This window comes from Thermostichus sp. MS-CIW-30 (assembly GCF_054058015.1).
In genome coordinates, this window is record NZ_JBSRZW010000012.1 from 1 (window position 1) to 57,144 (window position 57,144).

Annotated in this window: 49 protein-coding genes, 1 tRNA gene and 1 pseudogene (1 of these 51 only partly in view); 26 read left to right on the top strand and 25 right to left on the bottom strand. The window is 58.4% G+C overall.

Features of this window, described 5'->3' with window-relative positions:
- Positions 1-85: 85 nt before the first annotated feature.
- From ACVWXW_RS06965 to ACVWXW_RS06975, 3 genes are all read left to right on the top strand, one after another.
- Positions 86-361 (top strand): hypothetical protein, encoded by a 276-nt coding sequence (locus ACVWXW_RS06965; protein WP_414523078.1) that lies wholly within the window; start codon positions 86-88, stop codon positions 359-361.
- On the top strand, positions 358-1,143 hold the full coding sequence (locus ACVWXW_RS06970) for an adenosylcobinamide-GDP ribazoletransferase (protein ID WP_457403319.1): 786 nt from the start codon (positions 358-360) through the stop codon (positions 1,141-1,143). The genes ACVWXW_RS06965 and ACVWXW_RS06970 overlap by 4 nt, the downstream gene beginning before the upstream one ends.
- Positions 1,144-1,445: 302 nt before the next feature.
- Positions 1,446-1,904 (top strand): molybdenum cofactor biosynthesis protein MoaE, encoded by a 459-nt coding sequence (locus tag ACVWXW_RS06975; RefSeq protein WP_457403320.1) that lies wholly within the window; start codon positions 1,446-1,448, stop codon positions 1,902-1,904.
- Between the two features lie 6 nt (positions 1,905-1,910).
- On the opposite strand, the gene ACVWXW_RS06980 is transcribed toward ACVWXW_RS06975, so the two are convergent.
- Together ACVWXW_RS06980 and ACVWXW_RS06985 are read right to left on the bottom strand one after the other, a co-directional pair.
- A complete protein-coding gene (locus tag ACVWXW_RS06980) occupies positions 1,911-2,843 on the bottom strand; it encodes a bifunctional riboflavin kinase/FAD synthetase (protein ID WP_457403321.1) in 933 nt (310 codons plus the stop codon).
- A 33-nt stretch (positions 2,844-2,876) separates the two neighbouring features.
- The gene (locus ACVWXW_RS06985) at positions 2,877-3,362 is read right to left on the bottom strand and encodes a CGLD27 family protein (RefSeq protein WP_457403322.1); all 486 of its coding nucleotides are present in this window, start codon (positions 3,360-3,362) and stop codon (positions 2,877-2,879) included.
- Between the two features lie 184 nt (positions 3,363-3,546).
- Between ACVWXW_RS06985 and ACVWXW_RS06990 the strand changes: the two genes are divergently transcribed.
- A complete protein-coding gene (locus tag ACVWXW_RS06990) occupies positions 3,547-4,566 on the top strand; it encodes an FHA domain-containing protein (protein WP_457403323.1) in 1,020 nt (339 codons plus the stop codon).
- A 441-nt stretch (positions 4,567-5,007) separates the two neighbouring features.
- On the top strand, positions 5,008-5,403 hold the full coding sequence (locus ACVWXW_RS06995; RefSeq protein ID WP_457403325.1) for an AtzH-like domain-containing protein: 396 nt from the start codon (positions 5,008-5,010) through the stop codon (positions 5,401-5,403).
- Here the strand turns inward: ACVWXW_RS06995 and ACVWXW_RS07000 are convergent.
- A complete protein-coding gene (locus ACVWXW_RS07000) occupies positions 5,355-6,467 on the bottom strand; it encodes an ATP-dependent 6-phosphofructokinase (RefSeq protein WP_414344504.1) in 1,113 nt (370 codons plus the stop codon). The two genes, ACVWXW_RS06995 and ACVWXW_RS07000, sit on opposite strands and share 49 nt — an antisense overlap.
- 487 nt (positions 6,468-6,954) lie before the next feature.
- Here ACVWXW_RS07000 and ACVWXW_RS07005 point away from each other — a divergent pair, with 487 nt between their 5' ends.
- Positions 6,955-7,314 carry a pentapeptide repeat-containing protein gene (locus tag ACVWXW_RS07005; protein ID WP_457403326.1) on the top strand — a complete coding sequence of 120 codons (360 nt, stop codon included), beginning with the start codon at positions 6,955-6,957 and terminating at the stop codon, positions 7,312-7,314.
- 29 nt (positions 7,315-7,343) lie between these two features.
- Here ACVWXW_RS07005 and coaD read toward each other — a convergent pair whose 3' ends face one another.
- The 4 genes from coaD to bchB all read right to left on the bottom strand — a co-directional run bounded on the left by coaD (position 7,344) and on the right by bchB (position 10,839).
- Positions 7,344-7,823: a pantetheine-phosphate adenylyltransferase gene (gene coaD / locus ACVWXW_RS07010; RefSeq protein ID WP_011433776.1), complete on the bottom strand. Its 480-nt coding sequence runs from the start codon at positions 7,821-7,823 to the stop codon at positions 7,344-7,346.
- A gap of 20 nt (positions 7,824-7,843) precedes the next feature.
- The gene (gene cutA / locus ACVWXW_RS07015) at positions 7,844-8,179 is read right to left on the bottom strand and encodes a divalent-cation tolerance protein CutA (RefSeq protein WP_457403328.1); all 336 of its coding nucleotides are present in this window, start codon (positions 8,177-8,179) and stop codon (positions 7,844-7,846) included.
- Between the two features lie 66 nt (positions 8,180-8,245).
- On the bottom strand, positions 8,246-9,250 hold the full coding sequence (galE, locus tag ACVWXW_RS07020; RefSeq protein WP_457403370.1) for a UDP-glucose 4-epimerase GalE: 1,005 nt from the start codon (positions 9,248-9,250) through the stop codon (positions 8,246-8,248).
- A gap of 56 nt (positions 9,251-9,306) precedes the next feature.
- A complete protein-coding gene (gene bchB, locus ACVWXW_RS07025; RefSeq protein ID WP_457403330.1) occupies positions 9,307-10,839 on the bottom strand; it encodes a ferredoxin:protochlorophyllide reductase (ATP-dependent) subunit B in 1,533 nt (510 codons plus the stop codon).
- 721 nt (positions 10,840-11,560) lie between these two features.
- Here bchB and ACVWXW_RS07030 point away from each other — a divergent pair.
- Positions 11,561-11,806 (top strand): annotated as a pseudogene (locus ACVWXW_RS07030) (Mo-dependent nitrogenase C-terminal domain-containing protein); the annotation flags it as partial.
- A gap of 94 nt (positions 11,807-11,900) precedes the next feature.
- On the opposite strand, the gene ACVWXW_RS07035 reads toward ACVWXW_RS07030, so the two are convergent.
- Positions 11,901-16,736 carry a translocation/assembly module TamB domain-containing protein gene (locus ACVWXW_RS07035; protein WP_457403331.1) on the bottom strand — a complete coding sequence of 1,612 codons (4,836 nt, stop codon included), beginning with the start codon at positions 16,734-16,736 and terminating at the stop codon, positions 11,901-11,903.
- A gap of 296 nt (positions 16,737-17,032) precedes the next feature.
- Between ACVWXW_RS07035 and ACVWXW_RS07040 the strand changes: the two genes are divergently transcribed.
- The 4 genes from ACVWXW_RS07040 to ACVWXW_RS07055 all read left to right on the top strand — a co-directional run bounded on the left by ACVWXW_RS07040 (position 17,033) and on the right by ACVWXW_RS07055 (position 20,734).
- Complete coding sequence (locus ACVWXW_RS07040; protein ID WP_011433770.1) at positions 17,033-17,446, top strand: STAS domain-containing protein; 414 nt, start codon at positions 17,033-17,035, stop codon at positions 17,444-17,446.
- 12 nt (positions 17,447-17,458) lie between these two features.
- Entirely contained in the window at positions 17,459-18,214 is a 756-nt protein-coding gene (locus tag ACVWXW_RS07045; protein WP_414350039.1) for a precorrin-2 C(20)-methyltransferase, read from the top strand.
- A gap of 1,282 nt (positions 18,215-19,496) precedes the next feature.
- On the top strand, positions 19,497-20,033 hold the full coding sequence (locus ACVWXW_RS07050; protein ID WP_457403332.1) for an N-acetyltransferase family protein: 537 nt from the start codon (positions 19,497-19,499) through the stop codon (positions 20,031-20,033).
- A gap of 179 nt (positions 20,034-20,212) precedes the next feature.
- On the top strand, positions 20,213-20,734 hold the full coding sequence (locus tag ACVWXW_RS07055; protein WP_414344495.1) for a peroxiredoxin: 522 nt from the start codon (positions 20,213-20,215) through the stop codon (positions 20,732-20,734).
- A gap of 4 nt (positions 20,735-20,738) precedes the next feature.
- Here the strand turns inward: ACVWXW_RS07055 and ACVWXW_RS07060 are convergent, their stop codons facing one another.
- Entirely contained in the window at positions 20,739-20,924 is a 186-nt protein-coding gene (locus ACVWXW_RS07060; protein WP_414344512.1) for a hypothetical protein, read from the bottom strand.
- A 351-nt stretch (positions 20,925-21,275) separates the two neighbouring features.
- Here ACVWXW_RS07060 and ACVWXW_RS07065 point away from each other — a divergent pair, with 351 nt between their 5' ends.
- Positions 21,276-22,016, top strand: coding sequence for a glycerophosphodiester phosphodiesterase (locus tag ACVWXW_RS07065; RefSeq protein ID WP_457403334.1), 741 nt, complete (start codon positions 21,276-21,278; stop codon positions 22,014-22,016).
- Here the strand turns inward: ACVWXW_RS07065 and ACVWXW_RS07070 are convergent.
- A complete protein-coding gene (locus ACVWXW_RS07070; protein WP_457403335.1) occupies positions 22,013-22,747 on the bottom strand; it encodes a protein-L-isoaspartate(D-aspartate) O-methyltransferase in 735 nt (244 codons plus the stop codon). The two genes, ACVWXW_RS07065 and ACVWXW_RS07070, sit on opposite strands and share 4 nt — an antisense overlap.
- Before the next feature lie 516 nt (positions 22,748-23,263).
- Here ACVWXW_RS07070 and ACVWXW_RS07075 point away from each other — a divergent pair.
- Entirely contained in the window at positions 23,264-25,150 is a 1,887-nt protein-coding gene (locus ACVWXW_RS07075; protein WP_457403336.1) for an AMP-dependent synthetase/ligase, read from the top strand.
- Positions 25,151-25,160: 10 nt separating this feature from the next.
- On the opposite strand, the gene ACVWXW_RS07080 is transcribed toward ACVWXW_RS07075, so the two are convergent.
- Positions 25,161-25,481 carry a hypothetical protein gene (locus ACVWXW_RS07080; protein ID WP_457403337.1) on the bottom strand — a complete coding sequence of 107 codons (321 nt, stop codon included), beginning with the start codon at positions 25,479-25,481 and terminating at the stop codon, positions 25,161-25,163.
- A 255-nt stretch (positions 25,482-25,736) separates the two neighbouring features.
- On the opposite strand from ACVWXW_RS07080, the gene ACVWXW_RS07085 reads away from it, so the two are divergent.
- The gene (locus ACVWXW_RS07085; protein WP_457403339.1) at positions 25,737-27,134 is read left to right on the top strand and encodes a (Fe-S)-binding protein; all 1,398 of its coding nucleotides are present in this window, start codon (positions 25,737-25,739) and stop codon (positions 27,132-27,134) included.
- 28 nt (positions 27,135-27,162) lie between these two features.
- Entirely contained in the window at positions 27,163-28,416 is a 1,254-nt protein-coding gene (locus ACVWXW_RS07090; protein WP_457403340.1) for an RNA-guided endonuclease InsQ/TnpB family protein, read from the top strand.
- A gap of 140 nt (positions 28,417-28,556) precedes the next feature.
- Here ACVWXW_RS07090 and ACVWXW_RS07095 read toward each other — a convergent pair whose 3' ends face one another.
- The 3 genes from ACVWXW_RS07095 to ACVWXW_RS07105 all read right to left on the bottom strand — a co-directional run bounded on the left by ACVWXW_RS07095 (position 28,557) and on the right by ACVWXW_RS07105 (position 31,255).
- Positions 28,557-30,056 (bottom strand): cobyric acid synthase, encoded by a 1,500-nt coding sequence (locus tag ACVWXW_RS07095; RefSeq protein WP_457403371.1) that lies wholly within the window; start codon positions 30,054-30,056, stop codon positions 28,557-28,559.
- Between the two features lie 204 nt (positions 30,057-30,260).
- Positions 30,261-30,332, bottom strand: a tRNA-Gln gene (locus ACVWXW_RS07100).
- 350 nt (positions 30,333-30,682) lie between these two features.
- Positions 30,683-31,255 carry an FHA domain-containing protein gene (locus ACVWXW_RS07105; RefSeq protein WP_457403341.1) on the bottom strand — a complete coding sequence of 191 codons (573 nt, stop codon included), beginning with the start codon at positions 31,253-31,255 and terminating at the stop codon, positions 30,683-30,685.
- Positions 31,256-31,537: 282 nt separating this feature from the next.
- Between ACVWXW_RS07105 and ACVWXW_RS07110 the strand changes: the two genes are divergently transcribed.
- From ACVWXW_RS07110 to ACVWXW_RS07120, 3 genes are all read left to right on the top strand, one after another.
- Entirely contained in the window at positions 31,538-32,410 is an 873-nt protein-coding gene (locus ACVWXW_RS07110) for an inositol monophosphatase family protein (RefSeq protein WP_414332096.1), read from the top strand.
- Positions 32,411-32,568: 158 nt separating this feature from the next.
- On the top strand, positions 32,569-33,426 hold the full coding sequence (locus tag ACVWXW_RS07115) for an ABC transporter substrate-binding protein (RefSeq protein WP_457403343.1): 858 nt from the start codon (positions 32,569-32,571) through the stop codon (positions 33,424-33,426).
- Positions 33,384-34,445, top strand: a complete 1,062-nt coding sequence (locus ACVWXW_RS07120) for a J domain-containing protein (RefSeq protein WP_457403344.1) — start codon at positions 33,384-33,386, stop codon at positions 34,443-34,445. Before ACVWXW_RS07115 ends, ACVWXW_RS07120 begins: the two co-directional genes overlap by 43 nt.
- A gap of 12 nt (positions 34,446-34,457) precedes the next feature.
- Here ACVWXW_RS07120 and ACVWXW_RS07125 read toward each other — a convergent pair whose 3' ends face one another.
- The 4 genes from ACVWXW_RS07125 to ACVWXW_RS07140 form a co-directional block, all read right to left on the bottom strand.
- Positions 34,458-36,041, bottom strand: coding sequence for a CPBP family glutamic-type intramembrane protease (locus ACVWXW_RS07125; RefSeq protein ID WP_457403345.1), 1,584 nt, complete (start codon positions 36,039-36,041; stop codon positions 34,458-34,460).
- A gap of 98 nt (positions 36,042-36,139) precedes the next feature.
- A complete protein-coding gene (gene trmB / locus ACVWXW_RS07130; RefSeq protein WP_414343030.1) occupies positions 36,140-36,859 on the bottom strand; it encodes a tRNA (guanosine(46)-N7)-methyltransferase TrmB in 720 nt (239 codons plus the stop codon).
- 92 nt (positions 36,860-36,951) lie between these two features.
- Entirely contained in the window at positions 36,952-37,872 is a 921-nt protein-coding gene (locus ACVWXW_RS07135; RefSeq protein WP_011433746.1) for an L-lactate dehydrogenase, read from the bottom strand.
- Between the two features lie 249 nt (positions 37,873-38,121).
- Entirely contained in the window at positions 38,122-38,481 is a 360-nt protein-coding gene (locus tag ACVWXW_RS07140; RefSeq protein WP_011433745.1) for a hypothetical protein, read from the bottom strand.
- Positions 38,482-39,156: 675 nt separating this feature from the next.
- On the opposite strand from ACVWXW_RS07140, the gene ACVWXW_RS07145 reads away from it, so the two are divergent.
- From ACVWXW_RS07145 to ACVWXW_RS07155, 3 genes are all read left to right on the top strand, one after another.
- A complete protein-coding gene (locus ACVWXW_RS07145; protein WP_457403346.1) occupies positions 39,157-41,172 on the top strand; it encodes a diguanylate cyclase domain-containing protein in 2,016 nt (671 codons plus the stop codon).
- 88 nt (positions 41,173-41,260) lie between these two features.
- Positions 41,261-42,454, top strand: a complete 1,194-nt coding sequence (locus ACVWXW_RS07150; protein WP_457403348.1) for an RNA-guided endonuclease InsQ/TnpB family protein — start codon at positions 41,261-41,263, stop codon at positions 42,452-42,454.
- A gap of 27 nt (positions 42,455-42,481) precedes the next feature.
- Complete coding sequence (locus ACVWXW_RS07155; protein WP_011433743.1) at positions 42,482-44,206, top strand: ABC transporter ATP-binding protein; 1,725 nt, start codon at positions 42,482-42,484, stop codon at positions 44,204-44,206.
- Here the strand turns inward: ACVWXW_RS07155 and ACVWXW_RS07160 are convergent.
- The 3 genes from ACVWXW_RS07160 to ACVWXW_RS07170 form a co-directional block, all read right to left on the bottom strand.
- The gene (locus ACVWXW_RS07160) at positions 44,200-45,138 is read right to left on the bottom strand and encodes a carbohydrate kinase family protein (RefSeq protein ID WP_457403349.1); all 939 of its coding nucleotides are present in this window, start codon (positions 45,136-45,138) and stop codon (positions 44,200-44,202) included. The genes ACVWXW_RS07155 and ACVWXW_RS07160 overlap by 7 nt on opposite strands.
- Positions 45,139-45,378: 240 nt before the next feature.
- Positions 45,379-46,248, bottom strand: coding sequence for a M48 family metallopeptidase (locus tag ACVWXW_RS07165; protein WP_011433741.1), 870 nt, complete (start codon positions 46,246-46,248; stop codon positions 45,379-45,381).
- 242 nt (positions 46,249-46,490) lie between these two features.
- The gene (locus ACVWXW_RS07170) at positions 46,491-47,201 is read right to left on the bottom strand and encodes a hypothetical protein (RefSeq protein ID WP_457403350.1); all 711 of its coding nucleotides are present in this window, start codon (positions 47,199-47,201) and stop codon (positions 46,491-46,493) included.
- 175 nt (positions 47,202-47,376) lie between these two features.
- Between ACVWXW_RS07170 and treY the strand changes: the two genes are divergently transcribed.
- Positions 47,377-50,178, top strand: coding sequence for a malto-oligosyltrehalose synthase (treY, locus tag ACVWXW_RS07175; protein ID WP_457403351.1), 2,802 nt, complete (start codon positions 47,377-47,379; stop codon positions 50,176-50,178).
- Positions 50,179-50,182: 4 nt separating this feature from the next.
- Here the strand turns inward: treY and tpiA are convergent, their stop codons facing one another.
- The gene (tpiA, locus tag ACVWXW_RS07180) at positions 50,183-50,935 is read right to left on the bottom strand and encodes a triose-phosphate isomerase (protein WP_457403352.1); all 753 of its coding nucleotides are present in this window, start codon (positions 50,933-50,935) and stop codon (positions 50,183-50,185) included.
- A 226-nt stretch (positions 50,936-51,161) separates the two neighbouring features.
- Positions 51,162-51,572 carry an FHA domain-containing protein gene (locus tag ACVWXW_RS07185; protein WP_011433736.1) on the bottom strand — a complete coding sequence of 137 codons (411 nt, stop codon included), beginning with the start codon at positions 51,570-51,572 and terminating at the stop codon, positions 51,162-51,164.
- Between the two features lie 323 nt (positions 51,573-51,895).
- On the opposite strand from ACVWXW_RS07185, the gene ACVWXW_RS07190 reads away from it, so the two are divergent.
- From ACVWXW_RS07190 to ACVWXW_RS07205, 4 genes are all read left to right on the top strand, one after another.
- On the top strand, positions 51,896-52,201 hold the full coding sequence (locus tag ACVWXW_RS07190) for a rubredoxin (protein ID WP_049749648.1): 306 nt from the start codon (positions 51,896-51,898) through the stop codon (positions 52,199-52,201).
- Positions 52,202-52,209: 8 nt separating this feature from the next.
- Positions 52,210-53,199: a photosynthesis system II assembly factor Ycf48 gene (locus ACVWXW_RS07195; protein WP_414342336.1), complete on the top strand. Its 990-nt coding sequence runs from the start codon at positions 52,210-52,212 to the stop codon at positions 53,197-53,199.
- A 41-nt stretch (positions 53,200-53,240) separates the two neighbouring features.
- Positions 53,241-54,344 carry an undecaprenyldiphospho-muramoylpentapeptide beta-N-acetylglucosaminyltransferase gene (gene murG, locus ACVWXW_RS07200; protein ID WP_457403354.1) on the top strand — a complete coding sequence of 368 codons (1,104 nt, stop codon included), beginning with the start codon at positions 53,241-53,243 and terminating at the stop codon, positions 54,342-54,344.
- A gap of 105 nt (positions 54,345-54,449) precedes the next feature.
- On the top strand, positions 54,450-55,103 hold the full coding sequence (locus ACVWXW_RS07205; RefSeq protein WP_457403355.1) for an endonuclease III domain-containing protein: 654 nt from the start codon (positions 54,450-54,452) through the stop codon (positions 55,101-55,103).
- 16 nt (positions 55,104-55,119) lie between these two features.
- Here ACVWXW_RS07205 and ACVWXW_RS07210 read toward each other — a convergent pair whose 3' ends face one another.
- Entirely contained in the window at positions 55,120-56,991 is a 1,872-nt protein-coding gene (locus tag ACVWXW_RS07210) for a chloride channel protein (protein WP_457403357.1), read from the bottom strand.
- Between the two features lie 7 nt (positions 56,992-56,998).
- Positions 56,999-57,144 carry the 3' end of a type I methionyl aminopeptidase gene (map, locus tag ACVWXW_RS07215; RefSeq protein ID WP_457403373.1) on the bottom strand. Its footprint extends 643 nt past the window's final position, so 146 of the gene's 789 nt are visible here — the last part of the coding sequence; its start codon lies off the right edge, out of view; its stop codon occupies positions 56,999-57,001.

The following is a 57,144-nucleotide window of genomic DNA, read 5'->3' on the forward strand; positions in this document are numbered from 1 at the left end:
ACTCCGTCCCGCTAACGCGAATGGAAACAAACAGAATGCTATCGCTGCATAGTTGAACAGTGATGTTCAGCAGTGTTCAGCGTAAATGTATCAGGATCTTCAGCATGAACTCGAACCAGACTCCGCGGATCCCAGTCTTTCTGAAAAAGCAGCCCTCTTTCTGGTGTTGGCCGCGGTGGGCGCCATCGGAGCTTTGGTGGCCAAGCTCACCATTGTCAAGCTCACCATTGTCAAGCTCACCATTGTGGTGGGGCGCACCGTTCGCAAGGATTCCTATTTTCTCTCCCAGAGGGCTGGATTGGCGGATCCCTTTACACAGACTCAAGGACTGAGCGATTGCGGCGCTTCTGGGCAGCCTTGACCTTCTACACGGCCCTGCCTCTGGGGTGGGTCGGAGACTTGCCGTTTGAGGGCATTGCCGCCTGGCTGCCAGGGGTAGGTGTGTTGCTGGGCGGGATCCTCTACCTGGCTGGGATCCTGCTGCAGATTTTCCCCAATCCGGTGCGGGCCGCTTTGCTCTTGGCCCTGTGGGTTCTCTTGACCGGTGGGCTGCACCTGGACGGGGTGGCCGATACTGCCGATGGCTTGGCGATCAATGTCCACAAGAATCCTTACAAAGGGGATCCGGAACGGTCAACTGAGGATGGGCAAAAATCTGACTTGCAGGGATCCCGTCGCCGTCTGCAGGTGATGAGCGATAGCCACACCGGGGCCTATGGGGTACTGGCCTTGGTGCTGCTGCTGCTGCTGAAATTTGCTGCCCTGAGCAGCGTTCGAGCTTGGCCCCTCTTGCTGCTGGTGCCCGCCTGGGGGCGTTGGGGCCAGTTGCTCGCCATTGCCCTGTACCCCTACCTGCGAGAGCAGGGATCCGCCCGCTTCCTCAAAGACTCCACTTCCCTGCCGGGATCCCTGTGGCCGGGCACTCTGCTTGTGCTGGCCATCACCGGGGGGTTGGGCTGGGCTGGGATCTTGGCTTGGCCCCCTTTGCTGCTCTGGACGCTGGGATCCGCCCTGGGGGCTTGGGCCGTGGGCTACTGGATCTACCGCCAGTTGGGAGGGCACACGGGGGACACCTACGGGGCTACGGTGGAATGGTCAGAAGCGATAGCATTGCTGTGGGGATCCCTTATTGGGCCATCATGAATCTGATACATTTACGCTGAACACTGCTGAACATCACTGTTCAACTATGCAGCGATAGCATTCTGTTTGTTTCCATTCGCGTTAGCGGGACGGAGTCCAAACAGAATGGCGGTATCCCGCAAAGCTTTGAGTAGAATACCCAAAGCGCAGTTTCCGTGTCGTCTTACTACCAATTTTCTGCTTTGCTTTGGCTACCATGTTGGCAGACTCGAAAGTAAACAGAAAGATCAACTGGTAGTAATCCGTACTGAACATATTATACATTATTTTCAGTATAGTTGAGCTTATTATTGACTAGAGTCATGCTCCTGACCGTCCTGAAGACTTCCTTCCAGATTACCCTGGCTCCCCTATCCATCGACCGTGTCCACCAAGAGGCCTCCCATCCGGGCAATGGAGCTGTGGTGGTGATGAGCGGCACTGTTCGAGACAACACCAATGGCTGCCCTGTCGATTACCTGGAATACCAAGCCTACGAGCCCATGGCTCTGAAGGTCTTCGCCGATATTGCCCGACAAATTCAGCAGCGCTGGCCAGACGCCAACAGTGTGGTCATCCACCACCGCATCGGCAAGCTGCGCATTGGCGAGATCAGCGTCTTGGTGGCGGTGGGCACCCCTCATCGGGCCGAAGGGTTTGCTGCCTGCCAATTTGCCATCGACACCCTCAAGCACAACGCCCCCATCTGGAAAAAAGAATACTGGCGAGATGGCACCAGCGCCTGGGTGAGCCTTGGCGCTTGCGAGCTCTCTTCGGCATAGATCCCCCTACACCATACCCACTTGCTCAGCCAAACCCAATTGCTGGCGGGCTGTTTGGCAATCTTGCTGAATTTGCTGAATCAAATCTGCCACCGTGGGAAATCTCCGCTCTGGGCGGATAAAGCCCCGTAGCGCCACCCGCACCTCTTGCCCGTAGAGATCTCCTGTCCAATCCAATAGATGCACCTCGACGGTGTGCTGTAAACCGGCAAAGGTGGGCCGATGGCCGATGTTCATCACCCCAGGCAGAGCTGCCGCAGCAGCAGGCACATCCACCCAAACGCTGTACACCCCATCGCGGGGCAAAAACTTCTCCGGAGGCAAGCGGAGGTTGGCGGTGGGAAAGCCCAGTTGTCGGCCCCGCTGATCCCCTTGCACCACCTCTCCCATCAGACGATAGGGGCGACCCAAGAGCGCTTCGGCAGTGGACACCTCCCCGGTCGCCAGGGCAGCTCGAATGCGAGAGCTGCTCACCCGTTCCCCGTTCAGTTTCGCCTCCGGGATCACCTCCACCGGAATGCAGCGCTCGGATCCCCAAGCCTGGAGCGTTTGGGCGTTGCCGGAGCGACGGTGACCAAAGCAAAAATCCCAACCGACGCTGAGATGGCGAACGCGCAGGCCCTGTTCAAGTACCGTTTGGATAAACTCTTGGGGGGGCTGGCAGGCAAATGCAGGGGTGAAGGGGAGCAGTACCACCTGCTCAAAGCCCATTTGCGCCAACAGATCCAGCTTTTCGGCAGGGGGAGTGAGCAACAGCTGAGGCCGCCTCGTCAAGACTTCCTGGGGATGGGGATGAAAGGTGAGGACAGTACGTACCCCCTGAAGAGAATCTCGAATCGGTTGCAACACCCTCTGATGGCCCAGATGCAAGCCATCGAAGTTCCCGATGGCCACAGCGGTGGGTCGCAAGGTTTGAGCCAGATCAGAAGTGATGTGCACTGTCCGGGATCCTAAAAACAGCCAACCAACTGCCTACCCCAGAGGCCACAGCAGGGCCACCAACCCACTCAAGCCCACTACGCCCCACAAGCTCCGTCGCAGGCGCTGCAACACAGGATCAATCTGATACCTGACAATCAGCCGATGCTGAGCCAGCTCCTCTTCTGACTTGGCATACATCGCCCCATCGTACCAGCCACTTTCTTCATAGGGAATCTGGGCTTGTACCAAGCGCCGCCGCACATAAGCCCATCCCAAGTAGAGATGGAGCAACACCAGGCCGAGCAAGACATTGGCCCCCAGCACCGACCCAGAGACAAAGTGGCCCCAATCTCCGGCAAACCTGCTCCAAACCAGCGGGGAAACCGCCAGCACAACAGCTCCCCAAACCCCAAAGATTCGTTTTAAGTAAGGGATCCACCCCAAAGCAGGCCAGGAAAAAGGAAAGGCTTCCCTCAGCTCTGCATATTGCCGGAGCGGCTGTTGCTCAGCGGGAATGGGATGGGAGGGATCCAGCATAGACCTTAACGTATCTATACAAAATGATATCGGTCGGGTTGGCCCCCCGCCAAGCCCATCCTCAGACCTCCATCTCTCGACGAAGACAGCCTAGAAATCCAGCCCAGGCATCTTCCCGATCAACCGAAGGGGAGCGGGGTATCGTATTTATTGAAGTGTGGTCGCGTCTACAACTTATCCCATCATGAGCGTCACGAGCGAATCTGCCGCCACTGCCGCACCCTATGTAGTCTTAAAAGAGCCGGATGGCAGCCAAAGAAAACACGTTCTCTCGGGAGCGACCGCTTGGACCCTAGGCCGTGATGAGGACAACGCCATCGTCTTGAGCGATCCCAGCGTTTCCCGCCAACATGCCCTGCTGCAATACCTCGACAACAACAGCATCTATCTCATCGATCTGGGCAGCCGCAACGGCTCGTTTGTCAACAATCGCCGCGTCAGCATTCCCACCCTGCTGCAGGATGGGGATCACCTCACCCTTGGACAATCCCAGCTGGAGTTCCACAGCGGATCCCTGGCCAGCTCGGAACCCAGCCCTGCGGCCAAACCTTCGGACACCCTGGTTTTACAAACCCGCTGGCTGATCTCGGTGGCGGTGGTGGATGTGCGAGGTTACGGACAACTGACTCAACAACTGGACGAGCGCCTGCTTTCCCAGGTGATGGGCGATTGGTTCCGGCGGGGTGGGGATATCATTCAGCAGTACGGGGGCACTGTCGATAAATACATTGGCGATGCGATTATGGCCGTTTGGTTCCATGTGCCCCAAGCCAACACCGCTCCCCTGGGAGGAGTTGAAGCGCCGGGAATTCACCTCGATGTGAAGTCGGTTTTGCAGGCCATAGCGAAGCTGTTTCAAATGACCGAGCAGCTGAACGGTGAGTTTCCGCTGCCTTCTCCCATTCGTCTGGGGGCAGGGGTCAACACAGGCTCGGCAATCGTGCGCCAGGTGGGCAACAACACCCGCCAAGAATATACGGCTCTGGGAGATACGGTGAATTTGGCCTTTCGCATCGAGAGCGCTACCCGCACCCTCAACGCCGACCTGGCGATCAGCCAGGACACCTATACCTGCTTGGCCAAACAGCTGGGGCAGGCAGCCGCCTGCTTCTCCCATCAGGCTGTGGAGCTGAAGGGGTATGCCCACCGCCATCAGGTGTACTACTGCGATGTGCGGTCTTTGCAAGCCGTTCTCAGCCCCTAGATCCTAGAGATGTCTTGCCGCACGATGGGATCCCGCTGTTCTTCCAGAACCTCCTGCTGCTCCTGGAGCCGATAGGATCCCATTTCGATTGCACGAGAGCCCGGCCCATGAGTGTGGTGAATCGCCCCGAGGTGGTGGCAGAGCTAACCGAACTGATACATTCACGCTGAACTCTCCTGAACATGGTTCAGGAAAGAAGCGATCGCATCCTGCCTATCTCTGTTCGCGTCAGCGGGACGGAGTCCAAACAGGAAGGCGGTATCCCGCAAAGCCCTGAGGAATACCCCCCGAGCGCTTTCCCCCTTCACTTCCCGGCAACCGTTGCGGTGGACTCAAGGATCAGGGGGAAACTTGGTCTACTATATCCCTCTCAATGACTTTTGCCAAACCGCCTAAAGCTCAGTAAATTCAGCAAAGTTCAGGGTTTTGGGGGTTAGAGGCATGCTCTACCATCAGTACGAAGCTGCCCTGACGAGCAATGATGTGCCCACCCTGAACCGCCTGTTTTGGGATGGCCCCCAGGTGGTGCGCTTTGGTGTGGGGGAAAATCTCTACGGGGGAGACGAGATCAAGGCTTTTCGCCAACGGCGTCCTCCCACGAATTTGGCCCGCGAGATGCTGCGTTTGCAGGTAGTCACCTTTGGGGCGGATTGCGGCTCGGTCACCTTAGAGTTTCGCCGTCCGGTGAACGGGATCCCTCGCTTGGGCCGCCAAAGCCAGATGGGGTACAGGTTCCCCGATATCGGCTGGAAGATTGTCTCTGCCCACGTGTCCTTTTTGCCGGAAGATCAGGGGGAAATGCTGCGCAAAAGCTGCGGATCCACCTCGCCCACATAGGTATTCAAGCCAATGGCTGTGGCGATCAAAGCCCCGTCCACCTCCACCCGCCGATACTGGGAGATGGCCTCTGCCAGGGGTACATCCACCACCCGCCGATTTTGCCAGGCCACCATGCGGTCGTATTTGCCTTGGGCGATCAAGTCCACAGCAGCCACCCCAAAGGCTGCTCCCAGCAGGCGATCCAGAGGAGAAGGCGTACCTCCCCGCTGCAGGTGGCCCAAAACCATAACCCGGGTTTCGATGCCGGTGCGCAGGGCGATCTCATTGCCGATGTAATGGCCAATGCCGCCGTAGAGAGACTGCCCCAGGCTGTTGGTGTAGGTCACCGGCTCCCCCGACTCGGTGCGAACTGCCTCTGCCACCACCACGATGCTGAAGTTATTGCCCCGCTCTTTGCGGTCGCGGATTCTTTTGCAGACATTCTCCAGCTTGTAGGGAATTTCCGGGATCAAAATCACATGCGCCCCCCCGGCAATGCCAGCGCTGATGGCAATGTGACCGGCATCCCGCCCCATGACTTCCATGACCATGACTCGGCTGTGGCTGATGGCCGTGTAGGTGAGCTGATCTAGAGCTTCCACAGCCACGCTCAGAGCTGTGTTGAACCCCACCGAATACTCGGTGGCACCGACATCGTTGTCGATGGTCTTGGGGATCCCGACAAAGTTCCAATCCCCCTGCAGGGCCAGTTGCCGGAGAATGGCCAAGCTGCCATCCCCCCCCACCCCGATCAGCGCATCCAACCCAAGCCGGTGGTAGCCGGTGATCACCTCTGCCGAGCGATCCACCAAGCTGCCATCGGGCATAGGGTAGGCGAAGGGGTTGCCTTTGTTCACGGTGCCCAAGATGGTGCCGCCGTAGCGCAAAATGCCGGAAACCCGCTTCACATCCAGCAGCTCCGCCTCCACCGGTCGAGCCATCAGTCCTGCCGTCGCATCTTTGATGCCATAAACTTCCATATCGTAGTCGCGGGCCCGCCGCACCACTGCTCGAATCACAGCGTTGAGGCCGCCACAATCGCCGCCACTGGTGAGGATCCCGATTCGCTTACGTTTGGGCATAGAGCTCTAGTTAAAGAAAGGTGAACATCCTGAACAGAGATAAGGGTCTATATCGCTTGCAGAGAATCCCTACTCAATCGCAAACTACGGATGTGATCCAGTCGATCATTATCCCAATTATCTTGGTTCAATCAGATCTGGAGAAACACCTTCTGGTTGGGGGAGTGCTGAAAAAGAAGAAATTGAGGGATCCATACAGCCCAGCAAGATCAGGTCAGCTTGCGTTCCCGGTGGGGTTTGGGGTTGGCGATCAAGTCCAGCCGTTAAGTATTCTTCACAAAAAGAATTAAGAAACATTGCCGCACAAGCTGCCGATTAGGAAAGACTTCTATATCTCTGAGGATAGATCTTTCCAAAAAAACTTGGGGGCAACAATCCACTCAAAAACTGAAATCATTTGTTAAGCAGGGATGATCAAAACCCGGCCAACCCGATGATAGGGATGAGGATAGAAATAAGGCATCCAGTCTGATTTGGGAGCAGTACCATGACTCAAACCATTGCCCAGTGTGCTCTACAAGGGGCCTCAGAGTTGCTCAGCCGCTACCAGCGGGGAGAGCGCCATTTTCCCCAGTCCTGCTTGGAGTATGCCTTCTTGAGGGGGGCCGATCTGCGAGGGGCCAATCTCAAGGGATCCGATTTGCATGGGGCCAACCTGCGCTACGCCAACCTGCGGGGCAGCAATCTGGCAAAGGCCGACCTGCGCTGTGCCGACCTGCGCTATGCCGACCTTGAGGGAGCCTGCTTGGAAGGGGCCAATTTGAGGGGATCCCTCTACAATCACAGCACCTGCTTCCCGGTGGGGTTTGATCCGGTGACGGCAGGGATGCAGCCCTTTGAATTTTGATTGGGGAAGGAGAGGGGATCCCTGAGCCCTCAGGCCAAGGGAAAGCGCTCCCGCAAATCTCGAATCACCGGAGCGGGCACTAGATGATCGATGGGGCCGCCCAGCTTGGCGACCTCCTTCACCAGGCTGCTGCTGACAAAACTGTGCTCGCTGGCGGTGGCAAGGAACAAGGTTTCCAGTTCGGGAGCCAGCAGCTTGTTGGTGTGGGCCATTTGCAGCTCCACATCGAAGTCCGACAAGACTCGCAAGCCGCGCACGATCACCTTTGCCCCCCGTTGACGGGCGTAGGCCACCGTCAGACCTGAAAACGTATCAACCTCAACATTTTTGAGATGGGCCGTGGACAGGCTAATCTGGGCTTGCCGCTGCTCTGGGCTGAACAGAGGGGTTTTGTTGGGGTTTTTCAAGACGGCGACAATCACCTTAGAAAAGAGACGACTGGCTCGCTCGATAACATCGAGATGCCCAAGGGTAATCGGGTCGAAGCTGCCGGGGTAGAGGGCGATCATGGCCAACTGTGCACTATTCCCTAGCCTACCTGGTCGCGGGCCCACGCCAAATAGGTTGTGCTCACCAAGTTGGCCGTCAGGGCCAGGATCTCGGGCTCAGCGTAGGGGTGCAGCTCTCGCAGCCGTTGTTCCAGGCGGGGATAGGCAGTTGCGGGCAATTTGAGCAGGATGAGGAACTCGGCATCGGTCTGCAGGGATCCCTGCCAGCGATAGTAGGACGTGATCCCGGGCAAGACCTGGGCACAGGCCACATAACGTTCGGCCACCAAGGTATGAGCCAAGCGATGGGCCTCGGTTTCGGATCCCACCGTGGTCATGACAACCGCGAGGGTATCGGGTGTGATCTTGTCGTCCATGCGGGGCGGGGAAGTTGTTAGCCGGGCGGTTTCTCCCTATCCTATCGCCCGCCGGGCTAGGCGTTCCTAGCTCACCGAGGGCTTGGCTTTCCCAAAGTAGGGTCGCTTCTGGTGCCAGCGCCAGGCAGTTTGAATGATCTCGGCCAGGTCGGTGTAGAGAGGTTTCCAGTTGAGATCGCGAAGGATGGCGCCGGCATCGCCCACCAAGCGCGGGGGATCCCCAGGGCGGCGCGCTCCCATTTGCACCGGGATCCGCTTTCCGGTCACGGCTGCTGCGGTGGCAATGACCTCTTTGACGGAAAAGCCTTGGCCATTGCCCAGGTTGTAGGCTGGTTGTATGGGCCGGCCAGAGGCCAGCGCTTCTACCGCCAACACGTGGGCTTGAGCCAGGTCGGTGACGTGAATGTAGTCGCGGATACAGGTGCCATCGGGGGTATCGTAGTCCTCTCCAAAAACCGTGATGTGGGGACGTTGGCCTCCGGCGACCTCCAACACCAAGGGGATCAGGTGGGTTTCCGGGTCATGGGCCTCCCCAATTTCACCATCGGGATCGGCTCCGGCGGCATTGAAGTAGCGCAGGCTAATGGATCGGATCCCGTGGGCAACCTGGAAATCTTGCAAGATCTGCTCCACCATTAGCTTGCTCTGGCCGTAGGGGTTGATGGGACGTTGCGGATGACTTTCGGGAATGGGAATCCGCTCTGGCACCCCATAAGTGGCACAGGTGCTGGAGAACACTATGTAAGGGATCCCGTGATCTCGCATGGCCTCCAGCAAGTTCAGGGATCCGGCCACGTTGTTGCGGTAGTATTTGCCGGGATCCTTGACCGACTCGCCCACATAGGCATAGGCAGCAAAGTGAATCACCCCTTCTGGGCGATAGTGCTGGATGACTTGGTCAAGCCGCTTCCGGTCGGCGAGATCCCCAATCTCCAACGGCCCCCAGCGAACTGCCCAGGGGTGCCCGTAAACCAAGTTGTCGTAAGTGATGGGCAGATGGCCAGAGGCCGCCAGAGCTTTGCAGGTGTGGCTGCCGATGTAGCCCGCCCCGCCGGTAACCAGGAGACGCATAGGCAAACGTCAGATGGAAGATCCCACCCAGGGTAAAGGTTGTCAACGGGATCCCTTCAAGCTCCAAAAGCTTCTTTGGCGGCGTACATGACCTCCACACCGATCTCGGTCAAGCCTCGTTCGCGGGCAAATTTTTCGGTGTTGCGTTTAACCTTGCCGCGCACAAAGCCGGGCACCTTGTTCAGCTCCGCCTGGGCTTCCCGCGTCCAGATGAGGTCGGAATCGGCGCTCAGGCTCTTGTGAATCACCTCCTTGGTGTCGTGGCCACCGAAGATCTCCAACAGGTGATCTTCCATGCCCAGGGTAAAGGAGTTGTAGATCAAGTCCACAATTTGGTTGGCGCCCTCGTAGCCCAAAAAGGGCCGGTAGCCGATAGGGAAATCCTGCACGTGGATGGGGGCCGAGATGACCCCACAAGGGATCCGCAGCTGTTTGCCCACATGCCGCTCCATCTGGGTGCCGAAAATCGCAGCAGGTTCCGCCTGGGCAATCGCATCCGCCACGCGGGTGTGGTCCTCTGTCATCAAGACCTGATCGCAATATTCCCCCACCTCTGCCTGGAACCACTCCCCATCGTAGATGCAATAGCTGCCCGCCCACACCACGTGGATCCCCATCTCGCGGGCCAGGATTTTGGTGATGGCCGCCGCGTGGGTGGAATCCCCGAAGACCACCGCTTTTTTGCCGGTTAGGTTTTGGCAGTCGATGGAGCGGGAAAACCAGGCCGCTTGGGAAATGTGAAGCGTTTGCTCCTGGATGTAGGCTTCATAATCGACAGGGATCCCTTGCTCGTTTAGGGTCTGCTGGATCTGGCGGATGAAGCGAGCCGTTTCCACCACCCCCATCGGGGTGATCTCAATGTAAGGCATGCCGAATTCCTGCTGCAGATAGCGAGCTGTCATCGGCCCCAGCTCCCGGTAGGGCACCACATTAAACCAAGCCCGCCCCAGGTGTTTGAGATCGTGGACACTGGCCCCTTGCGGGATCACCAGGTTGAGCTGGATCCCCAGATCCCGCAGCAGCACCTTCAGCTCCCGCAGATCATGGGCATTGTGAAACCCTAGGGTGGAAATGCCAAGGATGTTACAGGAAGGCCGCTCCGTCTTTTGGGGCAGGCCGTCTAACTCCCCGCTTTTGCGAGCTTTGGTGATATAGAACTCCACAATCTGCTGCAGGGTGCGATCCGCTGCCTGCAATTCGTTAACCCGGTAGTGGTTGACATCTGCCAGCACCACATCGCAGCGACTGGCCAACTGGGCCTGCCGGACAAAGTGATGCAGATCTTCCTGCAAAATGCTAGAGGTGCAGGTGGGGGTGACGACGATCAGATCCGGCTGCTCCTCGCCGTCTTTGCGGACGATGTTGCGAATCACCTTTTCGTCGGATCCCCGCGCCAACACCTGCCGGTCAACGACGCTGGTGGTTACCGGAGTAAAATCCCGCTCTCGCTCCAACATGGAACGCATCACGTTGAAATAGTCGTCTCCCAGAGGAGCGTGCATGATGCTGTGAACGTTTTTGAAGGAGCTGGCCACCCGCAGCGTGCCGATATGGGCAGGGCCAGCGTACATCCAATAGGCCAATTTCATGGGCAGCCTCTCAAGAAAGCCAGAGACAAAATCAAGGATCCCAACCCACCGCCGGATGTGCACCCGCTGGGAATCTCTCCTGGCATTGTAGAACGCTCAGCAGCCGGCATCCCTTGGCTGTTATCCTCCGTAACTCCCAACCGAGACGCTCCCAAGCCAAACTCGATCAAAAGAAAAACAACCCTGCCAAGGCAAGTGTGATTACGGGGATCCCTCTACTCCGCCCAAAGGGCTTGTTCCATCCTAGAAATAGGAGCGATGGATACCCATCTGGCTCCAGAGCCCAAGCTGAGGAACTTCAGGGATCCTGACAGGGAATCGGCTGGTGGACAAGAGCAGAGGAGTTTTTGTATTTTTCGTTACATATTAACTTTTGGAGACAAAACATGTAGCTCTACAACATTGAGCAGAGATTCTTGTTTACAGAAGCAAGCTTTCTGTTGAGGAAGGCAGACTAACAGAGGGAAGAGAGATGGCTGATGTTTCCCTCAATACAAACTCGACACAAAGCATAAGAATTGTCGATTATTGACGATTTCATGCGCCGTAATCGATCAAAGTTTGCTCCTTCTTCAAAGGTAAAGGTGTGAGGTGAAAGCTTATGGGTTCCACAACGATTTCTTGGCAACGTGCTCGCAAAGCTCCTCAGGAGCTGCCTGGTTCCATGACTTCTGTGCTTTTCAAGTCCACGGGTCGCCTGCGCGACTGGTTGCAGGCTCCGTTGCGTCCCATTCAATCGGCTATCGATAACTTTAGCATCCGCGATCCACGCTTGGCCCATTTCCTTTGCCAGTGGATCCCGGCCCGCTGCCCCTTTGAGCGAGATGTGGTGCTGTTTGGCCATAAGGTGATGCACATTCCGCCCATGTGTAAGCTCAACCCCCTCTACGACCAGGTGGCAGGGCTGCGCTTCCGGGCCTTGTCGTTTTTGGCGGAGCGAGGAGAAGACATTAGCCGTTACCTGTAAGGCAGCTTTTTCCACTAAATCTATCTTTATCTATCTTTTTTCAAGGGATCCCTGGCCATCCAAAGCCTGCTGCCAAACTCCGGAGCGGATCCCATTAGAAGCGGGTCTCAAACTCGATGGAAATGACATTGTTGCCCTCAAAATCGGTACTGGCGCGGGTGAGGGTTTGCTCGTTGAAGCGGTAGCGGGCGCTGTAGCGGGTGGGCTGGAAGGGATCCGTCAAGTTCCGCTGCACCGAGATGGAAGTGGCTGGCCCCAGATCGCGGGCCACCTCCAGCGCTAGCCCTATCGAGGAGCGGTTGGCAGCGCGGGTATCGACCTGGGGGACGGGGCTAATGCGCACCTCGTCTAGGCCCAGGGTGTCCCGCAGCGTGTCCAGCACATCGTTGAGCAAGGCAGTTCCGGCCAGGCCGGCCACTCCCGCTTCGGGGTTGAGGCGGGCCAGAGCTGTGCCTCCCAGGAGGGCGACGATCTCTTCGGGGGAGCGGCTGGGGCTGCTGGAAAGGGCCAGAACCCCGTTGCGGGGATCCGCCTCAGCCAGCTGGCTGGCCCGCCCGTTGACCGTGGCGAAAATCTCGATGCTCTGCTGGGATCCCGGCAGGTTGCGGTTGGTGTCGAAGGGGGAGAGCTCTTGGGGAAAGCGATAGACCTCGATGGCCTGGGTCATCAAGCGCAGGTTCAGGAAGGGATCGAAGGGGTTGTCTAGGTCAAAAGTGGCGGTATTGGAGCGGGAGCGATCCAGGCGAAAGTTGGCAAGGGGCAGGTTGACGCGGCCTCGCTCTAGGGCAATGGTGCCCGCTGGGCGCAGATCCTGGGGAGTGCCAAACAGGCGCAAGGTGCCGGCAGCATTGAATTCAAACAGATTGGGACGCTGCACGCGGATCCCTGGCCCCAAGACCAGCTCCAGTCCGTTGAGCCGCGGCTGCCAGAAGGGATCCGGCGAAGTCGAGCCGGCGGCAGCTGTTGCGGCCTCAGGTTCTGCCCGGCGGGGGCTGACATCCACGATCCCTTGAGAAACCTCCAGCCGCCCCTCGAGCAAAGGTTGCAGAAGCAGCCCTCTGACAGCCACCTCGCCGTCCAGATGGCCAGTGTAGAGGTTGGGCAGGTTGAGCTGGACCCCTTGGAGTTGCAGAGTTAAGGGTGGCGAGGTTTCGTCCATCTGCAGGGCACCGCGAGAGTTGACGGGCAAAAAGCCTTCAGCCAAAAGGGATCCACCCCCCAACTGTCCCCGCAGCTCCTGGACTTGCAGCTGATTGAGGTTAAAGGCGATCTGGCCTGTGAGGTCGGTAATGGGCTCCGGCAGGGCTGCCAGCTTGAGGATCCCCGAGTTGACGCTCAAGTTCCCCTGCAGGCTGGGCTCTCGCAAGGTGCCGCGGATGGCCAGCTCCAGTTGGCTTTGGCCGCCTTCCCAGCGCACCTGGTCGGTGAAGAGGTTGATCAGGCGCAGACCGCCATGCTTGGCTTGCAGGGTGAGGTCGATCTGGTCGGATTCGGCCCGCACCTCGGCAAAGGGCAGGGTGTAGGGCACTAGGCCAAAGAGGCGAATGGGTTCGTCACCATTGGCCAGCAGGGCGCCGTCCAGGCGCAGCTGCCCCCGCTGGTAGTCAAATTGTCCTCCCACCTCCCGCAGCGGCACCTGGTTGATCTGGGCGTTGACCACTGTCAGGGATCCGCGGGCATGGGGATCCCGCAGGTTGCCGGCCAGCTCCACGTCCAGGTTGAGATCCCCCTGCAGCTCCAGCTCCTCTGGCAGGAAGCGGTCCAGCAAAGCCAGAGGCAATCCTTGGATTTGCAAGGATCCCGACTGTTCCTCTAGGCCCAGCTTGCCCACAAAAAGGGCTTGACGTTCGCCACTGCGCAACCGCAGCGGCTCCAACACCACTGCATCTCCAGCCAGGCTGCCCCTGGCAGTAAGGCTTTCGATGCCAAACTCCTCTGCCTGCCAATTCTGGCCCTCAAGGTAAAAGCTGACGCTAGGCCGGTTGAGGCTGCCGACCAGGCTAACGCTGGCTTGGAATTCCCCTCGCAGACTTGTGGGCGGCGGGAAAGTGCTCCGCACCGCTGACGCGAACAGCGGATCCATGCGGCTGGCCAAGGTCTCCAGGTGGACGGCCAAGATCTGGGCATAGTACTCCAGCTGCTCCAGGAGAGGATGGTTGGGCAAACCGACCGGGTCGGTCTTTAACGCCGAGGCAGGGCCCAAGGGGGGCCGCCGGAAGCCGCGAGTGGTGATGTCTTGCCACTGCCGCCACTTAAAGGCAGAGACGATGTCTTCCAGGCGGCCCTGGCGGGTGCTGATCTCTAGGTTAATTTGAGGAACGGAAACCTCTGGAGTAGACTCCAAACCGCCCTGGAGGGGATCCGCCGGCAGCTCCAGGGTGCCGCTAGCGGTGTAGGTGCTCTCAAACAAATCCAGTTGAGCTTGGGCGATCTCTAGGCGAGGAGAACCATTACCAGCGTGGTAGTCGAAATCCACCGAAAAGCCCCGTACTTCGATCCCTCCCAACTGCAGATCCGCCACCGCAGCCCGTCCTTGGGCGGCGCCGCTTGCCAGGTCAACTGCCACCTCCCCCTCGAGGGTTCCCTGCAGACTGGCCCACGGCCCGGCAGCCACCCCCCCCAGCAAAGCCAGAGGCAACTGGTTCACTGCCACCTGGAGCTCCTCTTGCCGGCGTTGGCCGCGAATTTCCGCCTCGCCCCGCTGCACCTGAAACTGCAAAGGCTGAAACTGGGGATCCAACTGCAGCGCCAGTCGATCCCGCTTCCCCCGCAGATCCACTTCCGTCCCCTGAACAGACCCCTGAAAGGGCCCGGCCAAGTCTTCAAAGGCCACATCTCCCACCTGCAAGCCCCGCAACTGCACCTTGCCAGTCACCTGCAAGGTGTCCAGAGGTCCGCGGATCTGGCCGGATCCCTGCAGCACTCCTTTCACCAGCGGCGGCAGGCCGGGTACTTCTGCCAGCGTAATCCCGTCGGTGGTAAAGCTCAGATCCAGGGATCCCACCTGCAGCGTCTGGGGATCCAAGGGGATCTGCCCTTCGACCCTGGCCAGGCGAGTGCCACCTGCCAACACCTCCGCCTCCTGGATATGCAGTCCGGATCCCTCCCAAGTCACCTGGCCGCGGATGCCCTCAACCCACTGCCGTCCCCTCGCTCCCAAAGGCTGCAACAAAGCCAGCGACCCTTGCGCCCGCAACGCCCCCAGGAAGCCCACTTCTGCTGCCGCCGCCCTGTCCAGCTGCGCCGTCAGCTCGCCAGAGAGGGATCCCGGCCATTGGGGGTTGAAAAAGGCCAGCGGCACCTCCTGAGGAGCCAACTGCGTCTGGAGCTGTCCCCCCGCCCACCGCCCCGCCACCGCCACCCGGCCTCCGCCCACGTCCAGCACCGCCTGCGGCACCTGCACCACCCAGTCCCGACCCTCCGGCAAAACCTGCAGCTGCCCTCTTCCGGCAATCTCTCCCCCTTGGGTTGCCCAGGTGGCCTCTACCTGAGGTTGGGATCCCGTCAGCGCCACCTGCACTTGAGCGGAAACCGGCCCCACCCAAGGAAGAGCGCCCCGGCGGGGCAGGTTGAGGCCGTAAAGGGCCAGCACCTGCTCCACGTCGGCTCCGCTGACTTGAAGATCGAACTGGCCTGCCAAGCCGGCAGCCCATTGCAGCTGGCCGGAGCCTTGGATGCGACCCCCTGCAGTCTTGAGGTCAATTGCTTCCAAGGCCAAGGTTTGATCCGCAAAGCGGAAGCCAAAGGCATACTCCGACACCGGCAGGCGATCCACCTGCCCCGGCGAAAGCCCCCGCAACTGTCCCCGGATCTGCGGCTGATCCAAGGCTCCAGTGACCGCTACGGATCCCCCTACCACCCCCTCCACCGCCACCGGCAGGCCAGTCACGTCAAACGTCTCTTGGATCTGTTGAAGACTGGCCGGCACCAGTTCCGCCTGCAAACCAAACCCCTGTCCTTGCTCCCAGACCACCGGGCCTTTTAGCTCGGCAAAGGAAAGCTGACCAAAGCGACCGCTCACCCCCTCCAGCTCCAACCCCTGCAAGGTAAAGCGAACGGAGCCCTTCACCTCTTCAAAAGGATGGGGCAACCTCTCCAGATCCAGCCGAGCCTGTTGAACCTGGGCCTGCCCCGTCAACTCCAGCGGTTGATCCCGCCGCCAGAGCACCTGGAGATCCAAGCCAGTTTCCCCCTGCACCTCCGCAAAAGGGGCCGCCGGCACCACACTGGGCAAGAGATCCAAAGGCAGACGAGCTGCAGAAAGCGTCACCGAACCGGAAGCCTGGGCAAAATCCGCCACCCCCCTGAGCTGCAGGGGGTACCCCCCCTCCCCCTCCCGAGGGAGCAACCGTGCCGTCGCCTGGAAACTGGCCCGCCCCCCGAAAAGATCCTCCTCTCCTGGCGGGGCATTGTGAGTCAGCCACACCTGCACCTGGCCCTGCAGCCGATCAAACTGGCGTCGCTCCCCCACCAAAGGGATGGCCGTCAGGGATCCCTGGCGCAAACGGATGTTCAGCCCATGCAAGGGCAGGGATCCCTCCCCTTCGGGCAGTTGAAACTGCACATCCGCCCAGCCGCGATCCAGCGTTTCCATCAGCAGCAGTTGCGGCTGGTTTAGGGTAACATTCAGCACCCACTGACCCGTCTGCAGCCAAGTCCAGAAATCAGGGCTGAGGTCGATGGAGCCGATACTGGCCAGATGTTCAACGCGGCTTTCTCCCAAGCTCACCTGCCAGGGGGCCAGAAACCTCACCTCCCCCAATTCCACGCGCCGGCGCATCGCTTGCGAGAGGGTTGCTTCCACCTGCGGCAGCACGTGATCTTGAAGGTAGATCCCTGTTCCCCAGGCGGCACCAAAGGCGGCAGCCGTCAAGCCCAAACCCACCCCAGCTAGAGTGATGGGGGAAAGGTTGAATCGTTGCTGCTGCATCTTTGGATCTTGGTGATCCTCTCCCAACCGCCTACCCCTTAAAAACCTGACAGGCTCCCAAAAGCCGTTCGTGCACTGCGGGCCGACCTTGCCGGCACAGTTGCCCCCATCCTACCCAAGGACTCCTGGCTTGCCACGAGGGAACAGAAAGAAGAGATCCCTGCTCCCAGGCGTAATTCCCCCGAAGACCCCGCGGAAAAATACCGTCTCCCGCGGAGAACGGGGATGCTAAGCTATCTCCACACCCGAGATTGAACCCACCCTGGGGCCTCTCTCAGGTGTTCCCTTCTGTCGAGATGGTTGAAAGGAGAAGAGCCATTCCGGAACCCCTATCTCTGACGGTCAGCTTGCGCGGCAGCCGCGAGGCGCTGGAAAACTGCCAGGTCTTTCACCTGACTGGCCTTCTGGATGCCTTTTCCGAGCCGGTCTTTGTTAAGGTGGTCACCAAATACCTGGAAGAGGGATCCCCTAACCTCATCTTGGATTTGACAGGGATCGACTTCATCGATAGCTCTGGCGTCGGCGCCCTGGTGCAATTGGCCAAGCTGGTGCAGGGCCGCGCAGGTATCTTTCAGGTGGTGAGCAATCCCCGCATCACCCAAACGGTGAAGCTGGTGCGCCTGGAGAAGTTCCTGTCTTTGCGCAACTCCTTGCAGGAAGCCTTGGATCGCCTGAAGGAAGGAAGTACGGGCAGTACAGAGACCGCCTGATACGTAATAAGTATGGGTCTGGGAACCTTTTGGGGGATCAGTGCTGGAGCAGGGGATCCCGACTGGATCACGGTCAAAGCAGCCCGCATCCTCAGCACGGTCAACTGGGTGGCCTGTCCCCAAAATGCTGCCGGCCAGCCGGGCTTGGCCTACCAAATTGTGCGCCCTTGGCTGCGACCGGAACAAACCCTCTTGCCGCTTCGCCTGCCCTTTGTCACCCAGCCGGAAGTCCTGCAAGCTGCCTGGCGAGTGGCTGCCCAGCAACTAGCCCCACTCCTAGAAAGGGGAGAAGATGTCGCCTTCATCTGTGAGGGAGACGTGGGCCTCTACAGCACCTTCGCCTACGTGGCCCAAGCCCTGCGGCAGCGGATCCCCGCCTTGCCCATCCAGGCCATACCGGGGGTGTGCTCTCCCTTAGCCGCTGCTGCTGCCCTGGGATCCCCCTTGGTGCTCGGCTCCGAGAAATTGGCGATTTTACCGGCTCTGTTTGCCCTCTCGGAACTGGAGCAGGCTTGTGCCTGGGCTGAGGTAGTCGTCCTCATGAAAGTGGCCTCTGTCTACCCTCAGGTTTGGCAGTGGCTGGCCGAAAGAGGTTGGCTGCAACAAGCCAGCTTGGTGGTCTGGGCCGGCTGGCCTCAGCAAACCCTCTTCCCCACCCTGGAAGGACTGGCCGACTACCGGCCCCCCTACTTTTCCCTGCTGATCCTGCGTTCTCGGCCCCGAAATCAAGATTCTCTTAACCTGGAAAACGAGCTACAGCTGGAATGAGTTTTCTAGGATAGGGAATGAGTTCCTTCCGGCGATTAAGCCCGAAGCAGGGGTTGGTCGGTATTTTTTTGCGTGTGTTTCCATTGAGCTTAAGTCCCGTACCGAGCCGGCTTGTTTCCCCAAAAAATCAGGTGTCCTGTGACGGAAAGAGGCTGAGGAATCCGAATCCAGAATGCTGGGATCCCTCATTGACCTGAACCAAAAAGAGATGAAAAGACCAAGTTAAAGGAATGATCCAGCCTGTTAAGAATGGTTGCCGCCCTTGGTGGAGAGATCGGCTATAGGTTAGATTATGAATGTAGTGATTCAGGCGAGGAGGATAATATCTCATCCCCATCTCAAATGCGAGGCACCGCTTCTCGACTGACTCAAATCCAAAATTCTCTCCAAAGTTCTCTGTCGGTCAACGCTCTGATCCAAGCTTCCGATCCGTTGCTTCGGCAGACTCTCCTGAGAAGTGGTTGTCTCGCTCAGCAGAGCACCTGGTACCTACGACAGGTTTTCCTCAAAGCAGAACAAGGGAGTTAGGCAGATAGCAGTTGGGCTTGCTGCACAAGCCACTGGGAAAGTGAGAGAGCGCTCTAGGTGTTCCTCAAATAATCCTCAAATAAAAGTGGTTTTGCCAGATCAACAAGCTCAGCCGGCTATTTTGAGTCTCCATTCATGAGCGAGTCAGGGTGGGAAAATCGGTGATCAGGTTCAGGTGCTCTCAACCTGCAAGCTCTGCGAGTCGGAACCAGCGCTCAGTGGGACAAGGACTGCGGGCTTTAGCAATTCGAGGTTCTCTCAGTTCATAGTTTCACTCTCACTTTCAGGAGGTTGCTATGTTTACCTTTCTCTCAAAGATTGCTAGAGCAATTATCCGCATATTTGCTCCTGCCAAGTCCGATCTGGTGGAAGTGGGTTACCAGCCTATCACGGATGATATCTATCGCATCAACGGCTCAGCCTGCCATTTTAGCGATCTGGAGATCTCATCGTAAACCTCAGAGTCGGATTCTGGTGTCGGAGCGGCCACTGGCGCTGGCCCAAAAATTGAGTTCGTTTGTTTGCCGACTAATTTGTCGAGCCCAGTAGTGGGAGCGGTTGAATCAGCTACAGGTTAAGACAACAGAATAAGTTTTACAGAATAAGTTTTGATGAATCTTGGATGCGGTTAGTCCGCGTCGGCAGGGGTGGTTTTCCTCCCTGTGGCCAAGTCCTACCGGTTCAGTGGTGGCTCCCCGTGGGGGTCACCACTTATTGTTTTGTTGTTTGCAAGTTGTTTGGGAAAATAAGGGGGATGCCTGCGGTTGCCCCGTCTCAACCTGTGTTGCCTTCCCCTGTGGTTTACCCGGCTACACCGGGCGATCTGGATCCCTTGGCCGAAGTTCTGGCGCAGGTTTTTTATCCGCCCTCAGGCCTGCAACGCTGGATCCACCCAATTCGCAAGCTGGGCATTCGCGAAGAGTTGCGCCTCAGGCTGGCCGCAAGGGATCCCTACTATTGCTGTCTGGCGGCTGCGGTGGGATCCGAAGTGGTGGGCACTGCCGAGATCTCTTTGCGGGTCACAGCCCACGGGAAGTATCCCTACCTCTCCAACTTGGCGGTGCTGCCCGGCTGGCGGCGGCGAGGAATTGCTCGTCTGCTTTTGCTCAGTGCTGAAGGGGTGGCGAAAGGGTGGGGCTACCGCTGTTTGCATCTGCACGTGTTGGAAGACAATCTCCCCGCGCGGCAACTGTACGCTCAACTGCGCTATACCCCCATCGAACGCACCTCTCAACTCTGGCGATGGTTGGGGATCCCTCCGCAGCTTTTGCTCTGCAAGTGGTTACCTTGAATTGGCAAAGGAATTGGCAAAGCGGCAACATTGAGCTGGCAGAGTGGAGATGCTTCCCACCCCGCTGGCTTGCTTCTGCGCAGTGAGGCGAGTTCCTGGACTCATATAAAGTTATGTAAACTAGAGATGGGTTCTAGAGAGGTCTCGGAGGGGCAGTGAGGGAATTGGGCAGGGTTTTCATGGGATTGGTTGTGGGCCTGCTTGTGGGCTTTGGGATGGCTCAGCCTGCCTGGGCCCAGTGGGGAACTACTCCTCTCCCGCCAATAGGTTCTCCGGCACCGGAGTTCGCATTGCCAGATCAAGCCGGGCAAATACGGCGGCTGGCGGATTTTCGGGGGGAGTGGGTGGTGTTGTATTTTTACCCCCGCGACTTCACTTCCGGCTGTACGATTGAGGCCCGCCGCTTTCAGCAAGATTTGCCCAAGTTCCGGGCCATGGGGGCACAGGTTGTGGGCGTGAGCGCTGACTCGGTGGACTCTCACAGGCGCTTTTGCTCGGCAGAAGGGCTACAGTTTCCTTTGCTGTCGGATCCCGACGGCACGGTCAGTCGAGCTTACGGCTCCTGGATGGGCGATGTTGCCCTGCGCAATACGTTCTTGATCGACCCGGAGGGGATTTTGCGAGAAATCGACCCAATTGTAAACCCCAGCCGCCACAGTGCTGAGGTTCTGGCCCAGTTGCAACGGCTTGTCGGTAGCTAGCCCTCTAGCTTTCCGGGCCAAAAGTCTGCTCGAACTCGTAGAGCAACTCGTCGATCTCCTCCAGCGCTTGGTTGACATCCACGCGCAAGCTGCCCAAGTCTGGCTTTTCCAGCAGCTTGGCTACTGCTGGCCGGCGTTCGCGGATCAGCTTGATGCGCTCTTTCAAGGCGGCAATTTCGGCGGCGTCCATGACTTCAGAGACCCAATCCACTCCCTTAGCTTATCGTTTCCTCCCAGTCGCCGGGATCCCTTTCTGAACCACCGAGAGCCAATCATAATAGAGCTGCGCAACCTGGCACTCAACCCCGCTTCAGCTAGAAATTGCAGGAGCCCCGCACTGTACCCGTAGGTTCGGTGTCGGGAGGAATGCTATAATAATACTGCGGACACCAGAAACGGTTGTTTAGGGCACTGGTAACGGTCGATTGGGGGTGCAGTAAACCACCCCAGAGGCTCGTGGTTGGCTTGCTAACTGCAGGGCTACTAAAAGCCCGCTCCGTACCGCCTAGCGGTTGGTGTCGGGTAGTTTACAGGTGCTGACATGCTCCCCTACACCCAGATTGTCGCCCACCGTGGGGAGCACACCCACGCCGAGGAAAACACGTTGGCCGCTTTTGCTGCTGCTGTTGAAGTGGGGGCCGAGCAAATTGAGCTGGATGTGCGCTGTAGCCGAGATGGGATCCCACTGGTTGTTCACGATGCCGATTTGGATGGACAGCCTTTGGCCGCATTAACTTGGGCCGAGATTCGGGCCCGCAAACCCACGATTCCCACTCTTGAAGAGACCCTGTCACATATCAAGGGCAAGATCACCCTCGATATCGAACTCAAAGAAGCAGGCTATGAGGAACAAGTCCTTGCCCTCGTTAGCGATATTTTGACCCCCGAAGAATTTGTGATCACCTCTTTTTTGCCTCAGGTGGTGCAGCGGGTTAAAACGCTTTTGTCCCCGCAACCCAAGGTTGGCCTGTTGATCGAGGCAAAGGCTGAGGAGCAAGCCAAGGGATCTTTACTTACCCGTTGCCGGGAGTTGGGAGCGGATTTTCTGGCCCCCCACTACAGTTGGGTGAACTTGCAGTTCTTGGCTGAAGCTGAACAGGCCGGGATCCCTCTGTACGTTTGGACGGTGAACGATCCTGAAGTGATGAAGTTGTGCTTGCAGCCATTTGCCGGCTCAGTAGGACAAAATCCCGTTGTTCAAGGGTTGATTACCGACCGTCCCCAATTGGCTTTGCAAATTCGCGCCCACCGTTTGGCAGGAGTAGAGGGGGCAAAACCCTAGACCATGGGCACAAACTGCACCGGAAAAGCCCCTTTTTGAACCCATCCTTGGGCTGTTTTGCAGAGGATCAGCAAGGACTGGGATCCCTGGGCACCGGAGTCCGAAGGGCTTTCTCCCACCGGCACCACCAAGGTGCCCCCCACCGCCAGTTGATCCAGCAGCACCATGGGCACAGTTGGGGGCGCTGCCGTCACCACGATGGCATCGTAGGGAGCATGCTCTGGCCAACCTTGGTAGCCATCCCCCTGACGCACTTCCACGTTGCGATAGCCCAGGGCAGCGAGGGTTTGTTGAGCTTGAGCAGCCAATGGGGACAGACGCTCCAGGCTATACACTTGCCGGGCCAGCTCTGCCAAAACAGCCGCCTGATAGCCGGAGCCGGTGCCGATTTCCAACACCACCGATTCAGGCGTGAGGCGAGCAGCTTCTGTCATAAAAGCAACAATATAGGGCTGAGAAATGGTCTGGCCATAGCCGATGGGCAGAGGGCAATCCCTGTAGGCCCGATCCCGCAGATCAGAGGGGACAAAAAGGTGACGCGGCACTTTTCCCATGGCTTCCAGTACCCGTGGATCTCGGATCCCTCGTTTGATGAGCTGTTTCTTGACCATCTGCTCCCGTTGGGAAGCAAAAGGATCGGAAGCGTCTGGGGGCTGAGGTTCAACTTCTGGGATCCCAGCTGGAGAGCGAGAAGAATGTCTCCACCGGAAGGATGAGAATGGGTTGATCACCGATACACAACCTCCAGAAACGATGAGCTGCTCAGCTAGAAATCGCAGGAGCCCCGCACGGTACCCGTAGGGTCAGTGTCGGGAGGAATGCTATAATGGTACTGCGGACACCAGAAACAGCTGTTTAGGGCACTGGTAACGGTCGATTGGGGGTGCCGTAAACCACCCCAGAGGTCCGTGGTTAGTTTACTAACTGCAGGGCTACTAAAAGCCCGCTTCGTACCGCCTAGCGGTCGGTGTCGGGTAGTTTACATGAAGCTTACAGCCGGGATCCCCATGGGAGATATGGGATCCGGTTTGATCAAAATTGTAAAGTTTTGTGCGCAATCTGCCGGGGCGAGCAATCACCACCCTGGTTCTGCCAGCGCAAGATCAAGATTTTATAGTGTTGATCCCTACCTTTTCCCCGCAAGGGGAAGATGGTGAATGGGGTGACAGGCTGGGAACTGTCCTAGCGACACCTGGGGAGAGAGGCTGGGTTTAATAGACTGTAAACGTAATTTACGGTACAGATCTATGACAACTGCTGCCGCTTCTGCTACTCCCACTGCCCCTGAGACGACGCTGCTGAACGTTTGGCAAGTGCTGGCGGAAGAGTTTGCCGGTCAGGTTGCCCTACGGGATCCCCACGCGCAGCCAGTTTTCGAGATGTCTTATGGAGAGCTGTTTCGCCGCATTCAAACCCTGGCGGCTGGCCTGCAGGCTTTGGGCATTTGCCCGAGGGATCGGGTGGCCATTTTTGCCGATAACTCCCCCCGCTGGCTGATGGCCGATCTGGCCACGATGTTCACGGGAGCTGTGAATGTGCCCCGCAGCGCTGTGGCGGATCCCAGTGAGCTGGGCTACATCTTGCGCCACTCCGGTAGCACGGCCCTGATTGCTCAGGATCTGAAGACCCTGAGGCGGATCCGGCCGGATGTGCAGGAGCTGGGCCTGGAACGGCTGCTGTTGCTTTCCGATGAGCAGGAAGCAGGGGTGCTGAACTTTTCCCAATGGCTGCAAAAGGGTCGGGAACACACCTACCAACCCCCAAAGCTGGAGCGATCCCAACTGGCCACCATCATCTACACCTCCGGCACCTCCGGTCGGCCCAAGGGGGTGATGCTCAGCCACGGCAACCTGATGCACCAGGTGGAGAACTTGGGCGTGGTCGTACAGCCACAACCGGGGAATAAGGTGTTGACCATTCTGCCCACTTGGCACTCCTATGAGCGGGCTTGCGAGTATTTTCTCCTCAGCCGCGCCTGCATGTTGGTCTATACCAGCCCTCGCTTTATCAAACAAGATTTCCAACAGGAGCACCCCCATTTTTTGGTGGCAGTGCCCCGGATTTGGGAAACCGTTTATGAAGGGATCCAACGGCAATTCAAAGAGAAAAGCCCCCTGATGCAGCGGCTGATCCGCGCTCTGATGGCCGTGAGCGAGAGCCACGTGCTCTCTGGACGGATAGCTCGCAATCAGTCGATTTTGCATTACGGAGTCAGCCCCTGGGTGCGCCTGCAGGCTCGCCTGCAACATTGGCTGCTCTGGCCCCTGCACCGATTGGCCGATGTGCTGATCTACCGCAAGGTACGACGGGCGTTGGGCCCCAATTTTCAACATGCCATCAGCGGCGGTGGATCCCTGCCTGCCTACTTGGATCTGTTCTACGAGGTGGTGGGCATTTCCATCTTGAATGGCTACGGCCTCACCGAAACTTCGCCGGTGTTGTGCGCGCGGCGTCCAGACAACAATGTGCGCGGTACGGCTGGCCCCCCTCTGCCGGGGACGGAGTTTCGCATTGTGGATCCTGAAACTCGACAGCCGCTGCCGCCACAAGAAAAAGGGTTGATCCTGGCCCGTGGCCCGCAGGTGATGATGGGCTACTACAACAATCCAGAAGCCACCGCTAAAGTTCTCAGCTCTGATGGCTGGTTTGAAACCGGGGACCTAGGCTGGCTCACTCCCGACGGCCAACTGGTGATCACCGGCAGGGCCAAGGATGTCATTGTCTTGCGCAACGGCGAGAACATTGAGCCACAGCCACTGGAAGATGCCTGCCTGCAATCTCCCTACATCAGCCAGATTGTGATCGTCGGGCAAGACCAAAAAAAATTGGCTGCCCTCATCTACCCCAACCTCGACGCCCTCAAGGCCTGGGCTGCTGAGCAAGGGATCCCTACTGGCGAGACCGAGCTGCTCGTTCACCCGCAGGTGCGCCGCTTCATCTTGCAAGAAGTACGCCGCCGCATCCAAGAGCGCCCTGGCTATCGGCCCGACGAGCAAGTTGCTGACTTTCGCTTCTTGCCAGAGCCCCTGAGTGTGGAAAATGGCCTCATGACCCAGACGCTGAAAATTAAGCGCAACCCCGTGGCGGAGCGCTACGCTCACCTTATTGAGGAAATGTACCGATCTTTGAAGTAGGGCCAGCCTTCTAGGTTTGGGATCCCCGTTGTTGCTCCAAGTAGCGCCGGAATTGCTCCGGTGGAATGGCCCCTCGGCAGGCTCCACAGTAGTAGAGGGTGAGCACCGCCTTGTAGGCCCAATCGCTTGGCACCACATCCGGGAAAGGGCTGGGCAAAGTATCTGCTTGGTTGTTGGCGCAGGCTTGCAAAATTTGCTCTGTGGTTAGCTGTTCTGCCAGGTCTGGAGGGAGTTCCCGCAGGTTGGCTTGGGCCAGAGCGGCGGTGGGCAGGCTCAAACTGGAGAGGGCTGCGCCCACAAGAGCTGAGGTGAAGAGGTGTTGCACTTTCATAGCACTCCGTGCTGTGCAGAGCACAGACAACTCGAAGAGGGTTAACGAGGGATCGATTGAGAGGGAATCCGTCCGGGGAGTCCCTTCTTCAGGGTAGTACGGACGAAAGGAGCGTCTGGATCTGGATAGAACGCCTCAGCCGCTTTGTTCCCGGATTAAGATGCAGGAAACGGGGGCACCTCCAAAACCCCAAAACAAGCCAAAAGGCAAGATTGAGTCTGTACAGCAGGCTTTTGTGCTGAGAGCTAGAGGCCGATGAACGTATACAAAGGGCCAAGTTTTGACGGCGTGGATCCCCCGGATCCCAAGCTGATCGATGCCTGCGTGCATTGCGGGTTTTGCCTGACCACCTGCCCCAGCTACCGTGTAATCGGCAAAGAGACGGACTCGCCGCGGGGGCGGATCTATCAGATGGATGCCCTCAACCAGGGGCAGATCGCCCTTTCTGCGGCTACGGTTTCCCACTTCGACAGTTGTTTGGGCTGTTTGGCCTGTGTTACGGCCTGTCCATCGGGGGTGCAATATGACCGCTTAATTGCCGCCACCCGCCCGCAAATCGAACGCAACTACCCACGTAGCCTTTGGGATCGGCTTTACCGCCAGTTCATCTTCTCGGTGTTTCCTTACCCGGAGCGGCTGCAACCGCTGCTGTGGCCTCTCTGGCTGTACCAAAAAATGGGGATCGGCGCTTGGATCCGAAAGGGTCTGGAAAAGGTCTCCCCGCGTTTGGCGGCCATGGAATCCCTGATGCCCCCCCTGGAGGTGGAGCAACTGCTGCCCAAGCGTTACCCTGAGCGGATCCCGGCGGTGGGAGAACGCCGTTTTCGGGTGGGACTCATTTTGGGCTGCGTGCAGCGCCTGTTTGCCCCGCAGGTGAATGAGGCCAGCATTCGCGTCTTGACCCACAACGGCTGTGAGGTGGTGATCCCGCCTGTCCAGGGCTGTTGTGCGGCCTTGCCCCACCATCAAGGGCAACTGCAGCAGGCGGAAACCCTGGCCCGCCAGATGATCGATGCCTTTGCCGATTACGAGTTGGATGCCATTCTGATCAACGCTTCTGGCTGCGGGCATACCCTGAAGGAGTATGGCCACCTGTTGGCCAGGGATCCCGACTACAAAGAGAAGGCAGCCCGATTTGCCGCCCAGGTCAAGGACATTCAGGAGTTTCTCGCTCAGGTGGGGTTAACGGCTCCCCTACATCCGCTACAGCCGGAACCCCTGGTGCTGGTCTACCAGGATGCCTGTCACATGCTGCATGGGCAGCGGCTCAGCCAGGAACCTCGACACCTGTTGCGGCAAATCCCGGGGCTGGAGCTGCGGGATCCCGTCGATGCGGCCCTCTGCTGTGGTAGCTCCGGCGTCTACAACCTGTTGCAACCCCAGGTGGCGGATGAGCTGGGATCCCAGAAGGTAAAGAACTTGCTTAACACCGGTGCTCAGGGGATTGTCTCTGCCAATATCGGCTGCCGCCTACAAATCCAGAAACATCTGCGCCTACAGGGCAAAGCCGGGATCCCCATCTATCACCCGATGGAATTGTTGGATCGCTCCCTTACCGCTGCGCGACGCTTTCGCGAACAAGCTACAGGGGCTGCCTCTAGTCCCCGATCTGCTGAACAATTGGTTACTTTGCGGAACCGAAATAGCCATTAAACTAAGCATGTTGGCCGCAGCTATCTGAATGCTGCTTGGATTCCGCACCCGCTTAGAGCTGAATAACCGGCAGAAGACCCTAGCCGCTCAGCACGCTGGGGTAGCCCGTCACGCCTACAACTGGGGCCTGGCCATCTGTCGGCAAGCCCTGGAGAACCGGCAGAAACTCCCCACCGCCATTGACCTGCACAAGCGCCTGGTAGCCGAGGTTAAGAAGGAAAACCCCTGGTACTACCAGGTCTCCAAATGCGCTCCTCAGCAGGCATTACGCAACTTGGAGCAAGCCTTTAAGCGCTGGCGGGGTGGGTTGGGGAAGTTCCCCCGCTTCAAACGCAAGGGAGTGCGAGACAGCTTTTACCTAGAAGGCAGCATCCGCATTTCTGGCGACCGCATCAAGGTGCCTATCTTCGGTTGGCTGCGCTGTGCAGAGTTACTTCCGGCGACCACACCCAAGAACGTGGTCATTAGTCTTCGCGCCGGACATTGGTATATCTCCTTCAAATATGAAGCTCCAGCGCCTCAGGTGGAGAAGACCGGGGAAGTTGTGGGAGTGGACTTAGGTATCCATCACCTGGCCACCTGTTCCGACGGGGAAGTATTCGAGAATCCAAAGCCCTACCGCAAGGCGAGGAAGCGTCTGGCCAGACTGCAACGGCGGCTGAGTCGCAAGCAGAAGGGATCCGCTAACCGTAAGAAGGCAGTGGCGCAGTTAGGCAAGGCCCATAAGCGGGTGGTAGACATAAGGACTCCGTCCCGCTTACGCGATCGGCAAGACAATCTGCACAAGCTAACGACTTACCTGGCCAAGAAGTATCGGGTGGTAGTGATTGAGGGCTTGCAGGTGAAGAACCTGCTCAAGAACCGCAAGCTGGCAGGAGCGCTGTCAGACTGTGGGTTCTACGAGTTGAGGACTCCGTCCCGCTATCGCGAACGGCGACAGCTAGAGTATAAGGCCCGGCTCTACGGCTGTCAGGTGGTGGTGGTGGATAGGTTTTATCCGTCCAGCCAACTGTGTTCAGGGTGTGGGCACCAACAGAAGATGCCACTGCAGGAAAGGGTGTTTTGCTGCCCGTGTTGTGGTCTGGAGCTAGACCGCGACTTGAATGCAGCCCTAAACCTGTTGCGGTGGTACAGAACTACCTCAAGCTCTGGGGGAAGTGACGCCTGTGGAGACTCCTCTGGCGGGGTGGTGGGGGTGAACTCTGCCGCTAGTCATGGGTCGCTGAAGCAGGAAGAAAGCAGCGATGCTGGGCAAAGTTCTGTTTTGTTCAGCGTTGCATAAGTCTTTCGGAGCGGACTTCTTCGGGTCAGGCAGAGGTAGCCGAGGCAACCGGTTGAGTGGATCCTGGATTTCCGGTCGCGCTGGCGTAACCTGGCGCAACATAGCCTCCCACCCCACTTCTCTCCCCCATCGCCGATGGGCTATTCCATCAACAGGCCCAAGTCCAGGTGAGGCTGCCACAGATCGGCCAGGCGCTCCAGCAATTGCTCCCGCTGCTGAGCATAGTGGCCCTCCAGATCCGGCAAAGGATCCCAGCCTTTTTGTCGGCGCAGCCAGTTCAGCCATTGTCGCCGCCACAGGTGGTTGTCAAACAGGCCATGCAGATAGCTGCCCCAAATCCGACCCGTGGGATCCCGCCAGCCCAGGTTCTCTTGCTCGAACAGCGGCAGGCAGCCAGAGGGATCCGCCTGGGTGGATCCCTGATGAATTTCGTACCCCTGAATGGGGGCCAGGGCAGGCCATCGGCTTTGGGTCTGCACCTGCTGGGTGACCTTGGTGGGTTGTAAAACGGTGGTCAAAGGGAGAAAGCCCAGCCCTGGGTAGGTGCCGGCGATCCCCTCCCAGCCTTCGGGATCGGCGATGGTCTCTCCCAACATTTGCAGCCCACCGCAAATGCCGACGATATGGCCGGAGTATTGGCGCAGTTGCTCGGCCAAGCCGGTCTTTTGCAACGCGAACAGATCGTTGAGGGTGGTTTTGCTGCCGGGCAGGATGACCACATCCGGGGATCCCAAACTTTGGCCAAGGTGAACCCAGCGCAGATGGACGGTGGGCTCCGCCAACAAGGGGTCAAAATCCGAGAAATTGGCCACCTGGGGCAAACGCACCACAGCAATCTCCAGGCGCCCTTCCCTCAGGGCTTGGCCACCGGCCCGGTCGCGGCGATCTTCCCAAAGCAGGGGGTTGGCTGCAATTCCCATCGAATCCTCTTGGGGCAGAACCCAATCCAACCAAGGCAAGACACCAACGACGGGGATCCCGGTGTAGTTTTCCAGCCAATCCAGGCCGGGCTGCAACAGTTCCCGCGAGCCCCGAAACTTGTTGATGACAATGCCCCGGATCAGGGCCCGTTCTTCGGGTTCCAGCAGTTGGAGTGTGCCCACCACATGGGCCAGCGCCCCACCTCGGTCGATGTCCGCCACCAGCCAAGTGGGGGATCCCAAATGCAAGGCAACCCGCATATTTGCCAAGTCCCGATGTTTGAGGTTCACCTCTGCTGGGCTACCTGCCCCCTCGCAAAGGATCCAGTCGTACTGCTGTTGTAGGCGAGCAAGGGCTTCTTTGACCGCTTGCCAGGCCGGCGCAAACCAGCGCTCGTAATACTCTCCGGCGCGGTAGGTGCCCACCGCCACTCCGTTCAAGACGATCTGGGAAGTCAGGTTGCCCTGGGGCTTCAGAAGGATTGGGTTCATCTCCACCGCAGGGGGGATCCCGGCAGCCCAAGCTTGCAGAGCCTGCGCGTAGGCAATCTCCTTGCCGTCTGGGGTGACATAGGCGTTGAGGGACATGTTCTGAGCTTTGAAAGGGGCAACCCTTTTTCCCGCTTTCTTGAGAATGCGACAAAGGGCTGTTACCAGCAGGGTTTTGCCCACGTGGGAAGAAGTTCCCACCACCATCAAGGATCGACCTGAACAGCTCACCCCGGATCCCTCACCCTTGGTTTCTGGTTGTTGCCATTCTCTCCGCGGCCAGTCCTGCCAAGCCAGGGCCTCCGTTGGCAAAGGCGACCCCATGATTCCTCAGTTCCCCAGAGCAACGCGCCCTGCTGATGCCAAGAGCCGAAACCCCAGGTCTGCACGGGATCCCAAGGGCTTGCGCCTTTGTGCTCTCGGTTGGATTTTAAGCTGGGGCAGATGGATTCGAACCACCGAATGGCGGGACCAAAACCCGCTGCCTTACCGCTTGGCGATGCCCCAATTCACATTGCTTAACCGGCTTAATTAATTTAGCGATGCAGCTTTAGATCTGTCAACGGTTGCGGTGGCTTCCTGTGTCGTGGGGAAGCTGAAGCTGATACATTCACGCTGAACTCTCCTGAACATGGTTCAGGAAAGAAGCGATCGCATCCTGCCTATCTCTGTTCGCGTCAGCGGGACGGAGTCCAAACAGGAAGGCGGTATCCCGCAAAGCCCTGAGGAATACCCCCCGAGCGCTTTCCCCCTTCACTTCCCGGCAACCGTTGCGGTGGACTCAAGGATCAGGGGGAAACTTGGTCTACTATATCCCTCTCAATGACTTTTGCCAAACCGCCTAAAGCTCAGTAAATTCAGCAAAGTTCAGGGTTTTGGGGGTTAGAGGCATGCTCTTCGCCAAGGCCAGGGCCGATGTCAAAGGGGTTCACAGGGAGAATGCGGGCCACCTCGAAGAAATAGGCGCGGATCTCCGGCCCGAAATAGATGACATCTCCGCTCCTCAGGTAGTGAGTAGCCACCCGCGTGCCGTTGACAAACACCCCATTGGTACTGGACTGGCCCTTGCGGTTGCCGTCGATCAGGCAATAGGTAAACCCTGTCCGGTTGGACTTGGTGGGCACCCGCACCAGGTAAGCGTGGTGACGCGAGACAAACCGATTGACGATCTGGATGGCGTTGGAGGGATCCCGTCCAACCGTGTAGATACTCTCCCGCAGGATGTAGCTGCAGGGCCGGACAGGATGGCAGATGGACAGGGTGAACTCCGGATGGGATACCGGCTGCTCAGGGACTCGATCGAACAGATCTGCTGGCAGATCAAAGCCCTGGCTGGGAAGAAGACTTTTCCCGCCAACCGCCGTGGTGGAGGTAAAGAAATCGTCGTAGCTATGTGACAACGGCCTTCCCCCCTCAACGCTCAACGCCATTTACAGCAGCTTGGCTTTCCAAATTCAAAGTCTTATCTATAATCTTATCTATAGTTCCCCAAAACCCTACTGCTTTCAAAGGAACTCTGGTCTTGGCGGGCTGCCGGAAAACCCACAAGCCCCAGTGTACTGTACTATACACTATAGGCAGTCTTGGAGATACCCCCTTTCCCAAAAAATTGGGTTTGGGTCGGGCCTATTTTGGCTTTCAGGGATCCCTTGGGAGCCACAGCCTCAGGCGGGCTATTCTGAGTAGCAGGTTTTTAACCTTGAGGTGAGGGTGTGACGGAGGCCCTGCTGCGTCGGTTGGATGTGGCCACAGAAGCTGCCCTGGAGGCAGGAGCTTTGCTGCGCAGTTATGTGGGGGGCACCCTTGCCATTGAGGAGAAACGTCCGGGCGACTTGGTGACGGCGGCGGATCGCGCTTCTGAGGATCTCATCTTGAAAATCTTGAGGCGGCACTTCCCCGAAGATGTCATCTTGACCGAGGAATCAGGCCAGCAGGGATCTCCGGAGGGCGCCTACGCTTGGATGATCGATCCCCTAGATGGCACCACCAACTTTGCCCATGGCTACCCTTTTGCCGCCGTCTCCATCGGTTTGCTGCAGGGGCGGGAGCCGGTTTTGGGGGTTGTTTGTGACGTTTTTCGCGGGGATCTGTTTCGCGCCGTCCAAGGAATGGGGGCCACCCGCAACCGTCAACCCATTCGAGTCTCCACAACGGCTGAATTGTCTCGGAGCCTGCTGGTTACCGGCTTTGCCTACGATCGTCGCGAAACCCCCGACAACAACTACGCCGAGTTTTGCCACTTTACCCATCTCACCCAAGGAGTACGGCGCGGCGGATCTGCAGCTCTGGATTTGGCCTATGTGGCCACCGGCCAGTTGGATGGCTATTGGGAGCGGGGCCTCTCCCCTTGGGACATTGCCGCAGGGATCGTCCTGGTGCGAGAGGCGGGTGGCAAGGTGACCGCTTATGATGGCGGCCCGGTGGATGTTTACAGTGGCCGACTGTTGGCCAGCAATGGCTGGTTACACGCTGCTCTGCAAGAAGAATTGGCCCAAGTACAGCCTTTGCCGGTCTCCTTTCCCATGCGGCGGGATCCACGCCCAGCCTATCAGAACCGGGAAAGCTCCCCAGTTGAGTTGAATTGAAGACAGAAGTAGCTGACGAATAATCGAGGAATAATCAAGAAGATTCCAAGAACCCTATGTTGGGCAGGGTAGATAGGAGATGGGTTAGCGGACTCCCCGGAAAACAGCGACATGGCTGCCGGGCGGCACAGTTCGGCCTGGCTCTCCTCTTGGGAGCGATGGCCCTTGGGGTCGCCACTGCTGGCCCCGGTTACCCTCAGCCGGCACAAGGGAAGGTTGCCCCCACCGAGCGGGCACAGCCCCTCGATTCCCGTTGGGCCGAGATCCAGGCCCGGGGGCGCATTCGAGTTGGCTTGGATCCCAGTCTGGGGCCGGCCTATCTCTATACCGACTTGGAGCGACAAACCTACGCCGGCTTCGAGTGGGATATCCTGGAGGCGCTTGACCAAACCCTTCAGGTGCAGGTGGATCCCATCTACGTGGCCTGGAGCGAGCAGTTGGCGGCCTTGCAAGCGGATGAGGTGGACTTGATCTGGGGAGCGCGGGAAGCTTTGGGCTTGGATCCGGAGCAGTTTCTGGCCACCCGGCCCTACTACCTCAGCCCGCAGCGCTTGGTGGTACGGGATCCCTTCCCCGCCTCCGGGCCAGAGGAACCGGCCATCGAGACACTGTCGCAATTATTTGGCCGCAAAGTGGGCATTGTAGTTAACAGTACGGGGGCAGCCCTGCTGGAGGCGTACAACGAGAGGAGAGGCAACGCCATTCGTCTCTTTGCCACCAGCAACCCTGAGCGCTTGTTTGCTCAGCTACAGGCTGGCCAGTTGGATGCCGTGCTGGTTGATCAGCCCGTTGCCGCCCTGAACCTGCGCCAAGCCGGATCCCGGCTGCGCCTGGTGGGGCCGCCCCTGTTCCCCATGCCTCTGGTGGGAGTAGTATCCTCTCAGCATCCTTCCCTGAAGGAAGCTGTGGATGGGGCGATTTCCAGCCTGATCGAAAACGGAACCTTGCAGCAGATTTTAGAGAAGTGGCAACTATGGGATCCAACTCTAATGTCCCCCGCCTCAACCGAGGACTAGCCCGCTACGAGACTGACCATTTCGCCATCTTAGGCGTGCCCCTTACCGCCGACTCCAAGGGGATCCGGCGCGGCTACCTGCAGGCGGCCAAGGCCCTCCACCCGGATCGGTTTGTGGGGGATCCCGAAGGTGCAGAACGCGCCAACATCCTCTTTGCCAAGCTGGTCAACCCGGCCAACGAAGTGCTGACCAAAGAGCGGGAGCGAGGGGAATACGAAACTGTGCTCAAAATGCGGATTAAACGCCTTTTGGAGACACCGCCCTCCGACCTTTGGCCCTCTGGGGAAGCTGTCAAAGGCTTGGCCGAGCGCCCCGATTGGCAAGAAGAGTATGTCAGGCGGGTGGAGAAGCTGGCCAAAGAACAATACAGCTCCATGGAAACCCTGCTCGAGAAAACCGAGCAATTGAGCGAGCTGAACCTGGCCTATTTGTTGCTCAAGGCCGGCTACCAGGGGAGCCTAGCCCCTGCCTCTAGAACCACTACCGCGACCGGGATCCCAACCCCTTCCCCCAGCCGTACCACTGTGGGTGGGATCCCAGCCTCCCCCGTCGTTGCTCCGCCCACCCGTCCCCCTGTTCAGCCTGTTCCCACCCCACCGCCTGCCCCCAAGTTCAGCCCTGGGGAAACCCGCTTTATCCAAGCCTTGGACATGATCGAGCGCAAGCAATACCGGGATGCAGTGCAATATCTGAACTTCGCCATCAGCGCTGAGCCCAACGTGGCCCGCTACTACCTGCACCGGGGCATTGCCCACCTGAAGCAGGGGAATGCTGGCATGGCCAAAGCAGACTTTATGCAAGCCAGTCGCCTAGAACCTGCCAACGCCGAGTTGATGGCAGAAGTGCGCCGTTGGATGCAGCAAGTCACCACCCAACAGCCCGTTCCCGTCCCCAAGGACTCCGTCCCGCCAACGCGAGTGGCCAGCCGTCAAACGTCACAGGCTCAGAAAGTGGTGCCGCCTCCCCGCAAAGAAGACAACGGCGGGTTCTTCAGCCGCCTCTTCGGCAGGAAAAAGTAGGCAGAGCCCCCCTTAACGCGCACCCCCTAGCACCAGCAGCGTCACCAGGGATCCCGTATTCCAGAGGCTGTGCAGTAGGATGGGAGCCAGCAGGTTGCGGCTGTGGCTGTACACCACCCCCAGCACCACCCCCAGCATGGTCAAAGGCAGCAGATCGGAAAGGTTGAGGTGGGCAAGGGCAAAGGTGAAGGCGCTAAGCCCAATGGCGGCCCCCATAGGCAGGTAGCGGCTTAGAGTAGGCAGCCAAAAGCCCCGGAACAGCACCTCCTCAAAAACAGGGGCACAGACAGACACCACGGCCAAAAACACCAACCGCGCCCCCCAACCATGGCTATCCAGCAGCAGGGGCAAAATGGGATTCCCACCCCCCGCCTGCGGTAGCAGCAATTGCGAGAGTGCCGCTGCCAGCACCACCAAAGGCAAGGCCACCCAGTAGCCACACAAGCCCCACAGCAGCCAAGGACCCCACAACCGCACCTGCAGCACCCTCTGCCAGCCGGGGTAGGCGTGCAAGAGACGGTACAATAACCCTGCCCCCAGCAAAGCGCCGGAATTGTAGGTGAGAAACAGGGCTACCGCCTGCTGCCAAGGGCTGAGCTGCCGTGCCCCCAGGCCGAGGATGATGATGTAAAGTCGAGGCACCAAAGCGTTGAGGGCGATAAACCCCAAAAACCAGCCGGTCAGCACCGCTTGCGCCCCGATCCCCGGCCAAGGCACTTCCCAAGCAGGGCCCAGGAGCGGACGTTTGCGCCAAAGGCTCCAGCCCAGCCAGCCCAACAAGAGCATCAACCCCAGCAGCGCCCCCAGCACGGGGATCCCGCCCACCACCGCCAGTCGAAATAGAGCCGCCAAGGCCAATTTTTCCTGCTGTTGGTTGAGGGCATTCAGGCTATCGCTGCGCTGCTGCAGTCGGTAAAGCTGTTGCAGAGCCACCGCCTCAAACCAGCCATCCAGATGATTGCGAATCTGCACCTCCGCCTCTGGCAAGATGCGCCGCGGTGTTCCCCACAGCCCTTGCAAAACCCGCGCTGCCCCCTTTTGGCTCGATTCCAGCTCCACGGGACGTTCCAGGTCGATGATCTGCTGCCATTGCTGCCGAGCAGCTTCCAGATCTTCTTGGTAGGCATAGAGCAAGCCAAGGCGCAGCCACAGTGCATCCAGCTCCGTCTGCAAATCTTGCATTGAGGCCAAAAGGGCGGGATCCACCTCTGGAGATTGGGCCAGTTCTGGGCTGGCCGCCTCAGATTCGCCAGCAGGAGTTAAACGGGCCAGCCGTTTCAAACGTTTCAGGCGTTCGGTGTAGTTATCGGCGGTCTGCTGATAGCGATTTTGGGCCACCTTGAACACATCCTGACCCAAAAGTGCCCGTGCCAGATCCTGATAGCGGGGATCATCGAGGGTGCGGGAAGCCTGCAGGGCGAGATCGGTTTGCAACAAATCCAACTGCGTTTGGGGCGGCGGCTGAAACCAACTGCTGGAAAGAGAAAGCCCGACAATCACAATGGCCAATAGGCTCAGCAGGTTGAGGATCCCACGGCGAACAGAAAACCAAGCAGAAGAGGGGTCGGCAGAGGCCGTGGTTTCAGAGTGAGACATTGCGGCGACGGATCCAACTCAAGCGGGTTATATCCTATCTTCTGTATTGTCTTGGCGGAATGGAGTTGTTATTACTGCATTACGGATTTGTCCTGTTGTCACCGTCGCTCCAGCCAATAGCGATAGATGGGCAGGCCCAGTTGTAGGCAGTGCCACTCCCGCTCCGTGGGGATGCCGAGGGGATTGGAGTCCAAAGGCCCCTGGTGGGGATCCCAAAACTGCGGATGCTCTAAAAATCGAGCTGCCATTTCTTCGGCCACCTCTTGGATATCCGATTGCAGGAAGACGGGGCTGCCCGGTCGCAGCAGCAGAGCCAGATCCGCCACCAGTTGGGGCTGGACGATCCGCCGTTTGTGATGGCGCTTTTTGAACCAGGGATCCGGAAATAGGATGGTCACCCGGCTGAGATCCCCCGGCGCAAACAGATGCCGCAAAGAGACATTGATGTTGGCAAACAGAAAATGGACGTTATCCAGCCCCAGCTCATCCCGCCAGGCATTGGCCCGCTCCACCAGCGCCTGCCGAATCTCTACCCCTAGGAAGTTCCAGTCGGGCTGCTCCTGAGCGAGGCGCAGCAGAAATCGTCCGCTCCCTGTGCCGATATCCAGATGAAAGGGCTGCCCCAGCCGTCGGTATACCCGCTCCCAATGGGGTGGGGGGGTGGGCTGCTGATACTGCGCCTGCAGGGGATTGACGTGCTGCCGTACCCGGTGACCGAGGCCCCTCTGTAAGGGGATCCCGGCCCAAGGCGGAGAAGGGGGGCGCTTCTCCAGTTGGCCCTCAGGCGATTGCTGCCCCTGTTGCACCTCTGCTTCCATAGACCACCTCCTGCCGCCAGCTGCGGCCCTCGCCCACTGACCAAGGGATCCCCCAGCTTGGAGGGGAGCGACAAAAGTCCAGGAGATCTAGGCTACCACCGGATGCTGTCGATGACTTGCCGCAAGATCTGGGCCGAGCGGTGCAGCTGCTTGCGCTCGCTCTCGGTGAGGGACATGGCCAGCGTGCGTTCCACCCCCTGCCGCCCGACCACTCTGGGCAAGCTGAGACAGACCTCTGGCAGATCGTACTCCCCTTGGGTGAGGCTGCTCACGGTTAAAACGCGGTGTTGATCCCGCAGCAGGGCTTGGACAATTTGCGTCACCCCTAACCCGATGGCGTAGCTGGTGGCCCCTTTGCGACGGATGATCTCGTAGGCAGCGTTGCGCACCTGCTCGAAGATATCCCCCAAATAGGCGGGATCCCAGTCCGGTGAGAGTTCCCCAATCGGGGTGCCGGCGATGTTCACCTTGCTCCAAACGGCCACCTCGCTATCTCCATGTTCGCCGATGATGTAGGCGTGCAGGCTACGCGGATCCACCCCCAGGCGCTCCGCCAAAAGATAGCGAAAGCGGGCTGTGTCCAAAACCGTCCCCGACCCGATCACCTGCCCTGCCGGCAACCCCGACAACTTCAGGGAAACGTAAGTCATGATGTCAACGGGATTGCTCACCACCAAAAGGAGTGTGTCAGGGCAATGCGCCATCAAGGCCGGGATCAAGCCTTTGAAGATCTCGACGTTGCGCTGCACCAAATCCAAGCGGGTTTCTCCAGGGCGCTGCTTGGCCCCTGCCGTTAAAATCACTACATCTGACCCGGCGCAATCAGCCAGTTCCCCTGCCCGTATCCGCGTCGGCTCCACAAAGGGGATCCCGTGCACCAGATCCATCACTTCCCCTTCCAGCTTGTTGCGGTCGATGTCGTGAAGGACCAGCTCATCCAGAGTGTTCTGGATTACCATCGAGTAGGCACAGGCCATGCCTACCTGGCCGGCGCCGATGATGGATCCCTTCAAAAGGCGGCGAGAAGTCAGCCCCTCGACCTGCTGCTGGGAGCGCTGCTTGGGTTGGTGCTTAGAAACAGTCATGGCTGCAGCCGCTACTCTTCGTTCTCCAGCTTAAGCCTGCCTAGAGGAAGAAAAAAACAGGCTACCGCTCTCCAGAAGAACTGGAAAGGCGAGAAGAGGCAGGATCGGTTGCCGCAGCGGACTGGATCCATCTGAAACAATAAAAACAATAAATAGCCCTCTAACCTTCAACAGTCCTCAACCCGGCTGCTGGGTTAGCCGCTGCCAAAGCTGCGGAGGAATGCGCTCGTGAGGACACTTTAGGGACTGAATCTGAGCTAAATCTTCCGGCATGTAGTGCAAGGCTACCCGCGCTGCCGGATCCAAAAGGCTGCGCCGTCGTCGGTTACATTGCTCCGCTTCTCCCAGAAACACGTCCAGCCAGCCATCTCGCTCTTGGTAGCGAATCCTCAAAGCAGAGAGAGAAGGCAGAGCAGAGGAAACTTCTTTGCGGTAGAGCCGAAAGCCCTGCTCCAGACTCCAGCCCAACCACCACTGAGGCGCCAATTGCCCCAACTGCCTACACCACACCCCCGCCTGAACCTGTTGCCATGCCATGCTTGCCACTCCGCAGCTTGTTCTCCTGAGAAGACTTAACTGCAAATCTTTAGCAATTGCTACTTGGGTAAGCACTCTACCAGACTCCTCAAGCTTAATGCAAGTCTTTATCAAAGAGGATCCCTACTTTGCCGGCACGCTATTGAAAGCTAATCTCAATAGAGCTATGCTGTTACTCGGTTGAGTGGTGGAGTTGTATCCATCAGTCTTCCTCTCTTGCCTTGGATGCATCGGGGATCCCACGCCCGCGGAATTAGCCATCCTGGGTCTGGCAGGGATCCCTTTTCCAGGGCTAGCTGAGGTTCTTTCTAATGAGAGCAGTTCTAACTAATAGGGGCCTGGTTCCTTCCCAAGCGTGTCGATGTACGGGTAGAACAAGTTCGGGAGCCAGAAGCGGTTTAACCTTGAAAACGGCGACGCATAGCCCTTCACGTCGGCAGGACAGGCTTTTTAATAATTCTTTTAATTAACCTCAAGAGTTGCTTCAAAGAATATCCCCTCCGGAGCACCCAAAAGCCCGTGCCAGCCCGGGGATCTTTTGTATCGAGAGACACACAAACTCCCCCAACAATTCCATAGGATGACCGTAGAATGGCAGAGACAGCGTGAATTCATAGCTGTTTTTTTCGGCTTGCCCTCCCCGTTGCCCGAGCGTCTACTGGGTGTTCCTAGCCTATGGTTGAAAGGGGGACTGCTGGGCCAGACCAGGCTGGCAGCGTTTATGATGCGCTGACGCGGGCCGATCTGTGGAATCCCCAGGTCATGTACCGTGGGCGCCCGGTACAGGCTCGGGGACGGGCTGTGCTGCGCACCATGTTCGAGAGCGTCAGCGATGGGTTGTTTGTCCTTGAGTGTCTGCCCCCGGAGCCAGAAAGAGGCTCACCTCAACCGCGCTGTCGGTTTTTGGTGGGTAACCCGGCTTTTTGCAGGATGTTTTTTCTCTCCTCTCGACCTATCGAGGGAGAAGAGCTCCAGAGTTGTCTACCGCCTTCTCTGGCTGCGCAGATTCAACTGCACACCGAACACTGCCTCAGCCATGGCCGGCAAGTGAGCTTTGAGCTGAGCCTAACGGCCTCTGCCGCTCCCGACCCAGAGTCGACCCGTGTTCTAATCGTTACCCTTTCTCCAGTAGTTGAGGAGAACAAGCCAATCAGCCGAATTGTCGGCTCCTGTCAGGACATCACAGCACGCAAGCAAGTGGAGTGGCAGCTACAGCGCAGCCAAAAGCAACTGTTGGAGCACAACCGGGCTCTGATGGAGCTCACCCGGCACAAAGCCCTCAGCCAAGGAGACTTACAAGCTGCTCTGCAACAGATTTGTACTACAGCCGCCCATACCCTGGGGGTGGCACGGGTGGGGGTCTGGCTCTACACGTCGGAGCGCTCCAGCATTCGCTGCATCAATCAATTCGAGATCACCCCAGACAACCCCGAGGGATCCCATACTCAAGGGGCGGAGATCTGGGCCAAAGACTATCCCCGTTATTTTCAAGCCCTGGAGCAAGAGCGCACCATTGCTGCCGACCAAGTGGTGGCGGATCCCCGCACCGCCGAGTTCGGCAATTCCTACCTGACAGCAATGGGAGTGGTCTCGATGCTGGATGCCCCCATTCGACTGGAAGGACGGATGGTGGGAGTTCTCTGCCACGAGCACATTGGCTCCCCTCGCCACTGGACCTTAGAAGAGCAAAACTTCGCCGGATCCCTGGCGGATTTGGTGTCTCTGGCCCTCGAGATCTCGGAGCGCCGGCAAGTGGAAGAGGAGCTGCGCCAGGCTGAGGAGCGCTATCGCAATTTTTTCGAGAATGCGGTAGAGGGCATTTTTTTCACCGATGCGGCAGGTCGGTATCTCTCCGCCAACCCGATGCTGGCCCAGATCTGCGGCTACAGCTCCCCCGAAGAATTGATGCGCGAAGCGAAAGAGGCGGGCAAGCGGCAGCTCTATGTGGATCCCAGCCAGTGGGAGGAATTTGTGCGGCTATTGCAGGAGCAGGGATCCGTACGCGGCTTTGAGTACCGGCTGCGGCGGCGGGATGGCTCGATCATCTGGGTCCGAGAAAAGGCCCGTTTGGTTAAAGATAAAGCCGGAAACATCCTCGGCTATGAAGGCATCTGCGAAGACATCACCGCCCAAAAGCAGAGCTTAGCCTACATGGAGTTTCGCGCTCATCATGATGCCCTGACAGGTTTGGTGAACCGCGAATCCTTTCGGGAGCGGCTGCAGCAGGCCCTGCAGCAATACTACAGTGAATCTCTGGCCCTCTTCTTTGTGGATTTGGATCACTTCAAAGACATCAACGATACCTTCGGCCACGGTGTCGGCGATGCCCTGTTGCAGGGGGTAGCTGAACGGTTAACCAAGTGCGTTCGCCCTGGAGATATCGTCGCCCGCTGGGGAGGGGATGAGTTTACCCTGCTGCTGCCCCGAATTGGCAGCCCCACAGTGGCAGCGCGTCTGGCTCAGCGGATTGTCGATGCCTTTCAAACTCCCTTCTCCTGCGAGGGCCATTCCCTTTCCGTGACCTGCAGCATTGGCGTCGCCCTCTACCCCCAAGACGGCGTAGAAGTGTCCACCCTTTTGCACCATGCCGACTTGGCCCTCTACCAGGTCAAGGAAAATGGCCGCAGCGGCTTTCGACTCTATCGGCCAGTTTCAGGGATCCCGGCAGCAGTCCGCAACACTATCCTGTAAGCTGGTTGGGTCAGCTAGAAATCGCAGGAGCCCCGCACTGTACCCGTAGGGTCAGTGTCGGGAGGAATGCGGAAGTTATGATAGAACCATGACCCAAGTCCTGACCGTATCCTGCAAGCTCAAGGCGTCCCAGTCGCAAGCCGCCAAATTGGACGCGACTTTGGAGGCTTTTGGCCAAGCCTTGAATTGGGTCAACCAGAACACGCCGGAGAAGATCGTCAACGCGGTCAAGCTGCAATCCCTTTGCTACTACGAGATTCGAGCCCGGTTTGGCTTGTCCAGTAACTTGGCTCAGCAGGTCTGCAGGCGGCTGGCCGGCGCCCGTAAAGTTGCCCAACAGAAAAACCGCCCCGTCAAAGCGTTCAAGGGTGGCTTCGCTACCTACGACGCTCGTATCTTTTCGTTCCGCGAGAAAGACTGGACGGTGTCGCTGACCACGGTGGAGGGTCGGGAGCGCTTTGAGCTGGCGATTGGCCGCTACCAGAGAGAACGGCTGGCGGGCTCCAATCCCAAATCTGCCACTCTGGTCAAGCGTAAAGACGGCTCCTACTCTATTCAAATCTGTGTGGAAACGGAGCCATCCCCACCGCAACGCACGGGTAGAGTGCTGGGGGTGGACTTGGGAAGGACAGATATTGCCCATACGTCAGAGGGTGATAACTGGAATGGACAGCAGTTGAACCGAGTCCGAGACCACTACTCTCGATTGAGGGCGGCACTCCAACGCAAAGCCAGTAAGGGCACACGCAGTTCGCGGCGCAGATGCCGTCAACTGCTGCAACGGCTGTCTGGCAAGGAGAGGCGCTTTCAGGCGTGGGTCAATCATCGCATCTCCAAAGCTATTGTCTCTAGGGCAAAGACCACAAACAGCGCTATTGCCCTGGAAGACCTGACAGGGATCCGGAAAAGAGTCAATCAACAGCCGCGCAGCAAAGCCGAGCGGCGCAGGGCCAACAGTTGGGCGTTCTACCAACTACGTCAATTTCTGGAATACAAGGCGAGGGCTGCAGGGGTTTCTCTGATTCCTGTGCCGCCTGCTTACACGTCGCAGACCTGTCACCGGTGCTTACACATCCACCCTGAGCAGGGCAAGTCCTACCGCAGTGGCAAGTCGTTCAAGTGTGGGCACTGTGGATGGGAAGGAGATGCGGATTTGAATGGTGCGAATGTGATTGCGCTTTTGGGGGCTGCTGTAAACCAGCCTAGAGGTTCGTGGTTGGCTTGCCAACTGCAGGGCTACCGAAAGCCCGCCCTGTACTGCGAAGCAGTCAGGGTCGGGTAGTTTACAGGCCCTTCTGGTTTGTGATTTGTGCATCCGGGTCGTAGCTATCGCCGTCTCATTCCCTTCATTCGGCCCCATCTGTGGATGTTGTTGCTGGGGCTGACCTGCACCCTTGGCTTTGTGCTAACCATGCCCGCCCTCGCCTACTTGATCGAGTGGGTGGCACGCTCCATTGGTGCCGGGGATCTGGGGCAATTGCGGATGCTGGCCTTGATTGGGGTGGTGTTTTTCTTGGTGCGCGGCGCTTTTCAGTATGGCCAAGACACCCTGATGGCGAGGGCCTCCTTGCAAATGGTTTTGGAATTGCGCCAACAGATTTATGCCCACCTGCAGGCACTGGATGTGGACTATTTTTCCGGCAGCCGCACCGGCGATCTGGTCTATCGCCTTACGGGGGATCTGGATCGGGTGGGAGAGGTGGTGCAACGATTTTTCCATCGCTTCATCCCCAGCGTGCTCACCATCTTGGCGGTGGTGGCCTACCTGTTCTATCTCAACGGCATTCTCACCTTGACCACCTTGCTGATCGCCCCCCTGATGGGAGCCTTGATCAGTTGGTTTGGGGATCGCCTTTTGTTTCGCTCCCGCCTCAACCAAGAGAAGATGTCGGATTTGGCCGCCCTCTTGACAGAGGTGTTTGCCGGCATCAGCCTCACTCGCGCCTTTGCGGCTGAGGACTACGAAATTCGCCGCTTCAGTGCCATTGCCGAAAGCAACCGCCTGGCCCGGTTTCAGACCGAACAGGTGAAAGCCATTCAAGACCCGGTGGTGGGTTTTCTGTACGCCATGAGCGTGTTGGGGGTGTTTTGGGTGGGCGGCTGGCAAATTAGCCAGGGCAACCTGACCGGCAGCCAGTTTCTCGGCTTTATCGCCGGTGTTGCGATGTTGATCGACCCTATTGTTCACATCACCAACAACTACAGCGAGCTGAAACAGGGTGAGGCTTCGGTGGAGCGGATTTTCGAGCTGCTAAACACCCGCTCCCAAATCCGGGAGCTGCCCGGGGCCCGCCCCATGCCTCCCATTCAGGGTTGGGTGGAGTTCGACCAAGTTTCCTTTGCCTACAAACCGGATCAGCCGGTGCTCAAACAGATCAGCTTTCAGGTGTCTCCCGGCGAGATTGTGGCCCTGGTGGGATCCTCCGGCGCCGGCAAATCCACCCTGGTGAGCCTGATTCCCCGCTTTTACGATCCCCAGCAGGGCTGCATCCGCATCGACGGCATCGACATCCGCACCGTCACCCTCAAGAGCCTGCGCCGGCAGATCGGTATTGTGCCGCAGGAGATCACCCTGTTTTCGGGAACCATTGCCAGCAACATCGCCTACGGACAAGAGCATTTTGACCTGGAAGCGGTACGCCAGGCGGCCCAGGTGGCCAACATCGACACCTTTATCGAGAGCTTGCCCGATGGCTACGCCACCCGCGTGGGAGAACGGGGGGTCACCCTCTCCGGTGGACAACGGCAACGGCTGGCCATTGCCCGCGCCGTGTTGCTCAACCCCAAGATCTTGATCCTGGACGAGGCCACCTCTGCTTTGGACAACGAGTCAGAAGCGTTGGTGCAGGAAGCGCTGCAACGGCTGATGCAACGCTGCACCGTTTTTGTGATTGCCCACCGCCTCTCGACGGTACGCACCGCCCACCGCATTTTCGTCTTGGAGCAGGGGCAATTGCTGGAGCAGGGAAATCACCGAGAATTGCTGGGCAAAGGGGGGCGCTACGCCCAGTTTCACCTGCGCCAGTTTCATTGAACCCTTGGCCTCTGGATCTCCTGGATCTCCCATGCCTGCCAGAAGGGCCGGTAAAACTCCGGATCCGCAGGCGCTCCCCCCGGGATCCCGCAGATGGCCGCCGCAAATTGCACGGCTCGTTGCACCAGAATCGCCTCCGGCCATCCCCGCAACAGCCCCAGGATGGCCACGGCGCTAAATGCATCTCCCGCCCCCACTGTATCCACCAGCTGAGGCGCGGGCACTGGGTCGGCCCGATGGATCTGAGTAGGGGTGATCAGCAGCGCGCCTGCCGCTCCCAAGGTCAGAAATAGACCTTTCAGGTTCAGATGAGCCTGGAGGATCTGTCCTTGCTCCAGCAGGTCTCCAGGAGGGATCCCTTCCAGTTGGGCCACTTGCTCCAGCTCTGCCTGGTTCAGCTTCAGCCAAGTGCAGGTGCGCAGCATCTCCTGGATGGCGTCTGGATGCCACCAGGGATCCCGCAGGTTGAGATCCAGAAACACGGGACAGCCCAAAGCGGGGATCCCCTCTTGAAAGTGGCGATGGGCTGCCTCCCGGCGGGCTGCCAAGCTGCCCCGGTAGAGCAGGCTGGGCTGGAGAGCTTGCAGAGCCCCGATATCCAACTGGATGTAGTCGTAGGCTTGGTCGGGCAAGATGGCGAAGGTGGGGATCCCTTGCTCATCCAGGGTTACCTGAACTTTGCCGGTGGGGTGAACAGAATCCTGCTGCAGACCCTCCAGGCGCAGCCCCTGCCGTCGCAAGGCCCCCAGCAGCTCTCTGGCGGCCTCGTCTTGGCCAACACGGCTGAGCAAGAGGGGATCGGATCCCAGCCCCTTGAGGTTCCAAGCCACATTCAAAGCTGCTCCGCCCAGCACAATCTCTGTGGGGAAGCAGTCGAAAAGCACCTCCCCCAAGATGAGCGGCAAACCCAGGGGCACATGAGAGGGATCCATCTTGAGCACTCAGCTAGAAATCGCAGGAGCCCCGTGCTGTACCGGTAGGATCAGTGTCGAGAGGAAAGTCCGCCTCCATGGTTATAATTGTACTGCGGACACCAGAAACGGTTGTTTAAGGCACTGGTAACGGTCGATTGGGGGTGCTGTAAACCACCCCAGAGGCTCGTGGTTGGCTTGCCAACTGCAGGGCTACTAAAAGCCCGCTCTGTACTGCTTTAGCGGTCGGAGTCAGGTAGTTTACGAAGCAGCCGTTGACGTCCGCGGTGCGGAGCCCAATCCCTGGAGCTCCAGGATCTGCTGATAGGTGTTGCTGCGGAACCAACGCTCGATTTCTCTGGCCCGCAGCACCGGCAGCGGATGGGTGCGCCCCACCGTTTGCATCTGCTTCAGCTCCATCTGCCACAGATCCCCGTCCAGCTCATCATAAGTGCGGGCCTGCTCCAAAAAGGCGTCCACGTTCAGCTTGGAGGCCAATTGCGGGGATCCCCCACACAATTTCATCAACACCGAGATCACCGTCTTGGCATCTTGGGCTACCAACAGCGCCGCCCGGTCACAGGTAAACTCGGCACACCGCAGCCAGTGCATCAGTTGATCCTGCAACGCCTGATAAAACAACCCCCCGAAGGGGAGCAAGCTGGTGGAGAGCATGAGAATGTTGGCCATCGTCAAGTAGACCCCGTGATTGCACTTCAAGTGGCCCAACTCATGAGCGATCACGGCCTGAATTTCCGGCGGCTCCAACAGATCCAGCAGAGAGCTGTGCAAGACAATGAAGGGCTTTTTCCCCTGCATGGCAAAGGTGTAAGCATTGGGCGTGGGGTTCTGCCGCACGTAGAGCTGGGGCACCTCCAGATCCAAGATGCGACAGGCCTGCACCAAAAGCTGATGAATTTCCGGCAACTGATGCTCGTTAATTTGGATGCTGGAAGCGATGTTATCCAGATAAAATATCTGTCCTGCCGTTGAGCCAAGCCAATTTTGAATCAGCAGGCCCAGCCCCGGCACTTGCTGCAGAGAGCGGGTGGCTTGCAGATCCACGGGATGACGAAATTGGTCGGCCCGCAGGCCCAACAGAATGCGAGGTTCTCGTTGAATGGACGACATAGACAATAGACAACAGAGGGAGACAATAGACAACAGAGGGAGAAAGGACTTCGGTTACAACTCGTAGGGCACAAACTGGCGGTGGCGATTCAACAAAAATAGCTGCTCCGGCGGCGGATCCGGCAGGGTCGGCTTGTCAGCTAGAAATCGCAGGAGCCCCGTGCTGTACCGGTAGGATCAGTGTCGAGAGGAAAGTCCGCCTCCATGGTTATAATTGTACTGCGGACACCAGAAACGGTTGTTTAAGGCACTGGTAACGGTCGATTGGGGGTGCTGTAAACCACCCCAGAGGCTCGTGGTTGGCTTGCCAACTGCAGGGCTACTAAAAGCCCGCTCTGTACTGCGAAGTAGTCAGGGTCGGGTAGTTTACTAAAATCAAACGGGTTTTCTCCAGAGGGGATCTCCCAATAGACCACATAATCTTGAATGCGAGTGCCATCGGTAACAAAGCGCCCAGTATCGGCGGCAGCACGCTCAGCGCGGCGATAGAGTCGCCCTTGCCAGGTCAAGTGCGGGGGCAGCCCCAATCCCAAAAACAGTTGCTGCCGACTGGATTCCTGGTTGAACACCGTTTGCAGGCGATCCGCCCAGATCCTTGCCAGATCTGCCGGTTGGGGAGCAGCATGAGCCTCTGCATCGGCTGGAGTTACCTCCAACAGCAGTTGCTGGTTCAAAAGAATCCGAGCGGCTTGAGCTGGGGGATCCCCGCTGCCGGTCGTCGAGGGATTGGGACTGGGGATATCCAGACTGACCTGCACCTGAGGGCTGCTGGCCTGTAGCAAAATCTCTTCCAACCGTTGCTTCAGCAGACGGAGGCGAGCGGGGGCATCGGGGGTGCGCAGGGTCAAAACCAGCTCACTCCCCACCCGAAACTCGCTTTCTGCCCAGGTTGCCTCACTCCGCCAACTCCCCATCAGCCCACCCACGAGCAGGATCCCTGCCCACCTCGCCATCCTTGCCGGCCCCCTTACCGGGGGTGAAGCGCTCCTCTGTGGCCTTGACAAGTTCACTAACCTCGCCTCTCCCCTGCAGGACTCCTTGATCTTAGCCGCTACCCTAGATACATCTGTTCTCTTGACCCTATGCCGTTGGCAAGCTCGGCTTCTTTGTCATTGTTCTAAGGTCATCATGCGGATCCCGACTTCCACCTATCGCATTCAGTTTCATGCTGGGTTTGACTTCGACGCAGCACGACAGATTGTTCCCTACCTGAAGTTGCTGGGCATCAGTGACTTGTATGCCTCTCCCATCTTCCAAGCCCGCAAAGGCAGCACCCACGGCTACGACGTGGTGGATCCCAGGCAGATTAACCAGGAACTGGGGGGAAGCGAAAAGTTTGAGCTCTTGTGGGAAGCCCTCAATCAGCAGGGAATAGGCTGGATCCAGGACATTGTGCCCAATCACATGGCCTACGATGGCCAAAACCAGATGCTTATGGACGTTCTGGAGAGTGGCCCCAACTCAGATTTTGTTGACTACTTTGATGTGAATTGGAATCACTCTTACCTGGGGATCAAAGGCAGAATCTTAGCCCCTTTCTTGGGAGATTTCTACGACAAATGTTTGGAGTCGGGTCAAATCCAGCTTCGTTATGATGCCGATGGCCTAAGTATTAACTACTACAACTTGAGGTTCCCCCTCAATATTGACACCTATGCCGATGTTTTTACCTACAACCTGAGCAAGCTGCGGCGAAAATTGGGACGCAGCCATCCCGACTACGTCAAGTTGCTCGGGATCCTCTTCAGCCTGAAATTTATCCCTAGCAAGGAAGATCTCCTGGAGCGCACCGATCAAATTAGCTTTGCCAAGCATTCTTTGTGGGAACTCTACACGTCTAGCCAACCTATCCAGAGCTTTTTTGACGAGAACATTGCCATTTTTAACGGCAAGCCAGGGGATCCGTCAAGCTTTGACCTGCTGGATAGTCTTCTGGCGCGGCAAAATTTTCGCCTTTCCTTCTGGAAGGTGGGTGCTGAGGAGATCAATTATCGTCGTTTCTTTACCATTAACGAGCTGATCTCACTGCGGGTGGAAGATCGCGAGGTGTTTCGCAAAACCCATCAGCTTATCTTTAAGCTTGCAGAACAGGGGCGTTTTAGTGGTTTGCGCATCGATCATATCGATGGGTTGTTCAATCCCGAAGAGTATCTCCATCGCCTGCGGGAACGCTGCCCAAATCTTTACATCGTGGTGGAGAAAATACTAGAGGCCAATGAAAGTCTGCCCCAAAGCTGGCCGGTTCAGGGCACAACGGGTTACGATTTTTTGGCTAAGCTCAACGGCATCTTTTGTCAAGAAGAAAATGCGGAGGCTTTTGACTCTCTCTATCAAAATTTCACAAATCTACGGCATTCCCCAGAGCAGGTTATCGAAGATAAAAAACGCCTGATCATCGAGCGCAACCTGTCAGGAGATATGGATAACCTTGCTTTTTTGCTCAAACAGATCACCAGCCACCATCGCTATGCCAATGACTTTACCCTCTACAGTTTACGTCGAGCTTTGGTAGAAGTTTTGGTGTGCTTTCCGGTCTACCGCGTCTATATCCACGAAGGGATCCTCAGTCCAGAAGGTCAACAGGTGGTTCGTCAAGCTGTGGAGAAGGCCAAGGAGAACCTGCCCGTTTTGGTGAATGAGCTGAATTTTATTCAGCGCTTTCTCTGCTTGGAGTCTCTGGACAATTTATCAGACCAGGAGAAAAATGAGCAGATCCATTTTGCCATGCGCTTGCAGCAGTTGGCCGGCCCTCTCATGGCCAAAGGGGTAGAAGATACTGCTTTTTATGTGTACAACCGCCTTTTATCTCTCAATGAAGTCGGCGGGGATCCCTGTCGCTTTGGCCTTTCGGTGCAAGAGTTTCACCGCTTTAATCAAGAGCGGGCAGCTCGGTGGCCTCTGTCCATGAATGCTTCTGCCACCCACGACACCAAGCGTGGCGAAGATGTGCGGGCCCGGCTGAATGTGCTTTCTGAAATCCCCGCCGAGTGGGAAAAGCACATCAACCTTTGGCATGAACTGAACCTCGGCTACAAAGTCCGCAGCAAACAAGCCAAGCGCTCAGAACTGCCGGATCGCAATGACGAGTATTTGCTCTACCAGACATTGCTCGGCTCTTATCCCTTCCAACCGGAAGAGGTACCCCAGTTCGTACAGCGGGTCAAAGACTATGCCATCAAAGCAGTGCGGGAAGCTAAAGTTCACACCGCTTGGCTTCGCCCCGATACCGAGTACGAAGAAGCCACTACCGCCTTTATCGAACGGATCCTTCAAGGTCCTAACCCCTTTTTGGAGTCCTTTTTGCCTTTCCAACGGAAAGTTGCCCACTTTGGCATTTTTAATTCCCTCTCGCAGACGCTGATCAAGCTCACCAGCCCTGGGATCCCGGATATTTACCAAGGCACGGAACTGTGGGATTTGAGCATGGTGGATCCCGACAATCGTCGGCCTGTGGATTTTTCCCGTCGCCTCGCCTATTTGGAAGAAATTCAACGGCGGGTTAAACAGGATCCTCTCCAACTCATTGCGGATTTGCTACTACACCGCAGCGACGGACGCATTAAGCTGTTTCTGATTCATCATGTGCTCAAGGCCCGCCAGGAACAGCCCCAATTGTTTCTCGAGGGCAGCTACATTCCTCTGCAAATCAGCGGATCCCATGCCGCCCACATTGTGGCTTTTGCCCGTCAGCACGGCAAGCAGGTATTGCTCACGGCGGTGCCGCGTTTCCTGACAAAGTTGATCGACGAAACCCAAGATCCTCTGGGAGAATCCGTTTGGGCAGATACCGAAATTCATCTGCCGCGCTGGAAGCGGCTGGACTGGGTGAACGGGCTAACCCAGGAAAGGATCCCTGCCGGCGAAACCTTGCCGGTGGGCGTTGTCTTAAAATCCTTCCCGGTAGCCCTGCTGTGGGGACAATCCCGCTAGCGGCCTAGGCGGGGGCTAGGGCCTGAAAATGGACGATGCGGGCAAACTCTTGGGGGTCTAGGCTGGCCCCTCCCACCAATACGCCGTCAATCTCAGGCTGGGCCATCAGCTCATCGATGTTGCCGGCCTTCACCGAGCCGCCATACAAAATGGGCAGTTGGGCATTGCCCAAGTGTTGCCGGATCAAGCCGATGACCCGGTTGGCCTCTTGGGCTGCACAAGTCTGGCCGGTGCCGATGGCCCAAATGGGCTCATAGGCAATCACCAAGTTCTCCAGATCGATCCCTTGCAAGGCGCGATCCAACTGCCCCACAATCCAAGACTCAGTCAAGCCTTGCTCCCGCTGCTGCTGGCTTTCTCCCACACAAAGGATGGGGGTGAGCCCGTGCCGCTGGGCAGCTGCCAAACGCCAATTAACGGTTTCGTCCGTCTCGCCGAAGTACTGCCGCCGTTCGCTGTGGCCGACGATGACGTAGCGCACCCCCAATTCCGCCAGCATGGGGCCGGAAATTTCCCCGGTAAAAGCTCCCTGATCCTCCCAATGTAGGTTTTGTGCTCCCACGGCTATGTCGGATCCGCGGCTTTGCTCTGCCACCACCGCCAGGTCTGTAAAGGGCACACATAGGATGATCTGCCGCTGGGATGCTGACCCTGACGGCGATGACCGTAAAGCCAGGCCCAACTCTCGCAGAAACTCGCGAGCCTCAGCCTGAGTCTTGTGCATTTTCCAGTTGCCGGCAATGAGGATGGGGCGCAAGATGGATCCTCCCTTAGAGACAACAGAAGGAAGGGATCCCGCAAGCAGAAAGCCCAATAAAACAGCAGGGATCCCAGCTTTGTTTTTTCGTATGACACAGTTTACCAGCAAGCGATCCCGAAAATACGGCGACGGGATCCCCTCTCCAAGCGCCGGTTAACCCCTCAACCCACGTGGGGACAGGGGGATCCCCCACAGGCCAAAACTCAACAGGGAAAGCAGCCTCTCAGAGCTCAACGATCTGGGTGTTTTCAAAGGTAGCCAGAATTTCATCCAGATCTTTGTTCTGCAGCGAGTAGGTAGCGGTGGCATCGTTGCCAAACTGAATTTCGTCCCCGTCCTCCAGATCCCGAAATTCCACCCGTTGCCCGCCCACGTAAAGGCCGTTGGTGCTGGGGGTGCCCTGAATGTCTCCGTCAATGATTTGGTAGGTAAACCCATCGGGAGAAGAGGGAGACTCTGTCTTAACCAAAATGGCGTGGTAGCGAGAGGCGTACTGGGAGTCGATGCGAATGCTGTTGCGTGGATCCCGGCCTAAGGAGTAGAGCTCAGCCGTCAACCAGTAGGCTTTTGGCCCATGACGATCCTTGACGATGAGCACGTGATTGAGGGCTGGTCGGCGAGGGGGCGTGGTCATGAAAGGCACCCGCTTGCACAACACTGAGGGCAGGATAGCCAAAACATAACATAGGATCCCCCAGGTGGATCCCTGTGTCCACCGGATAAGTCTCTTCAGGTCGGCATCCCAGGCTGGTGCGGGATCCCCCTGAGCAACAAGAAAGGGTCTGAGTAGATTTTTGTAACAATTCCTCTCATAATAGGATCGACGATGCAGATGGATCCCTGACCATGAATGGCTCGCAACCGGATCCCGGTGCTCAACCCCGTTCTCCCCAGACACCGAAGCTCATTGAGTTGCCGGAAGATGAAACCGATGCGCAGCTCAGCGATCCCCTGCGGATGCAGCGTTACGAATGTCGTTCTTGTGGCTATGTTTACGAACCGGCTAAGGGGGATCAGCTCAATCGGATCCCGGCGGGCGTACCGTTTGAGGAATTGCCAGCCGATTGGAAATGTCCGGTGTGCCGAGCCGGTAAGCGCTCGTTCCAAGCAGTGGGCGCCAAGGGCAAGCCTTCCGGTTTTCAAGAGAACTTGCGCTACGGCCTGGGGGTGAACGTGATGACCCCTGCCCAAAAGAACCTGCTGATCTTTTTGGGACTGGCGCTGGGATTTTTATTTTTGATGAGTTTTTATTTCGTCGAGTGAGGGTCAAGATGTTCAAACCCCTGAGGCTGGTGCTGCTGATTGCTGTCTCGGTGCTGCTAATGGCGGCGCGGATGCCCAACATGCGGGTGGTGCCCTGGGAGCAGGTGGAAGTGCCCACCCAGAACATTCTGCTGGACATTGCCTTCACCGGCACCACCCCTTCCCATGGCTGGTTGGTGGGAGACAAAGCAACGCTGCTGGAATCCCGCGATGGGGGCTTGCACTGGCAGGTGCGGGAGCTGCCGGGTCTGGAGCCGGAAGCCTACCTGGCCTCCATTAGCTTTGCTGGGGCAGAAGGCTGGGTGGCCGGGCAGCCGAAGATCCTCCTCCACACCCTGAACGAGGGATCCGACTGGACTTCCATCCGCCTCAACAACCAACTGCCAGGGGAGCCGCTCTTGATCCAGGCTCTGGGCCCTGGCGCCGCCGAAATGGTGACCAATGTGGGGGCCATCTACCGCACCGAAGATGGCGGTCAGACCTGGCATGCCCAAGTGGATGAGCCGATTGGGGCCATCAAAAACATTGCCCGCGGCCCTGAAGGCGAATATCTGGCGGTGTCGTCGCGGGGCAGCTTCTACTTTCTGTACACTCCTGAAAGTCGCACCTGGAAGCCCTACCCGCGGGAAAGCTCCCGCCGCATTCAAAACATGGGCTTTGGCCCCCACGGCAGCGCTTGGAAATTGAACCAAGGGGCGGAGATCGCCTTTACCGATGACTTCACCTCCGGCCAGTGGTCGTCACCGCTGCGTCCAGGGCGGGCCCTCAGCTTTGGCTACCTCAATGCCGCCTACCAGAACGACCACGACCTGTGGGTGGTGGGGGGTGGCGCTACCCTGATCCACAGCCCTGATGGTGGCAAAACCTGGGAACAGGCCAAGAAACTCAGCAACATCCCCGCCAACTTCTACAGCATTGAGTTTTTCGGCCCCGAGCAAGGGTTTATTCTGGGGCAGCGGGGCACCCTCTTGCGCTATGTCAGCTCCAACAACTCCTGAAGATCTAGATCAGATCTTAGGGATCCCTAATCGGCACACGGGTGGATATACGCGCCAAGGATCCAGCTTCACGCCCGCGGCTGCTGGTTGCTGCCAGTGGCACTGGTGGCCACATTTTTCCGGCCTTGGCCGTTGCCGAGCAGTTGCCCGACTGGCAGATTGAATGGCTGGGGGTGCCGGATCGCATGGAAGGGAAGCTGGTGCGGGAGCGGTATCCCTTGCACCGGGTCGTCATGTCGGGCTGGCAGGGATCCCCTCTCCATAGGCTGCAGGCCTTGGCCCAACTGGCCCGCGCCACCCTGCAAGTGCGCCGACTCCTTATGTCGGGACGGTTTGATATTGTCCTGACCACCGGTGGGTACATTGCCGCTCCGGCCATTTTGGCCGCCCGCTCGCTGGGGGTACCGGTGTTGCTGCACGAGTCCAATCGGATCCCGGGCAAAGTGACCCGTTGGCTGGGGAGATTTTGTCAGGTGGTGGCGCTGGGCATGGCGGAGACGGCAGAGCATTTGCCAGGGGTGGCTGCCCAAGTGGTGGGTACGCCAGTGCGGGCCGAGTTCTACACGCCCCAGCCTTTCCCTGCCGACCTCCCCATTCCCGACGGGGATCCCCTCATTGTGGTCATGGGGGGCAGCCAAGGGGCGCGGGGCCTCAACCGCATGGTGGCCACCTGTGCCCCAGCTTGGTTGGAGGCGGGGGCCTGGATTGTGCATTTGACCGGCGGCAGCGAAGCTCAAGATCCGGAAGCCAGGATCCCCAGCCATCCCCGCTACCGGCCCTTTCCTTTCCGTCGAGATGTAGCTGCCTTGTTGCAGCGGGCCAACTTTGCCATTAGCCGCGCCGGGGCCATGAGCCTGGCGGAGTTGCTGACCACCGCCACCCCAGCCATTTTGATCCCCTATCCCTTTGCCGCTGAGGATCATCAGTATCAGAATGCTCTGGCCTTTGTGGGGCGCGGTGGGGGGGTGGTCATGCGAGAATCCGAAGAGAATCTGGACTTGCTGCGGCAAACGGTGTTGACCTGGTTGGCCCAGCCGCAGGTGGTTGCCCAAATGGCCGCTCGCTTGCAGGCCGCAGCTCCTCCCAATGCCAGCAAGGTTCTTGCCCGCCTGTTGCAGGAGATCCGCCAGAGTTCTGCCCGTTAAGCCGTGGTACAGCCAAGATTGGACAGCCTTTCCCAACGCCCGCCTGTGCCCGCCAAAGCGGCGGAGTCCCCAACCCTGCTGGCGGAACTCCCGCCCGCTGACAGGATGGAATCGCTGTTGATGCGGCTAGAGCAGTGCTTCGGGATCCCCCAGCGGGCTCCCGATGGCCTTTCCCCCCGCCCGGATCTCCTGGACGAGTTGGTGGGCACGATCCTTTCCCAGAACACCACTGACACCAACAGCAGCCGTGCCTTCCGCGCCCTCAAAGCCACCTTTCCCTCTTGGGAAGCGGTCTTGGCCGCCGACCCGGCAGATCTGGCCCAGGTGATCCGCTCCGGCGGCTTAGCCCACCTCAAGGCAGCCCGCATTCAGGAGATCCTGGCCGCCATTCAAGAACGACAGGGATCCCTGAGTCTGGACTTTCTAAGAGAGCTAGACGACGCCGGCGCCCTCGACTTTCTGCTCTCGTTAAAAGGGGTGGGGCTGAAGACCGCCACCTGTGTGTTGTTGTTCGGCCTGGGTCGGGATCTCTGCCCGGTGGATACCCACGTGCATCGAGTGGCCAACCGTCTGGGCTTGGTGCGGGCCAAACATCCCGACGACACTTTTGCTCAGCTTTCCCCTCAGATCCCCAGAGGCAAAGCCTATTCCCTGCACGTCAACTTTGTCCGGCTGGGCAAGCGCATTTGCAAGGCCCGTATGCCCGAATGTGGCCGCTGCCCGCTGCGTCCCACCTGCCCCTCTGGGCGGCAGCGTTGATCCCGACAGCAGGGCTCTATTCTGCGGGCGCAGTAGAAGCATCTGGGATCCCCTCTTGTCCGTTCCTGCCGGCGTCTCTCTCTGCTGGGGGAACTTCCAACTCCAGGGCTTGCCGCACCGATTGAATCTCTTGGGAGAGCAGCACCCGCTCTCGATCCAACAGGCCGACGATCTGCTCCGGGTCTTCCCGCGAGACCACTGGCAATTGGCGCAAATCGTATTCGTACATCGGCTCGGCTGCCACCGCTACCGCCTCATCGGGGAAGGTGGTGAGAACCGGAGATTGGCTGACCTCCTGTACGGTTAGCTCCGCCAACTCCGCCGCCTCCTTATGGGCCAAGGCCCGCTCCAGATCTTCCAGGGTGAGAATGCCCCGCAGCCGCTCCTGTCCGTCCACCACCAACGCGCTATGGCACTTTTGCTGCAGCAAACTCTCCAGAGCTTCTCGCAGCGGTGTGTCTTGCCGAAGCAAAAGAGATGGGGGCACCATCACCTCTTGCACCGTCAGCTCTCTAGGCTCCTGCCCAAGGACTCCGTCAAGCGTTGCGTGGCGATAGCGACGGGCGGAAGGGTAGATGGCCGGCGAATGCAACTGCTCCGTCAGCCAGATGCTCAAACCCACTGCCGCCATCACCGGCAGCGCAATGTGATAGTCCCGCGTCATCTCAAACAGCAGCAAGATGGCCGTTAGCGGAGCCCGCACGCTGGCCGCCAACACCGCCGCCATGCCCACCATGGCGTAGGCAGCAGGGGGAGACAAGGCAATCAAGGGCAAAGCTTGAGATAGCACCTGACCGTAGCCTGCCCCCAGCACTGCCCCCATGAACAAAGCCGGGGCAAAGGTTCCCCCCACAAAGCCGCTGCCCAGGCTCAAAGCGCTCAGCAACAGCTTGCCCAATAGGAGCAGGCCCAGATGGCCAAGAGAAAAGGGAACGGCCTGCAGAATCGACTCAATGGTTTCATAGCCCACCCCCAACGCCAATGGGATCCCCAAGCCCGCGCAGCCCAGGATCCCGCCCCCCAAAATGGGCTTGCTCCAAGCCGGCCAAGCCGCCAGGGGGCCACTGTTGAACAGGTGCTTGCCCCACTCCAGGGTGTAGCTGAAGGCCATAGAAACCAGGCTGGCCAAAAAGCCCAAGCCGAGATACAGAGGTACCTCCAGCAAGCTGTGGATCTCGTAGTCCGGCAAGACAAAAGCCGGCTGGGTGATGGTGGGCAAAAGAAAAGCGGGTTGTGCCCCCAACCCCACCTGGGCGATCAAGGCGGAGACCACCGCCGCCAACACCACCACACTGACAGCAGAAGTGGTGAAGGTGCGGGCCAAAGCCAGCTCCAGCGCCAAAAACACCCCGGCAATGGGCGCGTTAAACCCTGCCGCCAGGCCAGCCGCTGCTCCCGCAGCCATCAACAGTTGCACCCGCTCCCGCGAGAGGCGTAGGTTTTGCCCCAGCAGGGATCCCAGCAAAGCGCCACTTTCCACACTGGGAGCCTCAGGGCCAAGGGAAGCTCCCGCACCCAACGAGATGGCAGCCGCCAAGAGCTTGAGCGGGATCCACCAGGGCTGAAGTGCCAAAGGACGAGCAGGACTCACCAAGCCGGAGAGGCTCAAGTTGGGAAAGGGCACAACTGCCCCCAAAGCGCCGATCAGCAGGCCCCCCAACACCGGCGCCAAAGCCAGCGGCCAGGATCCCAGCAGCCACAGGCCATAGTGTTCTACAGCCCTGCCGAGGCCATCGACGAGGGTGTCCTGCAGCAGATAGCGCCACCAGCCAATCAAGTAGCGAAATCCAACCACCAACAGCCCCGTGCCCAACCCCACTGCCGCCGCCAGCAGCAGCAGCAGGTTCTCGGAGGAGAGGCGCAGGCGGAGAGCGGGGGCGCTGTTCATGATCGGCTCAGGGGCTTTGGGAAGGCAGGGTCAAGATCTCTACACCGGTTTCGGTAACGGCGACCGTATGTTCAAATTGCGCCGAGAGCTTGCCATCCAAAGTGACCGCCGTCCACCCGTCGGAGAGCACCTTCACCTCCCAGGTGCCCTCGT

Coding starts and splice junctions, on each gene's coding strand:
- trmB (WP_414343030.1), bottom strand. CDS start 36,859: ATGGAAGCAGAGGTGCAACAGGGGCAGCAATCGCCTGAGGGCCAACTG.
- ACVWXW_RS07195 (WP_414342336.1), top strand. CDS start 52,210: ATGTTCAAACCCCTGAGGCTGGTGCTGCTGATTGCTGTCTCGGTGCTG.
- ACVWXW_RS06965 (WP_414523078.1), top strand. CDS start 86: ATGTATCAGGATCTTCAGCATGAACTCGAACCAGACTCCGCGGATCCC.
- ACVWXW_RS07055 (WP_414344495.1), top strand. CDS start 20,213: ATGGGATTGGTTGTGGGCCTGCTTGTGGGCTTTGGGATGGCTCAGCCT.
- ACVWXW_RS06995 (WP_457403325.1), top strand. CDS start 5,008: ATGCTCTACCATCAGTACGAAGCTGCCCTGACGAGCAATGATGTGCCC.
- ACVWXW_RS07005 (WP_457403326.1), top strand. CDS start 6,955: ATGACTCAAACCATTGCCCAGTGTGCTCTACAAGGGGCCTCAGAGTTG.
- galE (WP_457403370.1), bottom strand. CDS start 9,250: ATGCGTCTCCTGGTTACCGGCGGGGCGGGCTACATCGGCAGCCACACC.
- ACVWXW_RS07205 (WP_457403355.1), top strand. CDS start 54,450: ATGGAATCGCTGTTGATGCGGCTAGAGCAGTGCTTCGGGATCCCCCAG.
- ACVWXW_RS07075 (WP_457403336.1), top strand. CDS start 23,264: ATGACAACTGCTGCCGCTTCTGCTACTCCCACTGCCCCTGAGACGACG.
- ACVWXW_RS06985 (WP_457403322.1), bottom strand. CDS start 3,362: ATGCTGGATCCCTCCCATCCCATTCCCGCTGAGCAACAGCCGCTCCGG.
- ACVWXW_RS07045 (WP_414350039.1), top strand. CDS start 17,459: ATGGGTCTGGGAACCTTTTGGGGGATCAGTGCTGGAGCAGGGGATCCC.
- ACVWXW_RS07160 (WP_457403349.1), bottom strand. CDS start 45,138: ATGGATCCCTCTCATGTGCCCCTGGGTTTGCCGCTCATCTTGGGGGAG.
- ACVWXW_RS06975 (WP_457403320.1), top strand. CDS start 1,446: ATGCTCCTGACCGTCCTGAAGACTTCCTTCCAGATTACCCTGGCTCCC.
- ACVWXW_RS07080 (WP_457403337.1), bottom strand. CDS start 25,481: ATGAAAGTGCAACACCTCTTCACCTCAGCTCTTGTGGGCGCAGCCCTC.
- ACVWXW_RS07050 (WP_457403332.1), top strand. CDS start 19,497: ATGCCTGCGGTTGCCCCGTCTCAACCTGTGTTGCCTTCCCCTGTGGTT.
- ACVWXW_RS07185 (WP_011433736.1), bottom strand. CDS start 51,572: ATGACCACGCCCCCTCGCCGACCAGCCCTCAATCACGTGCTCATCGTC.
- ACVWXW_RS07060 (WP_414344512.1), bottom strand. CDS start 20,924: ATGGACGCCGCCGAAATTGCCGCCTTGAAAGAGCGCATCAAGCTGATC.
- ACVWXW_RS07105 (WP_457403341.1), bottom strand. CDS start 31,255: ATGGCGTTGAGCGTTGAGGGGGGAAGGCCGTTGTCACATAGCTACGAC.
- ACVWXW_RS07090 (WP_457403340.1), top strand. CDS start 27,163: ATGCTGCTTGGATTCCGCACCCGCTTAGAGCTGAATAACCGGCAGAAG.
- ACVWXW_RS07210 (WP_457403357.1), bottom strand. CDS start 56,991: ATGAACAGCGCCCCCGCTCTCCGCCTGCGCCTCTCCTCCGAGAACCTG.
- ACVWXW_RS07150 (WP_457403348.1), top strand. CDS start 41,261: ATGACCCAAGTCCTGACCGTATCCTGCAAGCTCAAGGCGTCCCAGTCG.
- ACVWXW_RS07145 (WP_457403346.1), top strand. CDS start 39,157: ATGGTTGAAAGGGGGACTGCTGGGCCAGACCAGGCTGGCAGCGTTTAT.
- ACVWXW_RS07035 (WP_457403331.1), bottom strand. CDS start 16,736: ATGCAGCAGCAACGATTCAACCTTTCCCCCATCACTCTAGCTGGGGTG.
- ACVWXW_RS06990 (WP_457403323.1), top strand. CDS start 3,547: ATGAGCGTCACGAGCGAATCTGCCGCCACTGCCGCACCCTATGTAGTC.
- coaD (WP_011433776.1), bottom strand. CDS start 7,823: ATGATCGCCCTCTACCCCGGCAGCTTCGACCCGATTACCCTTGGGCAT.
- ACVWXW_RS07000 (WP_414344504.1), bottom strand. CDS start 6,467: ATGCCCAAACGTAAGCGAATCGGGATCCTCACCAGTGGCGGCGATTGT.
- ACVWXW_RS07190 (WP_049749648.1), top strand. CDS start 51,896: ATGCAGCGTTACGAATGTCGTTCTTGTGGCTATGTTTACGAACCGGCT.
- treY (WP_457403351.1), top strand. CDS start 47,377: ATGCGGATCCCGACTTCCACCTATCGCATTCAGTTTCATGCTGGGTTT.
- ACVWXW_RS07040 (WP_011433770.1), top strand. CDS start 17,033: ATGGTTGAAAGGAGAAGAGCCATTCCGGAACCCCTATCTCTGACGGTC.
- ACVWXW_RS07115 (WP_457403343.1), top strand. CDS start 32,569: ATGGCCCTTGGGGTCGCCACTGCTGGCCCCGGTTACCCTCAGCCGGCA.
- ACVWXW_RS07170 (WP_457403350.1), bottom strand. CDS start 47,201: ATGGCGAGGTGGGCAGGGATCCTGCTCGTGGGTGGGCTGATGGGGAGT.
- ACVWXW_RS07065 (WP_457403334.1), top strand. CDS start 21,276: ATGCTCCCCTACACCCAGATTGTCGCCCACCGTGGGGAGCACACCCAC.
- bchB (WP_457403330.1), bottom strand. CDS start 10,839: ATGAAATTGGCCTATTGGATGTACGCTGGCCCTGCCCATATCGGCACG.
- ACVWXW_RS07125 (WP_457403345.1), bottom strand. CDS start 36,041: ATGTCTCACTCTGAAACCACGGCCTCTGCCGACCCCTCTTCTGCTTGG.
- cutA (WP_457403328.1), bottom strand. CDS start 8,179: ATGGACGACAAGATCACACCCGATACCCTCGCGGTTGTCATGACCACG.
- ACVWXW_RS07165 (WP_011433741.1), bottom strand. CDS start 46,248: ATGTCGTCCATTCAACGAGAACCTCGCATTCTGTTGGGCCTGCGGGCC.
- ACVWXW_RS07120 (WP_457403344.1), top strand. CDS start 33,384: ATGGGATCCAACTCTAATGTCCCCCGCCTCAACCGAGGACTAGCCCGC.
- ACVWXW_RS07140 (WP_011433745.1), bottom strand. CDS start 38,481: ATGGCATGGCAACAGGTTCAGGCGGGGGTGTGGTGTAGGCAGTTGGGG.
- ACVWXW_RS07085 (WP_457403339.1), top strand. CDS start 25,737: ATGAACGTATACAAAGGGCCAAGTTTTGACGGCGTGGATCCCCCGGAT.